The organism is Pseudomonas sp. LBUM1662 (assembly GCF_059695915.1).
The window spans coordinates 1-57,671 of the sequence record NZ_CP166793.1 but is presented as its reverse complement, the minus strand read 5'-3'; the positions used below and the strand labels follow the sequence as shown (position 1 = coordinate 57,671).

Genomic DNA, 57,671 nt, shown 5'->3' with positions numbered 1-57,671 from the left:
CGGCCAGCACAGCAATGGCGTGCTCAGCCGCCTGCGCCCATGGGCGATTGAAGATCATCCGCTGCCGGGGCCCAAGGGTCGCGGTGCCATTCTCGTGCGTTTCGGCGAAGGTCCGGAAGCGCTGGTGGTGGTGATGATGCACCTGGCGCTGGGCGCTCGCGCCCGCAGCATGCAACTGGCTTATATCCGCGAGTTGATCGGTGGATACAAACACCAGGTGCTGATGGGCGACATGAACACCCACGCCAGTGATCTGCTGCAAAACTCCCCGTTGCGTGACCTCGGCCTGCTCGCGCCGCAACTGGAAGCGACTTTCCCCAGCTGGCGCCCGCAGCGCTGCCTGGACCATATTCTGCTCAGCCCCACGCTGACCCTTGAAAAGGTCGAAGTGCTGGCACAACCGATTTCAGATCACCTGCCCGTCGCGGTAGAGATTCGTCTGCCGGGTTCGCTCACGGCCGATGCGTTCCCCGCGTTGAGTCCTGCCCCTTCGCGGATCCCATGAATGAGCGACGAAACACAGCGTTGGAAAGAGAAATACCTCAAAAGTATCGAACAACAGGAAAAGCTCGAACGTCGGTGGGATGCCCGGCTCGACTTGCTGCGTCGTGGGCTGGTGCGCAGCACCCTGGCCGCAGAAGGCACCGATCGCGCTGTTGATCTGTGCATGAAGGAGATGCGCGAAGTCGTGCGCACCGACGACATGGACGCCGGCCTGGCCGCCCTGCTTCCGCGCCTGGAAAAAGCCGTACTCGATTCCGAGCAGCGCCGGGAAACCCGGATCAATCAGACCAGCGCCGCACTGACTGCGTTGGTGACTCAGCTGCAAACGCTGCCGCTGCCTCGCGAAGTCAGCCGGCCGCTGAAGAACTTTGCCAAACAACTGGATGGCCGAGTCAGTCAGGCCCGTGAGATTCCGTTGCTGCTCAGCGAACTGAGCGGCTTGCAAGGCAAAGCCTTGCGCCAACTGGATACCCCGGCAGAACCTGATCGTCCCGGCTTTCTGCAGCGACTGTTCGGTAACCGGGAAGCGGATGAGGCCTTGCCGCAGATCGCCGCGCCTGCGGTACAAGCAGCGCCCCAGCAAACTGTCGAACCCATTACCGAGGCCCCGCCTGTAGCGGCTGATCTCGCGCCCACGGTCGAGCTGCCGCCAGTCGTACAGCCAACGGTCATCGACGTTCAACCCGCCGCTGTAACACCTGATTCACTGGAAATACACGCCACGCAACCCGCCCCTGTCGTGGTGGCGTTTGTCCCGCCTGTACTTCAGACAGAGACTCCGTCTGCGCCAATCGTTGAGCCTCTGTCGAACATCGAACAACCGGCAGAACCTGTGCTTGCGGACATTACGCCAGCCGAGCAGGCGCACCAAGCAATCAATCCGGACGAATTGACTCCGGTGATCATTGAGGCAGAGCACCCCGAGCCAGAGGATGCTCTCTACGCCCTGCCCGATTCACCCGAGCCGTCCTACAGCTCTGTCGCCAAGCACATCGAAGACACGCTCTTGGGCCTGCTCGATGACCTGACGTTGCCCGAGCGCCATCGCCCGCAAGCGGAAGCGATGCGTGATCGCCTGCAAAACGGGTTGAACTGGTACGAATTGATCCCGATCCTCGACGATCTGGCGACGTTGATGCTGGCGATCACAGACAGCGGTCAGCACGAGTTCGAAGCCTACCTGCAGCAACTCAATGAACGTCTTGAATCGTTCCAGAGCAACTTGCAAGCAGCCAGCGACGGCCATGCCGACAACCGCTCTGCGGCGCGCGAGATGGATACGCAGATTCGCGAGCAAGTCGACGGCCTGCAAAGCAGCATGCAGGAAGCGGCGGACCTGGACGACCTCAAGCATGTTCTGGAGAACCATCTCGAAGGCCTGCTCGGCACCATGGATCAACACCAGAAGCAGCGCGACGAACGAGAGCAGGAAGTCGCGGCTCGACTGCAAAGCCTTGCCGAGCGTGTGGCGCACATGGAACAGGAAGCGCTGGGCTATCGGGAACACCTTGAAGAACAGCGGCAGAAAGCCTTGATCGACCCCCTCACCAGTCTGCCGAATCGAGCAGCCTGGAGTGAACGGCTGGAACACGAAGTCCGCCACTGGCAGCAGCACGGCAACACCCTGTTGCTGGCGATGCTCGATCTCGACCATTTCAAACGCATCAACGATAACTACGGCCACCTGGCGGGTGACAAGGTGCTGAAGATCATCGCCAGCGTGCTGCGCAAACGCCTGCGCGGTTCGGATTTCATTGCGCGGTTTGGAGGCGAGGAGTTTGTCTTGCTGATGCCCGACACATCTTTGGCAAATGGCGCAAAACTGCTGGAAACCTTGCGCGCATCCATCGAGGCCTGCCCTTTCCACTTTAAGGGTGAGCGGGTGACCATCACCATTTCCATGGGTTTCACGGCATTCAAATCCGGCGAACACAGCGACTTGGTGCTTAAAAGAGCCGATCAGGCGCTGTACCGTGCGAAAAATGCCGGTCGCAACCGCGTCGAGGCTGGCTGACAGCCAATTGTTCCATTTTATTTAAAACAGCGCTTTAGCCCTCTACGCGCAAGTCAGTACGTTACACTGTTGCATTACTGTCTTGCGTGTACTGCCTCCTGCCATGAAATGTCTTGCTCTCATTATGTCGCTGCTCCTGTTGGCCGGTTGTGCCAGCGGCCCGCGGATCGACACCAGCCACCCTTCAGCCAATCACGACAGTCGTATTCAGTTCGTGGTGGTGCATTACACCTCCGCTTCGCTCGAGCGCTCGCTGCAATTGCTCACCCACGGCGAGGTCAGCAGTCATTACCTGATTGGCGACGACAAAGGCGCCACCATCTATAAGCTGATGGATGAAAATCTTCGGTCGTGGCACGCAGGCGAAAGCGAATGGCAAGGCCGGACCTGGCTGAACTCAAGCTCCATCGGCATCGAGATCGTCAATCCTGGCTTCAAGGACACGCCGACGGGCCGCCTCTGGTACCCGTACAGTGAAGATCAGGTTCAGTCGCTGATCTTCCTGCTCAAGGACATCAGCAAGCGTTACAACATCAACCCGCGCTCCATCATCGGCCATAGCGACATCGCGCCGCTGCGCAAGCTCGATCCCGGCCCGCTGTTCCCCTGGAAACGCCTGGCCGGCGAAGGCATAGGCGTCTGGCCAAACGAGCAGGCGGTCGCACATCAGCAAGCCCAGTTCGCAGCAGAACTGCCGAGCATCAGTTGGTATCAGGGACAGCTGGCCAGACTGGGTTATGCCACGCCACAAACGGGCGAGCTTGATGTCGCCACGCGCCATGTACTGGCGGCCTTTCAAATGCATTTCCGCCCGACTCGATTCGATGGCACTCCCGACGCCCAGACGGCGGCGCTCCTGCAAGTATTGAATCAGACAAAATAATGACGCCCGCCCGACGGTAAGGGCTTTTTCTCAATCAGCAGCTATAACTCATTGGTAATTCTTCGGATATCCACAATGACTGTAGCTCGAGAGACGCTTCGTAGCTGGTTCTATCGCCCCTGGTTTTTGGCGATGCTGGCTGCCGCCTTGAGCGCAACGTTATTGATGGCCGCCAGCCTGTTTTTAGCGATGCATCAGGTTGAACAGAGGGAAAGCCAGGAAATGAATGCCCAGGGCGAGCGTTTCCTCGCCCGACTGGAGCAGTTATTCGGGCAGCTACGTGAAAGCCTCGACGATCTGGAAGCCCAACCCCTGCGTGGCTGCGATGATGAAATGATCGCGACTTTGCAACAGGTCAGCTTCAATTACCGCTTCGTTTACGAAGCCGCCTACATGGATGCCTCGCGGATCTGCTCGAATCGCCCTCGCCAGGAGGGGCTGTCGCTGAGTCGACCGCCAGACATCAAGGGGCCCACCTACAGCTATTGGCTGAACACCACCACCGAACCTGATGAAAACCGCGCGGCGCTGATGCTTGGACGCGGCAACTTTCGGGTCGCAACCTCTCGCGGGCATTTGACCGACATGGTCGATCTGTCCCCGGGAAGCAGCCTGCTGGTGGTGCTCTCCCATGGCACCCGTGCGATTCCTGTCCTCGGAGCCGCACAAGTTTGGCCACCCACAGAATTCTGGCCCCTGGAAAGCCGCGATGCGCTGCAAGTGACGCAAACCCGCTTGATTTACCGGATGCCCACCAACAATCCCGAATACCAATTAGTGTTGATCACTCCGCGCACGAACATGCATGTACCGGCAGTTTGGTGGTGGCTGCTGCCGGCCAGTCTGGCACTAGGCATCCTGGTCGGATTCATGGTGTTTCTGTTGGTGCGCCAGCGTCAGTCACTGGACGCTGAACTGAACGGCGCCATCCGACGAGGCGAATTGCAGGTGTTGTATCAGCCGATCTTCGACCTCGACAGCCGCAACTGTGTCGGGGCCGAAGCCTTGCTGCGCTGGCGAAGGCCGGACGGCACGCTGACCAGCCCCGACCTGTTTATCCCGATGGCGGAAAACACCGGCCAGATCCGCCAGATGACCGACTTCGTATTACAGCGACTCCTCGAACAACTAGGGCAACTGCTACGCGCCAATCCGCAGTTGTACATTTCCGTCAACCTTGCAGCGTGCGATGTAATGGTGCCGCGTATCGGCCAGGTGATGGCACGCCTGCTGACCTTGCACCGGGTCGCGGCAAAGCAGATTGCCTTTGAGGTGACTGAGCGGGGCTTGATCGATGTGGTGGTGGCCAGGGAAAACCTGCAAGCCTTGCGCGATGTCGGGCATCAGGTGCTGATCGATGATTTCGGCACGGGCTATTGCAGCCTCGCCTACCTGCAAACCCTGCCGGTGGACTGCCTGAAAATCGACAAGGCGTTCATTGATGCACTGGGCCATGATGCCGCCAGCAGCGGCGTGGCACCGCACATCATTCACATGGCCCAGGCCCTGCAACTCAGGGTGATTGCCGAGGGCATAGAACATGAAGCCCAAGCGGCATTTCTGAGCAGCGAAGGGGTGAAGTACGGCCAGGGCTGGCTGTTCGCCCATGCATTGAGCGCCGTGCAATTCATCGAGCTGATTACCCGTGGTCGCCGGCGGAACAATCGACGCCTGGACGATGAAGCCTGAGAAGACTGCAGCGCTCTAAACCGCCAGCGCCATGTAGAACTGCGTCCCCTGCCCCGGCCGCGAATAAACGCCCATCCGTCCGCCATGCAACTGCACGATTTCCTTGCACAGCGCCAAACCAAGTCCGGCACCGCCCTTCTTGCGACCGACCTGAACAAAGGGCTCGAAGATCCGCCCCTGCTGGCCGTAAGCGATGCCTTCACCGTTGTCTTCCACGCTGATAATCACCCTCTCGCCGTGGCGCCGCGCCTGCAAACGTATCAGTCCATCCTGGGCGGTATGGCGCAACGCGTTATCGATCAGGTTATCAAGCACCCGGTCCAATTGCGCCTGGTCGGCCTGCAACCTGGGTAAAGGCCCCTGCACTTCCACCTCCAACTCGATGCCCCTCAACGTCGCAGCCCCGGCAAATCGCGCCTGAGCCTGCTCCAGCAACTCTTCAATGGAGCAAGGCGCCAGCGTGAGTTTCTGCAGCCCGTTCTGGTAGCGCGAGAAATTCAGCAGGTCGTTGATCAGTTGCATCAAGCGCTGCATTTCTTCATTCACGGTGTCCAGCAAGTCGGCTTCGCGGGACTCCTCAGGAAATTTCGCCCGCTCGCGGAACAGGCCGAAGGCCATGTGCATTCCGGTCACCGGGGTGCGCAGCTCATGGGAGGCGCGCAAGACAAACTCGCTGCGCACCCGTTCGAATGCACGCTGTTCCGTGACGTCATGCAGCACCATCACGGCGCCAAGAATGTGGCCCTGCGTATGGCTGACCGGGGTCAGGCTGTAGGTCAGCAATCTCGACTCACCGTCGACTTCGATGCTCAGGTCTTCCGGTGCCCGCTCCAGGGTTCCGCCGCGCAGCACCAGTTGCAGCTGCTCATCCAGCTCGGGACGATCGAGCGCTGTGCCCAACCCCTGACCGAGTCGATCGGTGTCCCAACCCAACTGACGCTGGGCCACCGGGTTGAGGTGCTCCAGTTGGCCATCGCGGTCGATCATCAGCAACCCGTCGTCGATGCTGTCGAGGACCGCCTGCAAACGTTGCTGGCCGGCGAGCAGTTCGTCGATGTTCATCGCCTGGTGCTCACGCAGCGCCTGCGCCATGATGCCGAAGCGCTTGGTCAGCTGGTTCATCTCCTCGGCCGAGGAAACCGGCAGGGTCACTTCGAAATTACCTTGGCCGATGTCGTCAGCCGCCTGGACCAAGGCTTCGATCGGAGCGCCAAACCGCCGGGCAATCGCATGGGCGGTCATGAAACCGATGATCAACACCGCCAACCCTACCAACCCGAGCAGCCCGGCAATCAGCAAAGCGCGCTCCCGAGCCTGGCGCTCGGTGGTGTTGATGTTATCCAGTGCGCGCTTTTGTTCAGAGACCAGACCGCTGCGCAAAATATTGAATTTTTCCGCCAGCGCCTCGTTGCCGCTTAATGCAGGCGTCGCCGCTTGTGTTTGATCATAGACCTGCAGAAAGTCGAGGTAGTCAGCCTTGGCCTGCTTGAAGCCATAACCGCCGTTGCTGGATTGCTGAAGCGTGATGCCTTCTTCAAGCAACTCGAGGTAGTGCTGCCTGGAGGCCTGGAACGCTGCGGGGTCGGGTTTTTCATCGATCATGATCATGAGCTGATCGCCCAGGGTCTGGCGCAACTTCAACCCCAGGTCCAGCGAGACAAAGTTGTTGCGAACCAGCACTTCCTGGGTGCCGGCCATCTGCATCACGCTGACCAGCCCGAGCAAGAGCCCGAGCAGTGCCACGGTAATCAGTGCCGAAATACTCAGAAACAGCCGAGTACGCAGCTTCATCGCCAGTTTCATTGCGGGCTCACAGGTTGTACTGCTTGCGTTTGCGGTACAGGGTCGAGGCATCGATGCCGAGTGTCTTTGCCGCCTGATCCAGTGTATCCGCGGTGGCCAGGACCGCGCCGATGTGGGCTTTCTCCAGCTCGTCCAAGCTCAGCGCTGCGCCAATACGCGGCGCATTGTTGGCCGGGGTTTCGGCCATGCCCAAATGACTGATCTCGACCCGCTCCTGTGGACAGATAATGCTCGCCCTCTCCACCACGTTACGCAGTTCGCGGATGTTGCCGGGCCAGCGGTAACCCAGCAACGCTTCACGGGCTTCATCGCTGAAGCCCCGTGCCGGACGTGCGTACTCTTTAACGAAGCGAGCCAGGAAACGGTCGGCCAGGTTCAGGATGTCTTCCCGGCGCTCGCGCAGTGGCGGCAAGTGCAAGGTGATGACGTTCAGGCGATAGAGCAGGTCCTCACGGAAACGGCCGTCGCGCACCATGTCTTCGAGGTTCAGGTTGGTCGCCGCAAGGATTCGCACATCGGCGCGACGGGTCACCGGGTCACCCACGCGCTCGTATTCCTTGTCCTGGATGAAACGCAGTAACTTGGGTTGCAACGTCAGGGGAAAATCGCCGATCTCGTCGAGAAACAACGTACCGCCATCTGCCTGATTGACGCGCCCCAACGTGCTTTCGCTGGCGCCAGTGAACGCGCCTCGGCTGTGGCCGAAGAGTTCACTTTCCATCAATTCTGCCGTCAGCGACGGGCAGTTGATGGTGACGCAGGATTTTTTCTGGCGCTTGCTCCAACCGTGAATTGCCTGGGAGAGCTCACCTTTACCAGTACCGGATTCGCCAAGGATCAGAATGTTGGCGTCAGTGCCGGCGACCTGGCGTGCGGTTTCGAGCACCACTTTCATGGCCGGGCTATGAGAGTCCAGACCGTCCTTGGGTTTGCGCACTTCGCCTTCAAGGGCTTCAAGGCGGGCCGAGAGCTGCCGAACTTCCAGCTGCTTGGCGGTGGCCAGGCGCAACTGGTCGGGGCTGCACGGTTTGACGAGGTAGTCGGCGGCACCCGCCTGGATCGCATCCACGGCGGTGTCGACAGCCGAGTGGGCGGTGACGATCACCACCCGCATCCAAGGAGCCTGAATGCGCATCTGGGCCAGCACATCCAGGCCATTGTCTTCACCCAGGCGCAGATCGAGGAAGCACAGATCGAACACCTGACGTTGCAGCAAAGCATCGGCCTGCGCCGCGCTGTTCGCGGTGGCCACGCTATAGCCTTCGTCTTCGAGGCAATAACGGAAGGTTCGCAGAATGGCGGATTCATCATCCACCAGCAGAATGCGGCCTTGATGCTCAGTGGCTGATTCCATGTTCCCGCGCTCCTTTAAATGAATGATCTTGGTTTAGTCCCGGAAAAATCGGGCAAGTTGCATGGTTGATTCTGATCCATTCCAGCCATGGCAGGGTAGCTCTCTACTCATCCATTAGCTAATGGGCTGATTTTGCTGGTTTTTTAGCTAAAAACCGCTTTTGAGGCAATGACCCACGTCCCTTTCTGACATCTGCGCCCTCCTCTCAATTCAAAAATAATCAAAGTTCCCGGGAATTGATCGTGCAATACGCATGACCCTGCGCGCCCCATCGTGCAGGATGCGTCCGCGATGATTTTCACACCAAAACTAACTTATTGATTTTAAACGGTTTTTTACTATCAAAAAGCTGGCATGCAGGCTGCAATAGCTAGGGTAATCAGGGCCATTTTGAATCGACGCCCTCTAACAAGATCACCACCAGGGTGGGAGGAGTTTCAGGATGAATCGCCAACGTGTCGCCCCATTGCGCATCTCGCCGTTGCATATCCAGCAAGGCCTGTTTGGCGTCCTGGCGCTGTTGATCACGCTGATCGCAGGCCAGCAGTTCCTGCTTTGGGAACAGAGCCAGCAGCCGGAAGCGCCGCACGTGTCGATTCACCGTGCAACCCAGACCCATTTCAGCGCTGTCAGCAGCAATCAGGCTGACCTCGCCCCGATGCGAATGATGGACGTCGACCAGGCTCAGCCTGTGGATGAGATGCCTCGTCAGGAACGTTGGGTGTTCTGAGCAACCGAACTTGGCGCGCTCGATGCGCCGGGAAAAGCACCACAAGCTGCACCTCTAATATAGAAGCGTAAGGAGAATCACCATGTTGAGCTGGGCAATCACATTCTTGATCATTGCCATCATCGCCGCCGTACTGGGCTTCGGTGGTATCGCGGGCACCGCCACGGGTATCGCCAAGATTCTCTTTGTCGTGTTCCTGGTGATGTTCATTGCTTCGTTCTTCTTTGGCCGTCGCGGTCGAGGCTGAATATGAGCGTTTGGGTAAAGACATTGGCAGCCGCCCTGCTTCTGGGCGGTAGTGCCATGGCGATAGCGGCCAATGATGGCCAGACGCGGGTTAGCGAATTGTTGAATTCGGACCCGCAGTACCGTGAGACCTGGACTAAAGTCGTCAAGAAGGAAGAACGACTGCCGGAATGGGTGATGAACCTGTCCGGCGCCTCCGAGCAAATGAATGCTGTCGAAGAGGATGGCGACAAGTATCTGGTCGGGCCGCTTTGCGAAACGCAACCGTCGTGCCTGAACAAGCGCTTGATCGTGGCCGTAAGCTTCGACAAAAAGGACGCGTACGCCATGCTGGTCGAAGTGCCCGCAGGACTGCCGGCCGACAAGTCGCCAACGCGACATGCCGACTACCGCTTCCTCGGCAAACCCGACCAGGGCATGCAGGATCTGTTGATGGAACAGCTCAAGAAAGATCCGAACTGGTACTGAGTTTGAAACACGAAAGGAGCAGCATCGCTTCTTTCCAGTGCGCCACCCGATGAAGGCAGGCGCATCATGACCAAGGGGTCGGGACGTTCTGCCTGCTTCAGGGGCGGAGTGACCTACGGGCACATGGAGTGTCTGCGCAAGGGCCGGGTCAGGTAATAAAGCTGCGACGCAAGTTCGCCAGCCCGAGTGGCTCGACGGACTTGCGAAGAGCTTCAACGTGCAAAACGTTGATCTAGAGCAGTTCGCTCATTCCCCTCTGCTGCATATTCCCCGCAAAACCGTTTCGCGGTGTTTCTTCACGACCGTATATCGAGAAACCTTCGACTTTCGGCTGAGGAGTTTTCGCTGTCAAACGTAGGCTTTTTCCGAAATTTCGTCATGAATTCAACTGTTTAAAAAACAACCAACCTCCTCTGAAATGGCCGGTTCACGGCACTTATGCCTGCCGAAATGTCGTATTCGAACCGGTTGGGACGCGAGTTTCAATTAAAAAAGCTCATGCCGATTCGGCATAGGGTAGGCGTTTACGGCATTAGACGTCGCTTCCTTGCATCGGAATAGTTGCGCCTTTTTTCGCCTGCCAGAGAGCCGAAACAAAGCGCTCCGGGGCACCTTATACGGGGGCCGATGCACAGACTTTTTCGCCACAAGCGTTCCAGTTCTTGCATTCGCCTGAGTCAAACGCAAGTAAGGGTAAAGATATGAAGAAGGCAAAGCTCAGCCTCGCCTGGCAGATCCTCATCGGTCTGGTTCTGGGGATAGCAATCGGTGCGCTGCTCAACCATTTCAGCGCCGAAAAAGCCTGGTGGATCAGCAACGTCCTGCAACCGGCAGGCGATATCTTTATCCGTCTGATCAAGATGATCGTGATCCCGATCGTCATCTCCTCGCTGATCGTCGGCATCGCCGGTGTAGGTGATGCGAAGAAACTCGGGCGTATCGGCCTCAAGACCATCATTTACTTCGAGATCGTCACCACCATCGCCATCGTGGTCGGTCTGGTGCTGGCCAACGTGTTCCATCCGGGCACCGGCATCGACATGAGCACCCTGGGTACCGTGGATATTTCCAAGTACCAGGCGACGGCGGCCGAGGTTCAGCATGAACACGCGTTCATCGAAACCATCCTCAACCTGATCCCGTCGAACATCTTCGCGGCCATGGCTCGCGGCGAAATGCTGCCGATCATCTTCTTCTCCGTGTTGTTCGGTCTCGGCCTGTCGAGCCTGCAATCGGACCTGCGCGAGCCGCTGGTGAAGATGTTCCAGGGCGTCTCGGAAAGCATGTTCAAAGTCACCCACATGATCATGAACTACGCCCCGATCGGCGTATTCGCACTGATCGCGGTGACCGTGGCCAACTTCGGCTTCGCCTCGCTGGTGCCGCTGGCCAAACTGGTGATCCTGGTTTATGTCGCCATCGCTTTCTTCGCCTTTGTCGTCCTCGGCCTGATTGCCAAGTTGTTCGGCTTCTCGGTGCTCAAGCTGATGCGCATCTTCAAGGATGAGCTGGTACTGGCTTACTCCACCGCCAGCTCCGAAACCGTGCTGCCGCGCGTGATCGAGAAGATGGAAGCCTACGGTGCGCCGAAAGCGATTTGCAGCTTTGTGGTGCCAACCGGTTACTCGTTCAACCTCGACGGTTCGACCCTGTACCAAAGCATCGCGGCCATCTTCATTGCCCAGCTGTACGGCATCGACCTGTCGATCAGTCAGCAATTGCTGCTGGTATTGACCCTGATGGTCACCTCCAAAGGCATCGCCGGCGTACCAGGCGTGTCCTTCGTGGTGCTGCTGGCCACCTTGGGCAGCGTCGGTATTCCGCTGGAAGGCCTGGCGTTCATCGCCGGTGTCGACCGCATCATGGACATGGCGCGTACCGCATTGAACGTGATCGGTAATGCCCTGGCCGTGCTGGTTATCTCCCGTTGGGAAGGCATGTACGACGACGCCAAGGGCCAGCGCTACTGGAACTCGCTGCCGCACTGGCGCAGCAAGGAAAAATTGCCGGCCGGTGAAATTTCCAAGGGCTGATGTGTTGCCCTTGTAGGAGCGAGGCTTGCCCGCGAAGAGGCAGGAACATTCAACATCTATGTTGATTGACACACCGCCTTCGCGGGCAAGCCTCGCTCCTACAGGATTCAGGTGCGACCAGCGCTAGTTAAAACAAACCCCGGAGAAATCCGGGGTTTGTCGTTTCTGCACACCCCGCTATCATTCGCGGCATTCTTCGGGGGATATAACTGATGCTCAATGGCCTGTGGCTTGGCTTCTTCATCGTGGCTGCCGTTTCGGCACTGGCGCAATGGCTGATCGGTGGTAACGCCGGGATCTTCGCGGCGATGGTGGAGAGCATTTTCGCCATGGCCAAATTGTCGGTCGAAGTCATGGTCCTGCTGTTCGGCACTCTGACCCTGTGGCTGGGCTTCCTGCGAATCGCCGAGAAGGCCGGGATCGTCGAATGGCTGGCCAAAGCACTGGGCCCCTTGTTCCTGCGGCTGATGCCGGAAGTGCCGGCGGGTCACCCGGCCATCGGCCTGATCACACTGAACTTCGCTGCCAATGGCCTGGGCCTGGACAACGCCGCCACGCCGATCGGCCTTAAAGCCATGAAGGCGCTGCAGGAGCTCAACCCCAGCCCGACCATCGCCAGCAATGCGCAGATCCTGTTCCTGGTACTCAACGCCTCCTCCCTGACCCTGCTGCCGGTGACGATCTTCATGTACCGCGCCCAGCAAGGTGCGCCCGATCCGACGCTCGTGTTTCTGCCGATCCTGCTGGCAACTAGCTGCTCGACACTGGTTGGTCTCTTGTCGGTGGCGTTCATGCAGCGTCTGCGCCTGTGGGACCCGGTGGTGCTCGCGTATCTGATTCCCGGTGCCTTGGCCCTCGGTGGCTTCATGGCGCTGCTGGCGACGCTCTCGGCGACCGCTCTGGCCGGTCTGTCATCAATCCTCGGCAACCTGACGCTGTTCGGGCTGATCATGCTGTTTCTGGTGATCGGCGCGTTACGCAAAGTGAAGGTCTACGAAGCGTTCGTCGAGGGCGCCAAGGAAGGCTTCGACGTCGCCAAGAACCTGCTGCCGTATCTGGTGGCGATGCTGTGCGCCGTTGGCGTACTGCGGGCGTCCGGGGCGCTGGATTTTGGTCTGGACGGGATTCGGCATCTGGTGGAGTGGGCCGGTTGGGACACACGCTTCGTCGACGCTCTGCCGACGGCGATGGTCAAACCGTTCTCCGGCAGCGCCGCGCGGGCGATGTTGATCGAAACCATGAAGACATCCGGGGTGGACAGCTTCCCGGCGCTGGTGGCGGCGACGATTCAGGGCAGTACCGAAACAACTTTCTATGTGCTGGCGGTGTACTTCGGTGCGGTGGGCATCCAGCGGGCGCGGCATGCGGTGGGGTGCGCGTTGCTGGCTGAACTGGCCGGTGTTCTCGGCGCGATTGGCGTTTGCTACTGGTTCTTCGGTTAACCACAAAACCCTGTGGGAGCGGGCTTACTCGCGAAAGCGGTCTGACATTCAACATTGATGTCGACTGATGTACCGCTTTCGCGAGCAAGCCCGCTCCCACATGGGGATTTGTGTTGGCTTTAGGGGCGGGGAGGCGGGGCGGCTTTCTGGCCTTGCGCAACCGCCCAACTCACCACCTGCGCCGTCAACTGATCGCTGGCCTGGCCAAACCCGACCACCACCGCCGGCACCTTCACATCGCTCAATGGCTGACGCACTTCAAAGCGGCGGCTGGCGAGGATGCGCTGGTCATAGCCGCGCACCAGCAACGCGTCCAGCCGCACGACCACGCTGGCGGCGGTGCCTTGGTATTCAGTCTGGAACGCCTGCAGGCTCCCGCCCAATTCCAGGTCTGCCTGGAAGTTGCTGTCATCCGTGCTCAGCAACGGCACTCGGCCGTCCCGCTGGAAACCATCCAGCAGTCGATTGCGCAGCAACACCGGCGCCGGATCGCTCCAGCGCGAGGCGGTGTAGCTGCTGATCAGGTCTCCCTGCGGGATCACGGCGATTTTCGGGCTGTTCAACGCTTCGCTGGCCTGCGGCTTGGTCAGGCGCAGCGACCAGCGTTGCGGCGTGCCGTGACTGGCCGATGCGCTGCTCTGGGACGACGGCAAGCGATAGACATCGGACGGCTCGGACTTGGGCAGGATCGAGCAAGCGCTGACCAGCGTGAAGCTGGCGAGGAGGGCGAGGTGCGCAAGCTTCATGGCGTGAACTCCTTGTTCTTGTCGTTGCCCAGCAAGTAACCGCTGGGGTTGGCTTCCAGGCGTTGGGAAATGGCCCGCAACGAGGTAAGGGTGTCGCGCAGTTCGCGCACCGCGGGGGCCAGGCCATTGAGGCCCTGCATGCCGCTGTTCAGAGAATCCTGGTTGGTGGTGAGCAATTTGTTGATGGTCGCGCTGCTTTGCTCCAGCGATTTCATCGCCTGCTCGGCGCTGCCGAACATCTGCTTGCCCTGATCGTTGAGCAGGCCATTGGCGTTGCGCATCAACGCCGACGTCTGCTCCAGCATCGCGCCAGCCTGCTTGCCGACCGACGCCAGTTGCTGCATCGCCTGACGAATATCGCCGCGCTGGTCGGCGATGGTGCCGGTGGTTTGTTCCAGATTTTCCAGGGTCTTGCTGATGCGCTCGACGTTCTCCGTGGAAAACATCAGGTTGGCGTTATGCATCAGCGTGTTCACGCCGGCCATCAGGTCGCCGCTGTCATTGAGCAAGCGAGCGATAGGCGAGGGCGAAGCGACAATCACCGGCAGATGGCCATCCTTGCCCTTGAGGGTCGGACTCTGCGGTGTACCGCCGCTGAGCTGGATGATCGAGGTCCCGGTGATCCCGGTCAGCGCCAATATGGCCCGGGTGTCTTCCTTGATTGGCGTATCGCCGCCCAGGCGAATCCGCGCCAGCACCCGGCGCGGGTCTTTCGGGTCCAGGCGCAAGGTCACCACATCGCCGACTTTGATCCCGCTGTATTGCACGGCGCTGCCCTTGGACAAGCCGCTGACCGCCTCGTTGAAGACGACTTCGTAATCCTTGAATTCGGTGTCGACGCTGGACTTGGCCAGCCACAGACCGAAGAGCAGGGCGCCTGCCACCACAATGACGGTGAACAGGCCGATCAGCACATGATGGGCTCGGGTTTCCATGTCAGACCTCATTCAACTGTTGAGCGGCGGTCAGCGCCGCGCGGCCGCGAGGGCCATGGAAGTATTCGTGAATCCACGGGTCGTCGGTTTCCGAGACCTTGTCGATGGCGTCCGCCACCAGCACTTTCTTCTGCGCCAGCACCGCCACCCGGTCGGTGATGGTGTAGAGCGTGTCCAGGTCATGGGTCACCAGAAACACACTCAGGCCCAAGGCATCGCGCAGGGTCAGGATCAATTGATCAAAGGCGGCGGCGCCAATCGGGTCGAGGCCGGCGGTGGGTTCGTCGAGGAACAGGATGTCCGGGTCCAGCGCCAGCGCACGGGCCAGTGCCGCACGCTTGATCATGCCGCCGGACAGCGAGGCCGGGTATTTGTCCGCCGCCGACAGCGGCAGCCCGGCCAACGCCAGTTTCACCGCCGCCAGGTGCTCGGCGTCTTCACGGCTCAGGCCGGCGTGTTCGATCAGGGGCAGGGCGACGTTCTCGGTCACCGTCAGCGAAGAGAACAGGGCACCTTTCTGGAACAGCACGCCAAAACGCCGTTCGACCATCGAACGCTCGTGCTCGGACAGCGTCGGCAGGTTCTTGCCGAAGACCTTCACCATCCCTTCGCTGGGCTGGCGCAAACCGACGATGCTACGCAGCAACACTGATTTCCCGCTGCCGGAACCGCCCACCACAGCGAGGATTTCACCTTTGTATAAATCGAGGTCGAGGTTCTCGTGCACGCTCTGGCTGCCGAAGCGGTTGCACAGCCCACGGACTTCGATCACCGCCTCGGAGGGCGCTCGGGGTTGACGACTCACCAGCCCATCTCCATGAAAAACAGCGCGGCCACGGCGTCGAGCACGATCACCACGAAAATCGACTGCACCACGCTCGACGTGGTGTGCGCGCCAACGGATTCGGCGCTGCCACTGACCTTGAAGCCTTCAAGGCAACCGATCGCAGCAATCAGGAACGCGAAGATCGGCGCTTTGACGATCCCCACCAGAAAGTGCTGAACGCCGATATCGGTCTGCAGCAACGACAGGAACATCGCCGGCGAAATATCCAGCGACACGGCGCACACAACGCCACCGCCGATAATCCCCGAGAGCATCGCCAGGAAGGTCAGCATCGGCAGCGCCACCAGCAACGCCAATACCCGCGGCACCACCAGCAACTCCATCGGATCGAGGCCCAATGTGCGGATGGCGTCGATTTCTTCGTTGGCCTTCATCGAGCCGATTTGCGCGGTGAACGCACTGGCGGTACGGCCGGCCATCAGGATCGCGGTCAGCAACACGCCGAATTCGCGCAGGAAGGAGAACGCCACCAGGTCCACGGTGAAGATGCTCGCGCCGAAACTCGCCAACACCGTCGCCCCGAGAAACGCCACCACGGCGCCGACCAGAAAGGTCAGCAGGGCTACGATTGGCGCGGCGTCGAGGCCGGTCTGTTCGATGTGCGCGACCATTGGCGTGAGGCGCCAGCGCTTGGGGCGAAACAGCCCGCGCGCGATGGTTTCGAGGATCAGGCCGACAAAGCCCAGCAGCTGCAGAGTGTCCTGCCACACGGTGTCGACGGCGCGACCGATGCGGGTCAGCAGTTGAATGCCGACGCTGACTTCCGGTTCCTTGATCGGCACGCAAAAATCGCTGAGCGAGCAATAAACCGTCTGCAACAGGGCGCGGTCAGCAGGGGACAGGGTGCAATCGGGATGCTCGGCGGATCGGCCCAGACGCTCGGACCCGAGCAATTCGACCAGCAGCGACGCGCCAGCCGTGTCGAGCGCACCGAGGCCATTGAGGTCGATGTGCGTGCTGTCGTCATATTGGCCGCGGAGCTTTTCGCTCAGGTGCTTGAGGTCGGTGTAATGGGCGAGCGTCCAGTCACCCGTGACCCGCAGTTGTGCAGGGGAGTGAGAGGCGTCTAGCTGGGCATTGCCGGCCAATGTGCTGCTGGTCATAAGCTCCGTGCTTGTTCGGCTATTTGCGCAGAGCTACGTAATAGCACGAACCGGATTACTTTTCTTTGATCGGTGTGCTGTCCTTGATTTTGAAGCGCAACACACCGATCAACTGGCCGTCTTCGGTCAACACCCGAACCTGCCATTTGCCCGCCGGGTTACCGGGGAAGTTCTGCTTGTGGGTCCAGGCGCGATAGCCTTCCTTGCGCCCGCCGTGGATGTCCAGCGGGATGCGATCGACCTCTTTGCCGTTGAACGTCCACACGTGATAAATCCGCTCGTCCAGACCGCGCGGGGCGTTGATCGCGGTGTAAGCGTACAGGCCGTCGCCACGGATCTGCTCGGCGCTGACCTCTTCCAGGCTTTTGCCGGGCGTGCGGTCCTGCATTTGAGTGCTGATCGCCACATCGGTCATCCACAGCGTGGCCGGCGGCACCCACGAGCGCAGCACCCAACCCACGCCGCCGATACCGACGGTGATACTCAGGATCGCCAGCGCATTGCGCACCGTACGGATCGGGAAGATCGACGCCAGGCTCGGGAACGACAGCACGACGGAGATACCCAGCGCCAGTTTGAAACTCTGGGAGGTGGTCAGGTGCATGATGACGGGCAGGGCGGTGAGCAGCGCAGCAAACAGCGTCAGCGTGTGCAACGCCAGAAACGCCCAGCGCCGGGGCGCCAGCCATTTGTAGTAGAGCGGGTCGATGATGGAAATCAGCGCCGCAATCCCCAGCATCCCGGTAAAAAACAACTGACCGCTGTTCCAGGTCGTGGTGATGAAAAAGAATGGCAGGACGAAAAACAGGCTTTCCTGGTGGATCATCTGCGTGGCGTAACGCAGCAAAGGCTGGGGAATTTCGCGTTTGAAGACTCGGGTGAAGAGCTTGGTGAGGCTGTTTTCCAGCATCAGCCAGATCCAGCTGAGCACCATGATGATGGTGATCCAGGTCGCCAGGCCCTGTTGCCGATCCACCAGCATGAAGCTGCCGACCCCGGAGATAAAACCACCGAGCGCAATGACCCCTGGATAGCGCTTCATCAGCTCCAGGATGCGCTGGACGTACAGGGTCAGAGTAGGCATTCGGCGGTTCACAATAGTCGTGGGAAAAATCCTCGACAGAGTACCGCCCGTGGAGCGGTGTGGCGAGGTCCGCAATCCGATCAAAAAACCCTGTTGCAGCCTGCGGGCTACACGGTAGGGGGCGCTCTTCGGTGCAGGCGCCAGCCCAGCAGCATCAACACCACAAGACCAAACACCCCGGCCATCGCCCACATCAACTGGTCATAACTCATCAGCGGCTTCTCGATCCGCACATACCCTGGCTGTATGAGCAACTCGCGCATGGCCTTGTTCGCTTCCGCCAGGGTCACGCCTTGCAGTTCCTTGGCCGGGTCGGCGAAACGCCCGTCCTGGTAGTCCCCCAGCGCGCTCCAGTAGTAATCGGCCAGCGCACTGTTGCCTTGCACGGCCCAGGCCTGACGGGCGATGGCGGCCTGTTTGAGGCGGTTGAAGGTGTCTGCGTCGAGACCGTTCTTGAGCAAGCCGGCCTTCAAATCCTCCAGCACCTGTACGGCCTCCGTCACGTCGTCGCGATCAAGGTCAGCGTTCAGGCTCATGAAGCCCACCCCGCCAAACACCTCGCGCTCGGCCGAGGGGCCGTAGGACAAACCGTGAGCCAGGCGCAGTTGGCGATAGAGCGCCCAGTCCAGATAGTCCTTGAGCAGGTCGAAGGTTTCGTCGTGCTGATCCTGCAGCACCGGTTCCGGCACCAGCCAGTGCAACTTGGCACCACCGCCGACAAAGCCGTCGCTCAACGTTCGCTCATGGGCGGCGCTGGCCTGGATTTCCGGCAAGGGCAGGTGATCGGTCGGGTCGACCGCTTCAAGTGCGCCATATGAACGTTCCAGATACGCCGGCAACAACTTGTCGAGCTCACCGACCACGATCAGCGTCATGTTGTTGGGCGCATACCAGGCCTTGCGCACCTTCTCCAGTTGCTCGCGGGTCAGGTCATCGACCTCCGCCCGCTCGGGGCATTTGAGGCCCAGCTCCACCGCCAGCTGATTACTCGCGGTGTGGCCCAGGTCCTGACGATCCAGCCAACGCTGCAAGTGCGAGTAATGGCCGCCGTCTTCGCGCTCGACCACTTGTTTGGCGGCGTTGATGGCGTTGTCGTCGATTCGGGTCTGGGTCAGCAGCGCGAGGAGCAGGTCGAGGACCTTGCGCTGGTTTTTCGCCGGGGCTTCGATAACGAACGTGGTGTCCGCGTTGCTGGTGAACGCGTTCCACTCACCGCCCAGGGCCTGCATGCGCTCTTCCAGGCCACCTTCGCCCGTGGCGTCGATGCCGCTGAACAGCAAGTGTTCGAGCAGATGCGGCAGTTCCTTTTCGGCGCAGCTGAAATCATCCAGGCCCACACCGACCACCAGGCGAATCGCCACATGCCCGCGCTCGGTGCCCGGTTTGAGCAGCAATTGCAGGCCGTTGGGCAGCGTATAGCCCTCGACCTGGAAGCGATCCAGCGCAAGCGAAGGGAATGAGCCAAGCAACAGACAGGCGAACAGCAGACAACGCATAGCAAGCTTCCAGGCAACCAATCGGAGATCCATGTCGTCAGTCATGCCGCCTTCGCGAGCAAGCCCGCTCCCACATTTGAAACGCATTCCACTGTGGGAGCGGGCTTGCTCGCGAAGACGGCCTTGAAGCTGAATACATCTTACTGACTGACCCCACCGCCAGACGTTCAAGGCGAATGCGTGATGTCAGCCATATCGTCGACCGCCAGCGCACCCGTGTCCGACGTTTCCAGCACCACATAAGCGCTGCTGCAGAACAGCGAATTCAAGCGCTTCATGTCAGCGATCAGCTCCAGGTGCAGTGAGCTGGTCTCGATACTCTGCACGATCTTACGTTGCAAACGGCTGACGTGAGCATGGGCCAGGCGGCGTTCCTGTGCGCGAAAGCGACGTTTCTCACGCAGCAACTGGCGGGCACTTTCCTTGTCGGCACTGAGGAACACCGACAAGCCCAGACGCAGGTTGGAGATCAACTGGCTGTGCAACCCGGCCAATTCCTCCAGGCCAACCTCGGAAAAGGACCGGCGCTGCGAGGTTTTCTGCTGTTGCACCTTGCGCAGCATGCGTTCGATCAAATCGCTGGCAAGCTTGAGGTTGATCGCCAGCTCGATGATTTCCGCCCAGCGCCGACTGTCCTGTTCGCTCAGGTCTTCCCGGGGCATTTGCGCCAGGTAGAGCTTGATGGCGCTGTAGAGCGCTTCGACATCATCGGTCAACTTGCGCATTTCCTGGGTGATGGCGGACTGTTTGCCGCGCAGCACGTCGAGCATCGCTTCGAGCATGTTGTCGATCAGATCGCCCATGCGCAGGGTTTCCCGGGCGGCGTTGGCCAGCGCCAGGCTGGGTGTGACCAGCGCGGTCGGGTCGAGGTGTCGGGGTTTTGCCATGCCGTTGAGCTCTGGCCGCTCCGGCAGCAGCCACGCGCAAAGCCTGGCCATCGGGCCGACGCTGGGCAGCAGGATCAGGCAGCGCGCGGTGTTGTAGAGCAGGTGGAAGCCGATGACCATTTCCTGAGGACTGAAATCGAGGCTGTCGATCCAGTGCACCAACGGGTCCAGCACCGGAATGATCAGCAGCAGGCCGATCAGTTTGTACAACAGGCTGCCGAGCGCCACCTGACGCCCGGCGGCGTTTTGCATGCTGGTGCTGAGGAACGCGAGGATGCCGCTGCCGATGTTGGCGCCGATCACCAGGCCGATGGCCACCGGCAGGCTGATCACCCCAGCACCAGCCAGAGTCGCGGTCAGCAGCACGGCGGCCAGGCTGGAATAGGAAACCATCGCGAACATCGCGCCGACCAAGGCATCCAGCAGGATGTCGCCGGTCAACGAGGCGAAAATCACCTTCACGCCCTGCGCCTGGGTTATCGGTGCAGCGGATTCGACGATCAGTTGCAGCGCCAGGATGATCAGCCCGAGGCCGATGCTGACGCGACCCATCTGGCCCAGTCGGGTCTGCTTGCGGGACAGGAAGAAAATCACCCCGAGAAAGATCAGCAACGGCGACAGCCACGACAAGTCGAACGTCAGCACCCGCGCCATCAGCGCCGTACCAACGTCTGCCCCGAGCATGGTCGCCAAGGCGGGCGTCAGCGCCATCAGGCCCTGACCGACAAAAGAGGTGACGAGCATGGCGGTGGCGTTGCTGCTCTGGACCATCGCCGTGACGACGATCCCCGAGATGAACGCGAGCCAGCGTTTGGACATGTTCTGGCCGATCACATGGCGCAGATTGGAACCGAAGACCCGCAGGATGCCGGTTCGGACGATGTGCGTGCCCCAGATCAACAAGGCCACGGCCGATAACAAATTGAGCAGGGTGAGCATGCAGGCCCCCTGTGGTGGTAGCGCCCCAAAGGGGCAAATTGACGGTGCCGCGCGACGTTCTACGTTCTGTACTTAAGCTGTAGTTGGCTAACGGTCTGGGCGCCAGCATCGCATAGCTAAAGAAGTGATTGAAACAAAACTGTCATGAAAACAGTTCGATGCAGAAATGAAGAAGGGACCCGAGGGTCTCAGGCGGACAGTTGAAAAGGTTCGCGAACACAACCCCTGTGGCGAGGGAGCTTGCTCCCGCTGGGCTGCGTAGCAGTCCTAAAATCGGGGGGAGAACTCAATCGCTGAAATGATCCCTGCTCAGCCCTATGTCGATCAGATACCCGGCTGTTTCGGCGTCTCGCTCATCACAGCGGGCGTAGCATTTGATGTGCAGTAACTGATTGTATTTGTTGGGAATCAGAAGAATGACTCCGTCAGCCTGATCAAACAGCTTGGCTTGTAGCTGTCGTTTCCCTTCGTCGCTCGAGACGTCTATCCAGTCGTTACCTTCAACCGGCTCCGGTGTCCAACCGGTCTTTTTGAACATGGATTGCAGGTCGTCCAAGAGTTTTGCTGTTTGGGGGAAAGGTAGCGTCTCCACCATCGGAGATGTAGTGATGCCATCCATTTCTCCCTTGCTGTAACCCACCGCTCCGTAAATGGTTTCCGGCAAGGTAAAGCCATGCTCAGGATCATCAAACGTGATGACGACCGGACTGCTTATCCAGGTGGAGTCAACTTCGGGGGGGGTCGCTTGGGTAAACAGAAGTTTTCCGATTGACTGGGAATGTTGAGTCTTCAACGAGTGCTGCATACGGCTTACCGATATGAAGGATCAACTTATCAATCGGGAAGTGAAAAGAGGTCAGGCAAACGAAAAGGATAAAAAACGTCGCTGTGTGCAGATAATGGCCCAGCCTTCGGAAGTAACTCCTCATTTCTCGATGCGATCCCGCCCAACGCTGATATCGATCAGGTACTTTGCTGTCGTCGAATCTCGCTTGTCGCACTGTGCATAGCACTTAATCAAAAGCAGCAGGTTGTACTTTCCCGGCACATACAAGTCTATGCCTACGGCCTGATCGAAGAGCTTCGCCTGTAATTGATCACGCTCTGCGACAGACTCGGTTCTGAACCAATCATTATTCTCTAGAGGCGCTAGCTTCCACCCTCGGGATTTGAGGATGTTTTGTACCTCCACCAATCGAATCACTGCCTCTCCAAATGGGATTGTTTCCGACATGGGCGACGTAGTCAGTGTCGTGACTTTCTGGCCTGCATACGTAACTGCTCCAAATACCGTGGGAGGGAGTTTGAATCCGTAAGCGGGATCATCAAACTCAATGACGGTCGGGCTACTGATCCACGTAGAGCCCGGCCGCGGAGGGTCTTCTGCGTCGGTAGGGTCACCTGGATAGATTGCCGTGTTGTCCTCAACAGGGAATGTCGAATCTTGGACAACCTGCTCGTAGGGTTTTCCTATGTGGACGGATAGCGTCTTGTTGCCCGAGCGGGAATACACCAGGCTACCCACCACTAGAAGAATCAAAAAAATCAAAATCAACCAGCGCTGCATTGATCTGGTCACTGACGCACTCCATTTCCATTTGCGATATCTGTGATGGAGCTTTGTAGCTGGCTTTTAGTGGCTGGATTCGTTAGCAAGCTGTTGAATTGTGCTGCGGCACGGAGTACGAACTCCATCCTTTGGCTTTTATCCGCAAGATTTGCTAACGGATTGTTGCTGAAGGAGACGCTCCGGTTATCTGGTGCTTTGCACTGACTGGCCAAGGTGAGTTGTATTCCCTCTGGAACGCCGGAAAGCAGCCCCGTCACGACAGAAACAATATCTGAAGCATGTGTGCCACGAATAAGCGAGGCGAACCTCACATCCTCGTACATCGCGGGTTGCAGGATATTAATCTGCTCATGAGCGGCCATTGAGTTGACGCTGTCGGCGATGTTTCCCGCATCAATTGCCTCAAACGTATCAACGATCTCTTTATGAGCCACACCGAACGCAACAGTTTTTCCTATCGGCCACATCACATCCTTGGCTATTTCTGCGCGACTTCTCAGACATTTCTCCATTTCCTTGTAGCCACGCACCATAAAAAACGGTGCAGAGGATAAACATCCAAAAATAGAGAGGTGTTTCCCAATGCCAACATCTCGTACACATAGTCCAGTTGTTGTTGGACCAGCGAACGGGAATTGTCGCCAAGCGTGATGTCACTGGTGGGAACCGGATTTTCAGACCTGGCTTTGTCTACTTCCTCTTGGATTTTGGGATCGGTCCGACTGAACTTGAACCCTAATCCCTCAAACAAGGTTTCCGATGGGGCTTCTCGTAATTTACGGTGAGCTTCTTTTTCTGCAGCGATACCTTTTTGCAACTTGGTGGCATGGATCAACCCACACCCCACCTGCTTCGAAGCAAACGCCGCCAACCCCGCCCACTGAAACCGGTTATCCGCCAGCCACAACTGTGCATAGGCCGCGTTGATCTTGCGGTTGCGGGCTTGCGGGTCGGCAATCAACACGCCGCCCGGCGCCACCCATTCTTCGGCTTCTTTCTGAAACCTGCGCCACAGGCAGTTACAGGTCAGCAATGGCACTTCGACGCGGGTTTTCGGGTTCGGGCCGCCTTTGGTGGTTTCGCGCTTGCAGACGGGGAGTTCGCAGGTGCTGTCCCAGAGTTTCTTCATGTCCAGGTCGTCTGGGGCCATGCATTGTCCGGTCATTTCATTCTTCCTTGAGGCGTTAGACAGTCCAGCGGACTACGGCGAGGTCGGGCTGCAGGGTAGCGACGCTTTGGGTCATGCCCTCAGCGTTGGTCTGGCCTTTGACGATGCGGCCTTCGGCGGTTTCAATTTCGTAGTCTTGTTGGGCAATCGGCTCGCCATTACCGGCGCTGACGGCTTTGAATTCGACCAAAGGCTGACCAATGATCGGCAAGGGCGGGATGAAGGGCGCAGGGGAATGAGAGCTGCCGATGATGACGTTGCCGGAGCCGCCAATCACTACACCGCCATGGCTGGTGGTGCTATCGAGCGTCATGGCGTTGAGACCGTTGATGAATACGGTCGAAGAGAATCCACCGTTCAGGGCTTGGCCGCAGGTGCACGTGTCGCTGGCCCGAGCGGCCGCGAGACCGTTGAAAAACACATCGGGAGAACCGCTGGCAATCGGGTTGGTGCCGTGGCCGGGAAGGGGACAGGTGGTCGGGTCCGTGAGGCGTGCAGCCGGTTTTCCAGACATATGCATTCCTTGTCATTGTCGTTTGTAGCGAGCGGGGGACGCTAACCACCAGCGCTCGGTGCGTCAACCTTTGAACAAACCTTCGTGAAGAATTCGCAATCGAGTGGTGAATAACCGCGATCCGCCAGGCTAATCACAGCGCAAAAAAAATGTGGGAGCGGGCTTGCTCGCGAAAGCGGTGTATCAGTCAACATTGATGTCGACTGACACTCCGTCTTCGCGAGCAAGCCCGCTCCCACAGGTGTTGTGCACAGACTCGGGTTACTGCCCCGGAATGTCCTTGCGCAGTTTCACCGGATCTTGCTGTTTGCGTTTTTTCGCAATCGCGGTGCGCATCTTGATGTTGATCGCTTCGACCGCCAGCGAGAACGCCATGGCGAAGTAGACGTAGCCTTTTGGCACGTGAACGTCGAAGGATTCAGCAATCAGTACCATACCGACGATCAGCAGGAACGACAGCGCCAGCATCTTCAGCGACGGGTGCTTGTCGATGAACGCGCTGATGGTGCCGGACGCCAGCATCATCACCAACACCGCAACGATGATCGCCGCGACCATGACCGGTACGTGGGAGACCATGCCGACAGCGGTAATCACCGAGTCCAGCGAGAACACGATGTCGATGATTGCGATCTGGATGATGGTGTAGAGGAAGTTGCCGCCCTTGCCACCCGGCTCCTCATTGGACTCATCTTCACCTTCCAGCGCGTGGTACATCTCTTGCGAGCTCTTCCACAGCAGGAACAGACCACCGAAGAACAGGATCAGGTCTCGCCCGGAAATACCCTGGCCGAACACTTCGAACAAGTCGGCGGTAAGGCGCATGACCCACGTGATCGACAGCAGCAACAGGATCCGCGTGACCATGGCCAGCGCCAGGCCGAAGATCCGGGTGCGCTGCTGCATGTGCTTGGGCATGCGGCTGACCAGGATCGAAATCATGATGATGTTATCGATACCCAGGACGATTTCCAGGGCGGTCAGGGTAAAGAAGGCAACCCAGATTTCAGGGTTGGTCAGCCATTCCATGTGTATTCCTTTGAGCGAGTGTTAAACCACAAAAGGTCCGGGCTTCGAATAGCAAAGCCTGGACCCGTTGTGGTGAGTCTTGGGCTTATAGAGTGCTGAACAGCGGAAAGATCCCCATCAGCAATGCTGCAACCAGTATGCACATGCACACCAACACTGCCCATTTCAGGGTAAAGCGCTGATGGTCACCAAAATCGATACCGGCCAGGGCCACCAACAAGTAGGTCGATGGTACCAGCGGGCTCAACAAGTGGACGGGCTGACCGACGATCGAGGCACGTGCCATTTCAACCGCGGTTATACCGTAATGACTGGCCGCTTCGGCAAGTACTGGTAACACGCCGTAATAAAATGCGTCGTTCGACATGAAGAACGTGAACGGCATGCTCACCAGCGCAGTGATCACGGCCAGGTACGGACCGAGGAAATCAGGGATCACCGCCAGCAGGCTTTTCGACATCGCATCGACCATGCCGGTGCCCGACAGGATACCGGTGAAGATGCCCGCCGCGAAGATCAAACCGACCACCGCCAGCACGCTGCCGGCGTGAGCCGCGACGCGATCCTTCTGCTGTTGCAGGCAAGGATAGTTGACGATCATGGCAATACTGAACGCCACCATGAACAGCACCGGCAGCGGCAACAGACCGGCGATCAGGGTGCACATCAGGCCCAGGGTCAGAGCGCCGTTGAACCAGATCAGTTTTGGACGGCGGGCATCCGGGAATTGCGAAACGCTGATTTCACTGTGGTCGATTTCATCGCCGACCAGGTGCAATTCACCCAGACGCGCACGCTCACGTTTACCGTAGAAGTACGCAATCAAGAGGATTGCGATCACGCCGAACGCCATCGCCGGAATCATCGGGACGAAAATGTCGGACGGGTCCACATGCAACGCACTGGCCGCACGGGCCGTCGGGCCACCCCACGGGGTCATGTTCATCACGCCACCGGCGAGGATGATCAGGCCAGCCATGATCCGCGGGCTCATGCCGATGCGGCTGTAGAGCGGCAGCATGGCGGCCACGCAGATCATATAAGTGGTCGCGCCGTCACCATCGAGGGAGACGACGAGCGCCAGTACGGCGGTGCCGACCGAAACTTTCAACGGGTCGCCCTTGACCAGTTTGAGGATCTTGCGCACGGCCGGGTCGAACAGGCCGGAGTCGATCATCAGGGCGAAATACAGAATGGCGAACATCAGCATCACGCCGGTCGGCGCAAGCTTGGTAATGCCTTCGAGCATCATCGGGCCGATTTTCGGCGCAAAACCACCGAACAGGGCGAAGACGATAGGAATGATGATCAGGGCGATCAGCGCGGACAGGCGCTTGGTCATGATCAGGAACATGAACGTGATGACCATGGCGAAGCCAAGGAAAGTCAGCATGGGAATACTCCAGGCGTAGCGCGGCTAGGGAATGGGCGAACCGGTTGGGGTCAGCGCAGAACGGGAAGCACGAGGCGTACGGGCGGAGTTGCAGCGAAGCGGCGGGTAGCAGAGGACATCAGAATCACCATTGTTGTTGTTAAATGGGCTGTGCGAGCGATAAAACACTGGCATTGGCCGACCGGTCTTTTGCCGGCAGTGGGGGCGATCCTAATCGGGGAAGCTTTCAGCCAGCTTTCGCTGATGAAAGCATTGACCGGATGAGCTACCGGTCGTCGGACCGGGGCAGGGAGGTAAACCGGGTTGAATTCTTCGCGAGCAAGCCCGCTCCCACATTGAAATGCGTTCCCCTGTGGGAGCGGGCTTGCTCGCGAAGGCGTCAGTAAATACGCATCAGGAGGTATGGCCATGAGCGAACTTCACACCGGCGGCTGTCACTGCGGACACCTGCGCTATCAATTCAGCGGGCCGTTGCACGACATCGCCCACTGCCACTGCTCAATCTGCCGGCGAGTCAGCGGCGGAATCGTAACGACCTGGATCACCGTGCCCGCATCAGCCTTTAAATGGCTGAAAGGAACGCCAGCGCAGTACGAATCTTCAACAACCTGCGTGCGCTATTTCTGCCCAACCTGTGGCGCGCAACTGGCGCTGACCACGCACCTCAGCCCCGAGAGCATCGACGTGACCATCGCCACCCTCGATCATCCGGAGCAAGCGCCGGCCGAGCGGCACATCTGGACGGACAGCCAATTGCCCTGGCTGCACCTGGACGAGCATTTGCCGAGAGAGGCCGAAGAAAACCTCTGATCAAAAAATAGACAGATTCAGCGGCCGGATCGCGCCCATCCAGATGGCGTGCTCGGTGTGGTCCAGCAAATCGTCGCCGGTGTCCGGGTGCAGGAACACCACCAAACCCTTTCGGTTGAGCGCCAGCCACGGCAGCACGTCACCAATGAGCTCCGGCCCGAACGCCAATTGGCAACTCCAGTCGGGGTGCGGTCCCACCGGGCGTTCGTGCACGCGGCCCATTTTCAGCGGGAACGCCTGCGCCGCCTGCTCACACAGCGCGCGCGCCTGATCAATGCTGCTGGCGTCGAAATAGACGTGGGCGTGGTAACCCTTGATCTGTTGCATCTGAATCCCTCAAAAACCCAGTCGAACCCTCACCGATTCCTACAGGTCACACGCCATATAGAACAAGGAATCGCAGCCATGAAAAATGCTGAAACCCCGGTGGTGAAAGTGGTGCTCTATGGTGCCATGAGTAGCCTGGGCAGTGCGCTGATGGCTGAAATGCTACGGCGTCAACATGAAGTGATCGCGATTCTGGATGACCTGACGGCGCTCCCTCCGCGCCCGGGTTTGCGCACCAAGTCTGGCGACCTGTTCGAGGCTGAACGCGTCAAGCAAAGCGTGGCGGGCAGTTCGGCGGTGATTTGCCTGCTGGACGCACCGGGACTGCCATTCAACAGCGAACATGTGGAAAAAACCATCGTGCCAGGCCCGGTCGAGCAAGTGCTGGCGGTGGATGCCCTGATCGAGGGCATGCAGGCGGCGGGCATTAACCGACTGTTCCTGGTGGGAGATTTCGCCGAACTCGACGAAACCGAAGCTGAAGTGCTGGATCACCTTCAGCGGCATGCCGCCGAAGAAATCCTTGATGCGCTGCAGAGCAGTGCCTTGCATTGGACTCTGGTGAATGCGCCGCGCGGCGTGCCGGGGCTGACGATCGAACATTTCAGCCATGTCAGCAGCAGCCTTGAGCCGGGCCTGGCGGAACCGCTTGAACGGTTGAACCGCGTGGCGGTAGGGATTGCCGATGAGTTGCAGCTGAATCTCCACATTGGCGAGCACGTAAATTTCGTCGCGACCCTGTAGGAGCTGTCGAGTGCAACGAGGCTGCGATCTTTTCGTCTCACACCGCAATCGAAGGCAACGGCATACCCTTGAGCGATTGCGCACTGCTGGCCTGCTCGGCCATCAACCAATCGACAAATTGCTGGATCAATGCCCCACGCCGTTTGCGTTGGGGCAGAACCACGTAATAGCCGAGCCTGGAAATCACCGTGTCCGCAATCGGTCGACATAACAAACCCTGCGCCAACAAGTTATCCACAAGGTGCCGCCAGCCAATGGCCACGCCTTGGCCGCCGATCGCCGCTTGAATCAGCAACGTGTAATTGTCGAAGCGCAATTGCCCGGGGGCCGGTGCCGACGTGATGCCCAACTCGCGAAAGACACCGCTCCAGTCGAACCAGTTACTGCTGTTTTCACCGCGCAAGTGCAACAGCGGGAACTCCAGCAACGCCTGGGCCGGCAAGGGCAGGGGACGGTCCTTCAACAACAGCGGGCTGCACACCGGAAACACTTCTTCGCTGAACAGCCAGTGGCTTTCGCCCTGCTTGAAGCGGCCATCCCCGAACAACACCGCCACGTCGATATCGGTGCGCAGCATGTTGTGATTGCGCTCGCTGGTGACCAGGCTGACGTCGACTTGAGGATTGGCCTTATGAAAGCGGTGCAAACGTGGCATCAACCAATACGCGGCGAAGGCGAAGTCCGTGGCCACCTGCAAGACTTCATGTTGATGCTGTGCGCTGATCGCGCTCAATCCTGCATCGATATTTTGCAAACCGAGCTGAACCTGCTCGAAAAGTATGGTCCCAGCCTCCGTCAATTCGATGCCACGGTAGATGCGATCAAACAGCCGCGCCGCGAGCTGTTCTTCCAGCCGTTTGATCTGCTGGCTGACGGCGGGCTGCGTGGTGCCCAGTTCTACCGCCGCTGCGGTAAAGCTGCGATGACGCGCAGCGGCTTCAAACGCTCGAAGCAGATCCAGCGACAAATTTCCAAGGGCGTCATACATAAGCGGTACTTATCCTAGTCATTGCCGTGCATGGGCTTTACCACAATGTGCATGGACTCCATGCTCGATCGCAGCACTCTCGCATAAATATTCACTATGGAATGCCGCGATCACATGAAGCGCAAGAATATTCTTTTCATCATGGCCGATCAGATGGCCGCGCCAATGTTGCCGTTCTACGGTCCTTCGTCCATCAAACTGCCTAATCTCAGCCGCCTCGCCGCCGAAGGCGTGGTGTTCGACGCCGCTTATTGCAACAGCCCACTGTGCGCGCCGTCGCGTTTTACCCTGGTCAGCGGTCAGTTGCCGAGCAAGATTGGCGCCTACGACAACGCGGCCGATTTCCCCGCCGATGTACCGACTTATGCCCACTACCTGCGTCGACTCGGCTACCGCACCGCGCTGTCGGGCAAGATGCATTTCTGCGGCCCGGATCAGCTCCACGGCTATGAAGAACGCCTGACCAGTGACATCTACCCGGCCGATTACGGCTGGTCGGTGAACTGGGATGAGCCGGACGTGCGGCCGACCTGGTTCCACAACATGTCTTCGGTGCTGCAAGCCGGGCCGTGTGTTCGCACCAATCAGCTGGATTTCGACGAAGAGGTGGTGTTCAAGGCGCAGCAATACCTGTTCGATCACATTCGCGAGGATGGCGATCAACCGTTCTGCCTGACCGTGTCGATGACTCACCCACATGATCCGTACACCATTCCCAAGGCGTTCTGGGACATGTACGACGACGCTGACATCCCGTTGCCTACAACACCGGCCCAGACCGAACTCGATCCGCATTCCCAGCGTTTGCTCAAGGTGTATGACCTGTGGGACAAGCCGCTGCCTGTGGATAAGATTCGCGATGCGCGTCGCGCGTATTTTGGGGCTTGCAGCTATATCGACAGCAACGTCGGCAAACTTCTGCAAACACTCGAAGATACCGGGCTGATCGATGACACCATCATCGTCTTCTCTGGCGACCATGGCGACATGCTCGGCGAGCGCGGCCTCTGGTACAAAATGCACTGGTTCGAAATGGCCGCCCGCGTCCCCCTGTTGATAAGTGCACCTGGACAATTTGGTGCAGGCAGGGTCAGTGCTGCCGTGTCCACCGCCGACCTGTTGCCCACCTTCGTCGAACTGGCCGGCGGATCGCTGGAGCCAGGCTTGCCGCTGGACGGTCGTTCGTTGGTCTCGCATCTGCAAGGGCAGGGCGGTCACGACGAGGTGTTCGGCGAATACATGGCCGAAGGCACCATCAGCCCTTTGATGATGATCCGCCGCGGCGCCTACAAATTTATCTACAGCGAAGACGACCCGTGCCTACTCTTCGACGTACACAACGACCCGCGCGAACAGGAAGAACTCAGCCAATCGCCGCAGCATCGGCCTCTATTCGAGGAATTTCTGGCTGAAGCACGGGCCAAATGGGACATACCGGCGATACACCAACAGGTGCTCGCGAGCCAGCGTCGTCGGCGATTCGTCGCCGAGGCGCTGACCATCGGCAAGCTGAAGAGCTGGGATCACCAGCCGCTGGTGGACGCCAGTCAGCAGTACATGCGCAACCACATCGACCTCGACGATCTGGAACGTAAAGCACGTTATCCACAACCCTGCCAAAACCAATAATGTTAAGGGGAAGTCCATGCAAAAGTTATCCACAGTACTGACGTTCGGGCTACTGGCTCTGAGCAGTGCATCGGCCTTTGCCGATCAGAGCTGCGACACGGTGAAAATGGCCGATCCGGGCTGGAGCGACATCGCTGCGACCAACGCCATTACCGGGTTTCTGCTGGACGGCATGGGCTACAAGGCCAAGGTCGACACCCTCGCGGTGCCGATCACCTTTGGCGGGTTGAAGGATGGCCAGGTCGACGTGTTTCTGGGTAACTGGATGCCGGCTCAGCAGGGCTTCTACGACAAGTTCGTCGCCACGGGCGATGTCACCCAACTGGCGAAGAACCTCGACGGCACCGAATTCACCCTGGCAGTTCCGGATTACGTGTGGGACGCGGGTGTGCATAACTTTGCCGACCTGAACAAATTCGCCGACAAGTTCGACAAGAAGATCTACGGCATCGGTTCGGGCGCCCCGGCAAACATCTCGCTGCAAGAGATCATCAAGAAGAACGACTTCGACATGGGCCAGTGGAAACTGGTCGAGTCCAGCGAGCAGGCAATGCTGGCCGAAGTGTCCCGCGCGGTGAAGAAACAGAAGTTCGTGACCTTCCTCGGCTGGACGCCGCACCCGATGAACGTGCAGTTGAAAATGCATTACCTGAAGGGCGGCGAGAAGTACTTCGGCGACACCGGCAGCGTTCATACCCTCACCCGCAAAGGTTATGCACAGGCCTGTCCGAACGTCGGCAAGCTGCTCACCAACCTGAGTTTCACCCAGGAAATGGAGAACAGCATCATGGCTGAGGTGGTGAACAAGAAAGTCAGCAATGCCGATGCGGCCAAGGCGTGGATCAAGGCCAATCCTGCGGTGCTGGATAAATGGCTGGATGGCGTGAAGACCGTGGATGGAAAAGATGCGTTGCCGGCGGTAAAAGCAAAGTTGTAACCCATTCCTGTGGGAGCGGGCTTGCTCGCGAAGGGGCCATCAGACCTGGCACTTATGTCGACTGACACTGCGCATTCGCGAGCAAGCCCGCTCCCACAGGAGGAACGATCAGCGCAGGGTCCTGATACCCTTGCGCAAAACCCAACCCGAGAGGACCCATGGCCTTCCCCAGCCGCCAATCACTCTTTCCCTTCCTTTCCTGGTTGCCCCGGCAAACCCGCGCCAGCGTCGGTCGTGACCTGATCGTTGGCCTCAGCGGCGCCATTCTTGCGTTGCCACAATCCATTGCCTACGCCCTGATCGCCGGTCTCCCGCCGGAATATGGCCTGTACGCCGCGATCATCCCGGTGCTGATCGCTTGCCTCTGGGGTTCGTCGTGGCATCTGATCTGCGGTCCTACGGCGGCGATCTCCATTGTCCTGTACGCGAGTGTCAGTCCTCTGGCCGTTCCCGCGTCAGAAGACTACGTCACCCTGATCCTGCTGCTGACGCTGCTCGCCGGGATTTTCCAGTGGCTGCTCGGATTGCTGCGCTTTGGCGCCCTGGTGAATTTCGTTTCTCACTCGGTGGTGCTGGGCTTCACCCTCGGCGCGGCGGTGGTGATTGCCATCGGCCAACTGCCGAACCTGCTGGGGCTGGACCTGCCCAATCAGTCCACCGCACTGGACAGCTTTTTGATGGTGTTCAAACACCTCGGTTTTGTGGATAAACCATCGCTGATTCTGGGGCTGACCACCGTCGTGGTCGGCGTGGTTCTGAAATCACTGCTGCCACGCTGGCCGACGTTGTTGATCACCTTGGCGCTGGCTGGACTGCTGGTGTGGTTCTGGCCGTCGATGTTCGGCCATGTGAAGTTGGTCAGCGCGTTTGTAGGGCGTTTGCCACCTTTCAGTCCGCTGCCGCTGGACCTGGATCTGATCCTGCGCCTGCTGCCCAGCGCCGTGGCGGTGGGGATGCTCGGGCTGGTGACGAGTCTGTCGATTGCCCGTTCCTTGTCGGCGCGCTCCCAGCAATTGCTCGACGCCAATCAGGAAGTCCGCGCCCAGGGTTTTTCGAACATGGTCGGGGCGTTTTTTTCCGGATCGCTGTCAGCCGGTTCCTTCACTCGTTCGGGTCTGAGCTACGAGGCGGGCGCCTGTTCACCATTGGCCGGCGTGTTTTCAGCGTTGTGGGTAGCGCTGTTTGCGATCTTCGGCGCGGCATTGATCGCGCACATTCCGATCCCCGCCATGGCGGGCAGCATTTTGTTGATCGCCTGGGGATTGGTGGACCATCGGGGCATTCGCGCGCTGTTGCGGGTCAGCCGCGCCGAATTCCTGGTCATGGCGCTGACCTGCGTTGCCACGTTATTGCTGGAGTTGCAGACGGCGATCTATGCCGGGGTCCTGGCTTCGCTGTTTTTCTACCTCAAGCGTACTTCGCAACCCCGCGTTCAGCATTGGCGCGAAGGCGATGAAGACATTCTGCGAGTCGGCGGTTCGATCTTTTTCGGCGCCAGCCATTACCTGCAAGTGCGCCTGCAACGGATGCACGGTGCGCGGGTGGTGATCGAGGCGCAGCAGATCAACTTTATCGACTATTCAGGCGTGGAAATGCTGCATCAGGAAGCGCGACGGTTGCTCAAGCAGGATCGCAGCCTGACCTTACGCCGGGCACGGCCGCAGGTGGTGGAGGAGTTGCGCAAGCTTGAAGGCGCGGAGAAATGCCCGATCCGGTTTGAAGATTGAACATCACACCCTGTAGGAGCGAGGCTTGCCCGCGAAGCTTTTGGCGTACTTGAGGACGCCTTCGCGGGCAAGCCTCGCTCCTACAACGTTACAGCGCTAGCTGGCGGCGGAGTTCAGCCAGCACTGGCGCCGTGTCCGGCCGCACGCCACGCCACAGGAAGAACGCTTCCGCCGCTTGTTCAGCAAGCATCCCCAACCCATCCATCGACACCGCCGCGCCATGTTCACTGGCCCAGCGGCAGAATGAGGTCGGTTCCTTGCCGTACATCATGTCGTAGCACACGGTTTTGCCCGGCTCGATCAGGCTGCTGGCAATCGGCGGCACATCGCCCGACAAACTCGCGGACGTGGCGTTGATGATCAGGTCCACCGATTCCTGCAGCCAGTCAAAACCGCTGGCCGACACCGGCCCCAGGTCCGAGAACAATTCCGCCAGCAACTCGGCTTTCTCCACCGTGCGGTTGGCGATGATCACCGACGCCGGCTGCTCGGCCAGCAACGGCTCCAGCGCGCCACGCACCGCGCCGCCGGCACCGAGCAGCAGGATGCGCTTGCCCTTGAGGCTGAAACCGGCGTTGACCGTCAGGTCCCGCACCAGCCCGGCACCGTCGGTGTTATCACCCAGCAGACTGCCATCGGCGAGTTTACTCAGGGTGTTCACCGCGCCGGCCCGCTGCGCGCGCTTCGTCAGGCTGTTGGCCAGGCGATAGGCTTCTTCCTTGAACGGCACCGTCACATTCGCCCCGCGACCTTCGAGGAAAAACGCCCGGGCGAAGTCGGAAAAATCGTCGAGCGGCGCCAGCGAGGTGCTGTAGTCCAGTTGCTGAGCGGTCTGCTCGGCAAACAAACGGTGGATCAGCGGCGATTTACTGTGGCCAATCGGATTACCGAATACGACGTAACGGTCCATCAGAACTCCTCGTTCAGGCCTCGGCCAACCAATCGCGGTCTTGCAGGAAGTATTCGGTCAGGCGGGCTTCTTCGCTGCCCGGCTCGGCTTTCCAGTCATAGCTCCAGCGCACTTGCGGAGGCAGGGACATGAGGATCGACTCGGTTCGCCCGCCCGATTGCAGGCCGAACAGCGTGCCGCGGTCGTACACCAGGTTGAACTCGACGTAGCGGCCCCGGCGGAATTCCTGGAATTCACGCTGCTTGGCGGTGAACGCATCATGCTTGCGGCGCTGCACGATCGGCAGGTAGGCGTTGATGTAGGCGTCACCGATGGCACGCATGAACGCGAAACTGGTGTCGAAGTCCCACTCGTTCAGGTCATCAAAAAACAGACCGCCGATGCCCCGCGGCTCGTGACGATGCTTGATGTGGAAGTAGCTGTCGCACCAGGCCTTGTAGCGCGAATAGACGTCCGGACCGAACGGCGCACAGGCCTGCTCGGCGACGCGGTGCCAGTGCACGCAGTCTTCTTCATTGCCGTAATACGGGGTCAGGTCGAAACCGCCGCCGAACCACCAGACCGGTTCTTCACCTTCTTTTTCAGCGATGAAAAAGCGCACATTGGCGTGGGAAGTCGGCACATGCGGGTTGTGCGGGTGAATCACCAGCGACACGCCCAGGGCTTCGAAGCCACGCCCGGCCAATTCGGGTCGGTGGGCGCTGGCGGACGGTGGGAGACCGCTGCCGAAGACGTGGGAAAAGTTGACGCCGCCCTTTTCGATCACGGAGCCGTTTTCGATCACTCGCGTGCGACCGCCACCGCCGGCAGGCCGGGTCCAGGCGTCTTCGACGAATTGCGTGCCACCGTCTTCAACTTCCAGGGCAGCGCAAATGCGATCTTGCAGGTCGAGCAGGTAGGCTTTTACGGCCTCGGTGCGGGTCGTCATGTCATCACCTTGAATCGGGCAAAGCTACGCGGCGCTCCATCGGAGCAGGGGCCGGCGCAAATGGGCGCGTAGCATAACATCGCAGATGGGCCTGCCGCAGTTGACGGGGATCAAGCTTAGGAGTCCGATAGGGAGCTTCGCAAATGACCTAAGGAGAGTTCTGATGGCAAAGCGTATCCAGTTCCGCGCCCATGGCTGCCCCGAAGTGCTCGAGTATGTCGACTATCAACCGGCCGAGCCCGGACCGCAGCAGGTTCGCGTGACGAACAAGGCCATCGGCCTGAACTTCATCGACACCTATTACCGCAGTGGCCTCTATCCGCTGCCCGCTCTGCCATCAGGTGTGGGCTCGGAAGGTGCGGGCGTGGTCGAGGCGGTTGGCAGCGAAGTGACCCGGTTCAAAGTTGGCGATCGCGTGGCTTACGGCAGCGGTCCGTTGGGCGCTTACAGCGACGTTCACGTTTTGCCGGAAGCTAACCTGGTGCACTTGCCGGACGCCATCAGTTTCGAACAGGCCGCCGGGGTGATGCTCAAGGGCCTGACCGTGCAGTACCTGCTGCGTCAGACCTATGAACTCAAGGGTGGCGAAACCATCCTGTTCCATGCCGCTGCGGGCGGTGTCGGCTCTCTGGCCTGCCAATGGGCCAAGGCCTTGGGCGTGAAGTTAATCGGCACAGTCAGCTCACCGGAGAAAGCCGCGCTGGCCAAGGCCAACGGCGCCTGGGCGACCATCGACTACAGCCACGAAAACGTCGCACAACGGGTGCTGGAATTGACTGACGGGAAAAAAGTCCCGGTGGTGTACGACGGCGTCGGCAAGGACACTTGGCTGACATCGCTCGACAGCGCGGCACCACGGGGTCTGGTGGTGAGCTTCGGCAATGCGTCTGGCGCAGTGGACGGGGTGAACCTGGGGATATTGTCGGCGAAGGGCTCGCTGTACGTGACCCGGCCGACACTCGCGACTTACGCCAATAACGCGCAAAACCTGCAGCGCATGGCGGATGAGCTGTTTGAGATGATCATCAGCGGCAAGCTGACGGTGGACATCAGCCAGAAGTATCCATTGGCTGAAGCGGCGAAGGCGCAGACCGAGTTGTCGGCGCGGCGGACCACTGGCTCGACTGTATTGTTGCCTTGAGGACGACTTCGCGGGCACGCCTCGCTCCTACAGGTCTGCGGTCGAACACGAACTATGTGAACGACTGAAATCCTGTAGGCGCGAGGCTCGCCCGCGAAGAACGATGACGCGGTCTCAATCCGGGCGAATGACGTTCCCGGTCGCCAGATCTCGAATCACGCTCGGATTTTTGCGCCCACCCAGGTTCCCGCCCAACACGTAATCCACCTGCCCACGGAAATACTGCTCGACGCGAATCCGCGTCCGCGCCGCCGGCCGCCCCTGAGGGTTAGCCGACGTCGACACCAACGGCCCGACCACCGCGCACAAATCCCGCACCAACGGGTGATCGCTGACCCGCAGCGCCACGGTTTCATGCACGCCGGTAATCCACTGCGGCAACAGATTCTGATGCGGCACCAGCCAGGTGTTCGGCCCCGGCCAAGTGCTGGCCATGCGGTCCATCCACAGTTTCGGGAAGTCTTCGAACAGGAAGTCGAACTGGCGAATGTTGTCTGCGACCAGAATCAGACCCTTTTCCGCAGACCGGCCCTTGATCGCCAACAGACGATACACCGCCTCTTCGTCCCACGGATCGCAACCCAGACCCCAGACCGCTTCGGTTGGGTAGGCAATCACTGCCCCTGCGCGAACGGCTTGTGCGGCTTGTTGCACACGCCAACTGTTGACCATGAAAAACTCTCCGGAATAAGGCTCTGCGCAGTTTACCGATCTTCCTTATAAAACCTAGCTCACCCGCGCAAACCAGCGCCCGCTTTCGCACACGGCCTGGCCGTTCATTTCCAGTTCGGTCAGCGCTGCCAGCACTTTGGACAAGGCCCAGCCACTGCTGACCGACAACGCTTCACTGGTGTGGGGCGCGGCGTGAAGCAACAGGAGCAGCGGATGTGTGTGCGCTTGCAGGGTTTCTGTGGATAACGGCAGCCGTTGCCAGCCGCGCAAGGCTTCGAGGATATGCTCGATGGTTTCCACCAGCATCGCCCCGTCACGGATCAACTGGTGACACCCTTTGGCGCCGGGGTGATGGATCGACCCAGGAATCGCGTACACCTCGCGTCCTTGCTCCGCCGCCAGCCTCGCCGTAATCAATGAGCCGCTGGCGACACTCGCCTCGACCACCAGCACACCGAGGGATAAACCGCTGATGATCCGGTTGCGCCGAGGGAAGTTGCCGGGGCTGGGCCCGGCGTCCAGCGGGAACTCGGAAAGCACCGCGCTGCCCGACGCGATCATGGCGTCCGCCAGCCGCCGATTGCGCTGTGGATAAAACTTTTCAAGTCCCGTGCCAAGTACCCCGACCGTTCGCCCGCCCACGTCCAGAGCGGCTTGATGCGCGGCGGCATCAATGCCCAGCGCCAGGCCGCTGGTGATGACGAAACCGGCGCTGGCCAAACTGCGCGAAAACGCCGCCGCGGTGTCCATGCCCGGTCGCGAAGCGCGGCGACTGCCAACCATCGCCAATTGCGGTTTTTCCAGGATACCCGGATCGCCTGCCGCAAATAACAGCGGCGGCGCATCACTGATTTCCGCCAGCAACGCCGGGTACTCGGGCTGGTCCCACATCAGTAAATGCTGGCCCGGACGCTCTAGCCAGGCCAATGCGTGGGCCGCGCCATCGCGCACTTCATTGGCGCGACGAGCCTCGGCGCACGCCAGCGGCAAGCCCAGCGAACGCCAGGCGCTGGCGGGCGCGCTGATGGCTTTGGACGCCGAGCCGAAGGCTTCGAGCAATTTCTTGAAACGCGCCGGGCCGAGTTCCGGCAAGCGATGCAGACGTAAACGAGCTTCCAGTTCCGCGGGGGAAACCGGTGTGACGGCAGACAGCGACATGGATCATCCTTGATCGTTATGAGCCCCGTTCAAACGGGAATAAGCTGTGGATAACTCTGTTGGTAACTTGTGGAGCAGGCTTACGGATTTCGCACCTTGTCCATCACCGCCAGCGAGCGCGATGCGTTGAGGACCAACCCGTAACTGAGCTTGTCGTAGGTGCGGAAAACCATCAGCAGACCGGCACGTTCATCGGGGATTTTCAGCGGCTGACCGGTGATCCGGTCGCGCACGGTTTCACCGGTTTTCATCACCACCAGCACATTGCCTTCGGCCAGGCCATCACGCTGGCCCTTGTTCAGCGTGACCACATCCAGCGCGCCAATCTGGGTAACACCGCGCGGCACATCGATGATCAGGCCATTGATCTGGGTTTTTGGCGCACTGGGCATGAAGGTCGAGTTGATTGAGCGTTCTTCACCGCTGAACAAACGGTCGCCGAGACGCACTTCCTGAGTCGTGCGTTGCAGTGCCAAGGTAGCGACGTCGCCTTCGGTGGCCACGATCTCGCCACCGCCGATGTCATCGGCGTTGATCCCCAGAAACTCCTTGCTCTCGGGATCGGTGTAGACCTTGCCCTGACGGAAGATGCCGTACACCGGCTGGTTCGGGTCGAAATGGCCACGGGCGAAGATGCGGTCACCGGTGCCGCTGAGCACGCGTTCGGCATCGCCGGCGACGATGTAGGGCGCCTTGTCGAAGTCCTCGACCTTGTCGACGATGCGGTTGCTCAGCAAAAAGCTGTTGATCGATTGCAGCGGAATGCTCGGGATGGCATCAGCCACCGGCGAGCTGCGCACCCGTGGCGAAAGCTTGATGGTGCCACGCGAAGCCCCGCGATTGAGGGTCAGGCGCGGCTGGCCGTTGACGTAGACCAGCGACAGCGAGTCGCCGGGGTAGATGAGATTGGGGTTTTCGATCTGTGGATTGGCCTGCCACAACTCCGGCCACTTCCACGGCTCACGGAGGAATTTTCCGGAGATGTCCCAGAGTGTGTCACCCGCCACCACTGTGTATTGCTGTGGAAAACCTTCCTTGAGTTGCACTTGCCCGTGCGCCAAACCGGCCGAGGCCAGAAGGAGCAAGGCGAGTAGTGATTTCCTCATGCGGTGAATCCCTTTATTATGTGCGTTCGCGTGAAACGCCAGAGCCCTCGTGGCTCGCTCCCCGTTTCTGAAAAGAAAAGGGAGCTACGCTTCACAACGGTAGCCGGCATCTTCGGACCCGCCAGGCCATCGCCCGACTTTACCTCACACGTGCAGCAATTAAGCTTATGGCCATTTTAGACATCCTCGAATTTCCCGACTCGCGCCTGCGCACTATCGCCAAACCTGTGGCCGTAGTGGACGACGAAGTGCGTCAGTTGGTCGATGACATGTTTGAAACAATGTATGAAGCGCCAGGCATCGGCCTCGCCGCGACCCAGGTCAACGTGCACAAACGTATCGTCGTGATGGACCTCTCCGAAGACCGTAGCGAACCGCGGGTGTTCATCAACCCCGAGTTCGAATCGTTGACCGACGAGATGGAGCAATACCAGGAAGGCTGCCTCTCGGTGCCGGGCTTCTACGAAAACGTCGATCGCCCGCAGAAGGTCAAGGTCAAGGCCCTGGACCGTGACGGCAAGCCTTACGAACTGATCGCCGAAGGCCTGCTCGCCGTGTGCATCCAGCACGAATGCGACCACCTCAATGGCAAATTGTTCGTCGATTACCTGTCGAACCTCAAACGCGATCGAATCAAGAAGAAACTGGAAAAGCTCCATCGCCAGAACGCTTGATGCCCTTCTTTCAAAGGCTTGCTGCGGCAAGCCTTTTTCTTTTCAGAGATTGCTCCCATGACTGAGCCACTGCGCATCGTCTTTGCCGGCACCCCGGAATTCGCCGCCGAACACCTCAAGGCCCTGCTCGCCAGCCCTTACGAGATCGTTGCGGTCTACACCCAGCCGGACCGTCCGGCGGGCCGTGGGCAAAAGCTGATGCCGAGCCCGGTCAAGCAACTCGCATTGGAAAACAACATCCCGGTGTTGCAGCCGCCAACCCTGCGCAACGAAGACGCCCAGGCTGAAATGGCCGCACTGAAACCGGATTTGCTGGTGGTGGTCGCCTATGGCTTGATCCTGCCGCAAGCGGTGCTGGATATTCCGCGCCTGGGCTGCATCAACAGCCACGCTTCGTTGCTGCCACGCTGGCGCGGAGCGGCGCCGATCCAGCGTGCCGTCGAAGCGGGCGACAACAAAAGCGGCGTGACAGTGATGCGCATGGAACTGGGCCTGGACACCGGGCCGATGCTGCTGAAAGTCACCACGCCGATCACCGGTGAAGACACCGGCGGCAGCCTCCACGACCGCCTCGCCGAAATGGGCCCACCGGCCGTGATTCAGGCGATTGCTGGCCTCGCCGCCGGAACACTGGAAGGCGAAGTGCAGGACGATAGCCTCGCCACGTATGCTCACAAATTGAACAAAGACGAAGCGCGCATCGACTGGAGCCGTCCGGCAATTGAGCTGGAACGCCTGGTCCGCGCCTTCAACCCGTGGCCGATCACCCACAGCACGCTGAACGGCGAAGCATTGAAAGTGCTGGCCGCGAACCTCGCCGAAGGGCAAGGCGCACCGGGGCAAATCCTCAGCGCGAGCAAGGACGGCTTGATCGTTGCCTGCGGTGAGCAGGCCCTGTGCCTGACCCGTCTGCAATTGCCCGGCGGCAAGGCGCTGAACTTCAGCGATCTGTTCAACAGCCGCAAAGAGAAATTCGCCGTCGGCATCGTGCTCGGTCAAGCGGCGGACGCTCAATGAATCCACGTCTGGCCGCCGCCAAGGCACTCGCCGCTGTTCTTAACGGAAAAGCTTCACTCAACAGTTCGCTGCCGACACAGATGGACAAGGTTGAAGACCGTGATCGCGGCTTCACCCAGGACCTGGCGTTTGGCACCGCGCGCTGGCAGCCACGTTTGTCGGCGCTGGCGGCCAAGTTGTTGCAGAAGCCATTCAAGGCTGCGGACGCCGATGTAGAGGCGCTGCTGCTGGTCGGCCTCTATCAATTGCTCTACACCCGCGTCCCGGCCCACGCCGCCATTGGCGAAACCGTCGGTTGCGCCGACAAGCTGAAAAAGCCTTGGGCCAAGGCTTTGCTCAATGCCGTGCTGCGCCGCGCCCAGCGGGAAAGCGAAACACTGCTGGCCGAGCTGGAACACGACCCGGTGGTTCGCACCGCGCATCCGCGTTGGCTGCAAAAATCCCTCAAGGCGTTCTGGCCTGAGCAGTGGGAAGCCATTTGCACAGCGAACAACGCGCATCCGCCGATGATTCTGCGAGTCAACCGCCGCCATCACACTCGCGACGCTTACCTTGGGCTGCTGACGGAGGCTGGTATCGCCGCCACGCCGTGCGTTTACAGTCGGGACGGCATCATCCTCGAAGCCGCCGCCGACGTGCGCAGCCTGCCGGGTTTTGCCGAAGGCTGGATCAGCGTGCAGGACGAAGCCGCGCAACTGGCCGCCGACCTGCTCGACCTGGCGCCGGGCCAACGAGTGCTGGACGCCTGCTGCGCACCGGGCGGCAAGACCTGCCACATCCTCGAAGCCGAGCCAAAACTGGCGGGTGTCGTGGCGGTGGATCTGGAAGCCAAGCGCCTGGTGCGCGTGCGTGAGAACCTCGCACGCCTGGGCCTGAGCGCCGAACTGATCGCCGCCGACGGCCGCGACACCGCCACCTGGTGGGACGGCAAACCGTTCCAGCGCATCCTGCTGGATGCGCCATGCTCGGCCACTGGCGTGATTCGTCGTCATCCGGACATCAAGCTGACTCGCCAGCCCGACGACATCGCCGCACTGGCGGTGCTTCAGGGCGAACTGCTCGATGCCATGTGGATAACTTTGGAAGTCGGCGGGATTCTGCTTTACGCCACCTGCTCCACGCTGCCGACCGAGAACACCGAAGTCATCGAAGCCTTCCTCGCTCGCACGCCGGGCGCTCGTGAGCTGGACCTCGCCACGGCGGCCGGTATCAAGCAACCTCACGGTCGCCAGTTACTGGCCCAGGAAGGCGGCCACGACGGGTTCTACTACGCCAAGCTGATCAAGATCGCCGCCGCGCGCGGTTAACCGGTTTTAAGGGAGTGACTGGATGAAAATCATCATCCTCGGCGCAGGGCAGGTCGGCGGTTCGCTGGCAGAACATCTGGCCAGCGAGGCCAACGACATCACCGTGGTCGACACCGACGGCGAACGCCTGCGCGACCTCGGCGATCGCCTGGACATCCGCACCGTACAGGGCCGCGGCTCGTTGCCGACGGTGCTGCGTCAGGCCGGCGCGGACGACGCCGACATGCTGGTGGCCGTGACCAACAGCGACGAAACCAACATGGTCGCCTGTCAGGTCGCCCACACCCTGTTCCACACCCCGACCAAGATCGCCCGGGTCCGCGAAGCCGCGTACCTGACGCGCTCCGAACTGTTCGATAACGAAGCAATTCCGGTGGACGTGCTGATCAGCCCGGAACAGGTGGTAACCAATTACATCAAGCGCCTGATCCAGCATCCGGGCGCGTTGCAGGTGATCGACTTCGCCGAAGGCAAAGCGCAACTGGTGGCGGTCAAGGCGTACTACGGCGGACCGTTGGTGGGCCAGCAACTGCGTCAGTTGCGTGAACACATGCCGAATGTTGAAACCCGCGTCGCCGCGATTTTCCGCCGTGATCGGCCGATCCTGCCTCAGGGCGATACCGTCATCGAGGCCGACGACGAGGTGTTTTTCATCGCCGCCAAAGCGAATATTCGTGCGGTGATGAGCGAAATGCGCCGCCTGGATGAAACCTACAAGCGCATCGTCATCGCCGGTGGCGGGCAGATCGGTGAGCGTCTGGCGGAAGCGATCGAAAGCCGTTATCAGGTGAAGATAATCGAGATGAACCCGGCCCGCTGCCGCCATCTCTCGGACACCCTCGACAGCACCGTGGTGTTGCAGGGCAGTGCCTCCGACCGCGATTTGCTGATGGAAGAGAACATCGCCGACGCGGATATCTTCCTCGCCCTGACCAACGATGACGAAGCCAACATCATGTCTTCGTTGCTGGCCAAGCGCCTGGGCGCGAAGAAGGTGATGACGATCATCAACAACCCGGCTTACGTGGATTTGATCCAGGGCGGCGATATCGACATCGCCATCAGCCCGCAACTGGCGACCATCGGCACGCTGCTGGCCCACGTGCGGCGCGGCGATATCGTCAGCGTTCACTCACTGCGGCGCGGCGCGGCGGAAGCCATCGAGGCGATTGCCCATGGCGATGAGAAGTCGAGCAAGGTGATTGGCAAGGCCATCGAGAACATCGGTTTGCCGCCGGGCACGACCATCGGCGCGATCATTCGTGATGAAGAAGTGATCATTGCGCATGACGACACGGTGATCGCGGCGGGCGACCATGTGATTTTGTTCCTTGTGGATAAAAAGCATATTCGGGATGTGGAGAAGCTGTTCCATGTGGGACTCAGCTTCTTCTGATCCGAGGGCCTCTTCGCGGGCAAGCCTCGCTCCTACAGGTCCGAGTCGTACACATAATTGGCGAATGACCCAAAACCGTAGGAGCGAGGCTTGCCCGCGAAGGCAATTCCGAAATCCACACATAAACAAAGGTGTTGCTCGATGCTCGAATCCCTGGAAAAAATGCTCGCCAAGGGTGTGGATAACTCATTGCTACGCTTCGGCCTGGGCAAGGGTTATCTGGATCTTGGGGAAAACGCCAAGGCCGCCGAGCATTTTCAGCGCTGCGTCGAGTTCGATCCAAAGTATTCGGCGGCCTGGAAGCTGTTAGGCAAGGCCCATCTGGCGCTGGCAGACTTTGCGGCTGCGCGTCAGGCGTGGGAGCAGGGCCTGGACGCCGCTCGCGCCCATGGCGACAAGCAGGCAGAGAAGGAAATGACGGTGTTTCTGAAGAAGCTTGAACGTCAGGCGCACTGATCAGAGGTAGCGCAGGCCAATGCCATCGGCATCCACCAGTACCACTTCCATGCGCACCCGCGGCGCACCTGTGGGTAAGTCCTGCACCTGTCCATAAACCACCGCGCCTTTCGGCAACGACGCCAAGCCCGGATGCTTGACGTAGACACCCGTGGCCGAGAGGTTACGCGTCTGGCCGAGGCATTCGCCGAAGCTTTCGTGCGTGATCTTGATGCGAAACGATTTGCGGTGTTCGGACATCTTTTGCGCCCTTGTATGAACCGTTGTGGATAACTTGCCCCTGTAGGAGCGAGGCTTGCCCGCGAAGGCGATATCACATCCAACATCAATGTTGAATGCCATGGCCTCTTCGCGAGCAAGCTTCGCTCCTACAGGTTCGGGTTATCCACAGATCATGCCAATCCACTCAATACCAACGTTCTTCACCCGGTGGCCGCTTCTTGAAGCGCTTCATGCTCCACATGTACTGGCTCGGATACGCCCGCACATAACGCTCGACCACTTGGCTCATGGCCGCGCAGGACGTTTCGGTATCGGTGCTGTACATGGCCTCTGGCGCAGCTTCCAGGATCACTTTGTACCCAGAACCGTCCGGCAGCCGCAGCGCATGCAGGAACACGCCGACCGCTTTACCGCCCGCCAGCATATTCGGTACGAACTTGCTGGTCAGCGCCTGGGTGGCGAAGAACGGTACGAAGATCCCGGCGGATTCGGACGGTTCCGGGTCAGCGGGAATGCCCACTGCACCACCTTTGCGCACTTCCTTGATAACGCTGAGGATGCCTTCCTTGGTGGAAGCGGCCACGCGGTTGCCCAATTGCACGCGCTGCTTGCGCAGCAAATCATCCACAGCCTTCAATTTTGGCGGGCGATAGAAAATGATCGGTTTGCACTGGTTGCAATAGAAGTGGTTCAACACTTCCCAGTTGCCCAGGTGACTGGTGATGCCGACGACACCTTTGCCGGAGGCGAGGGCGTCCTTCAATACGTCGAGGCCTTCGACTTCACGCACCAGGTCGATGGAACGCTGGGCTGGCCAGATCCAGGCGCAGGCGCTTTCGGTCAGGGACTTGCCGATGTCTTTCAGGCTCTGGCCGACCAGACGCTCGCGTTCAGCCGGGTCCATTTCGGGGAAGCACTTGGAAAGATTGATCCGCACCACATCGCGGGAACGGTTGGGGGTTTTCCACATCATCCAGCCAATGGCCGAGCCCACGGCTTGCACGGCCCGCCACGGGAGCAGGGCAAACAGCCGCAGAGCGCCTACCAGCAAGGCGCCTTTAAACTTATCCACAGGTCACTCCTGATTTTGTGCTGTGCGCGAGGCGGCCATTCTAACCGCCGTTGGCGAGCTGAGCGTAGCGGTCGCAGTCTTGCGTGTGGTCCATGACCATGCCCGAGGCCTGCATCAGCGCGTAACATATGGTCGGGCCGACGAAGGTGAAGCCAGCCTTTTTCAGGCCTTTGCTCATCTCCACCGCGACCGGCGTGACCGCCGGCACCTCGGTACGGTCCTTGAAATGATTGATCACAGGCGTGCCGCCGACGAAGGACCAGAGGAATTGCACCGGATCCTCCAGCGCCAGCCAGGCTTGTGCATTACGCCGGGCAGCATTGAGTTTGAGGCGATTGCGGATAATGCCCGGATCGAGCATCAACTCATCGATTTCCGCGTCGCTCATCTGCGCCACCCGTTGTACGTCGAAGCCGAACAACACCTCGCGATATCGCTCACGTTTACGCAGCACGGTGATCCAGGAAAGGCCGGCCTGGAACCCTTCGAGCAAAAGCAACTCGAACAATCCCTGCGCATCGCGTAGCGGCGTGCCCCACTCCTGATCGTGATAAGCCATGTACAGCGGATCTTCGGAACACCAAAAGCAGCGTGGCATAAGGCTCCAGGGGGCGTGCGCAGGACCGAATCGGGTATACTCCCGCTCTTTAAATCGCAGCCCAAGAAACAGGTGAATTTCGTGAGCCAGCCTACGCCAGCCGTGCGTACCTTCCAAGACTTGATCCTCGCCCTCCAGCAATACTGGGCCGAGCAAGGTTGTGTGGTACTTCAGCCCTACGATATGGAAGTAGGCGCCGGCACTTTCCACACCGCTACATTCCTGCGCGCCATTGGCCCGGAAACCTGGAACGCCGCTTATGTGCAGCCCAGTCGTCGCCCGACTGACGGCCGCTACGGCGAAAACCCGAACCGTCTGCAGCACTACTACCAGTTCCAGGTAGTCCTGAAGCCGAACCCGGACAACTTCCAGGAACTGTACCTGGGCTCCCTCAAGCACGTCGGCCTGGACCCGCTGGTCCACGACATTCGCTTCGTCGAAGACAACTGGGAATCGCCGACACTGGGCGCCTGGGGTCTGGGCTGGGAAGTCTGGCTCAACGGCATGGAAGTGACCCAGTTCACTTACTTCCAGCAAGCGGGCGGCATCGAGTGCTACCCGGTGACCGGCGAGATCACTTACGGTCTCGAGCGTCTAGCCATGTACCTGCAAGGCGTGGACTCGGTCTACGACCTGGTCTGGGCTGACGGTCCGTTCGGCAAAGTGACCTACGGTGACGTGTTCCACCAGAACGAAGTGGAGCAGTCGACCTACAACTTCGAACACGCCAACGTCGAGAAGCTGTTCGAACTGTTCGACTTCTATGAAAGCGAAGCCAAGCGCCTGATCGAACTCGACCAGCCGCTGCCGTTGCCGAGCTACGAAATGGTGTTGAAGGCCTCCCATACCTTCAACCTGCTGGATGCGCGCCGGGCGATCTCGGTGACCGCGCGTCAGCAATACATCCTGCGTGTGCGCACCCTGGCGCGTTCCGTTGCGCAAGCCTACCTGCTGGCCCGCGCCAAGCTGGGCTTCCCGATGGCGACCCCGGACCTGCGTGATGAAGTACTGGCCAAGCTGGAGGCTGCACAATGAGTGCTCAAGATTTTCTGGTTGAACTGGGCACCGAAGAACTGCCACCCAAAGCCCTGAACACTTTGGCCGACGCATTCCTGGCCGGTATCGACAAGGGCCTGCAAGCTGCTGGCCTGAACTACGAGACCAAAACCGTCTACGCCGCGCCACGTCGTCTGGCTGTGTTGATCACTTCGCTGGCGACTCAGCAACCTGATCGCAGCATCAACCTCGACGGCCCGCCACGTCAGGCCGCGTTCGATGCCGAAGGCAACCCGACTCAAGCGGCACTGGGTTTCGCCAAGAAGTGCGGCGTCGACCTGAGCGAAATCGATCAGAGCGGCCCGAAACTGCGCTACAGCCAAAGCATCGCCGGCAAGCCAACCGCGAGCCTGCTGCCGACCATCGTTGAAGATTCGCTGAACGACTTGCCGATCCCGAAGCGCATGCGTTGGGGCGCTCGCAAGGAAGAATTCGTTCGTCCGACCCAATGGCTGGTGATGCTACTCGGTGACCAAGTCATCGATTGCACGATCCTCGCCCAGAAGTCCGGTCGTGATTCCCGTGGTCATCGCTTCCATCACCCGGAAAGCGTGCGCATCACTTCGCCGGCCAATTACTTGAGCGACCTGCGTGCCGCTTACGTTCTGGCCGACGCCAACGAGCGTCGCGAGCTGATCAGCAAGCGCACCGAAGAGCTGGCGACGATGCAGGAAGGTACTGCCATCGTTCCTCCGGCCTTGCTCGATGAAGTGACCGCGCTGGTTGAATGGCCGGTGCCGCTGGTGTGTTCGTTCGAGGAGCGTTTCCTCGACGTGCCGCAAGAAGCCCTGATCACCACCATGCAGGACAACCAGAAGTATTTCTGCCTGCTGGATGCCGACGGCAAGTTGCTGCCACGTTTCATTACCGTGGCCAACATCGAAAGCAAAGACCCGCAACAGATCATCGCCGGTAACGAGAAAGTGGTTCGCCCACGCCTGACCGACGCCGAGTTCTTCTTCAAGCAAGACAAGAAGCAGAAACTCGAAGACTTCAACCTGCGCCTGCAGAACGTGGTGTTCCAGGAAAAACTCGGCAGCGTCTACGACAAGGCCGAGCGCGTTTCCAAGCTCGCCGCCTTCATCGCGCAACGCATTGGCGGCAACGCTGCATGGGCTTCCCGTGCCGGCCTGCTGTCCAAGTGCGACCTGTCGACCGAGATGGTCGGTGAGTTCCCGGAGATGCAAGGTGTCGCCGGTTACTACTACGCCCTCAACGACGGCGAGCCGGAAGAAGTCGCACTGGCGTTGAACGAGCAATACATGCCGCGCGGTGCAGGCGCTGAACTGCCAACCACCCTGACCGGTGCGGCCGTGGCCATCGCCGACAAACTCGACACCCTGGTCGGGATTTTCGGCATCGGCATGTTGCCTACCGGCAGCAAAGACCCGTACGCACTGCGTCGTGCCGCACTCGGCGTGTTGCGCATCCTGATCGACAAGAAGCTCGATCTCGACCTCAACGACGCTGTGGCATTCGCCGTGAATGCGTTCGGTACCAAAGTGAAGGCTGCCGGCCTGAACGATTCGGTGCTGGAATTCATCTTCGACCGCCTGCGTGCGCGTTACGAAGACGAAGGCGTGGATGTCGGGACCTACCTGTCGGTTCGTGCCCTGAAGCCGGGTTCTGCTCTGGACTTCGATCAGCGCGTACAAGCGGTAGAAGCGTTCCGTAAATTGCCGGAAGCCGCTGCCCTGGCCGCCGTGAACAAGCGCGTTTCGAACTTGCTGAGCAAGGTCGAAGGCTCCGTTCCTTCGGTTGTGGAAGCCAAATACTTCGACAATGCCAACGAGTTCTCCCTGTACTCGGCGATCCAGCAGGCTGACCAGGCTGTGCAGCCAATGGCCGCTGCGCGTCAGTACAGCGAATCGCTGGCACGCCTGGCTGCCTTGCGCGAGCCAGTGGATGCGTTCTTCGAAGCGGTGATGGTCAACGCTGAAGACGCCAAGGTCCGCGCCAACCGTTATGCACTGCTGGCGCGTCTGCGTGGGCTGTTCCTCGGCGTTGCCGACATTTCGATGCTGGGCTGAGGGACTGCTGTTGAAACTGCTGATTCTCGATCGGGACGGGGTGATCAATTACGACTCCGACGCTTACATCAAGTCGGTGGAGGAGTGGATTCCGCTTCCGGGTTCGATCGAAGCCATCGCGCAGTTGAGCAAGGCCGGCTGGACGGTAGCGGTCGCTACCAACCAGTCGGGCATCGCTCGCGGCTATTACGACATCGCCACCCTGGACGCCATGCACGAGCGCTTGCGCACGCTGGTGGCGGAGCAAGGCGGCGAAGTCGGGCTGATCGTCTACTGCCCGCACGGGCCGGACGAGGGCTGCGATTGCCGCAAGCCAAAACCCGGGATGTTGAAAACCATCGCCGCGCATTACAACGTGTCGCTGACTAATCTTTGGTTCGTCGGCGACAGTCTTGGTGACCTGGACGCCGCAAAAGCCGTCGATTCTCAGCCAGTTTTAGTAAGGACCGGGAAAGGCGAAAAGACTTTGGGCAAGACCCTACCGGTAGGCACCTTGATATTTGACGATCTGGCGGCGATTGCCGCAGAACTTATCCACAATTAGAGCGTTTCGAGATTCCTGACCAAGGATTGATCGGGATTGCGCTTTATATAGACGGGCAGAGCCCGCAACGGTAAATCTCGCCATGTCGATACTGCAGGCCATCAGAACCTTTCTCTTTTACCTGCTGCTGGGCACCAGCTCTTTGCTCTGGTGCAGCCTGAGCTTTTTTATCGCGCCGTTCTTGCCGTTCAAGGCGCGGTATCGCTTCATCAACGTGTATTGGTGCCGCTGCGCCTTGTGGCTGAGCAAAGTGTTCCTGGGCATCAGCTACGAAGTGAAGGGCGCCGAGAACGTGCCTGATCAGCCTTGCGTGATTCAGTCGAACCACCAAAGCACGTGGGAGACTTTCTTTCTCTCTGCCTACTTCGAACCGTTGAGCCAAGTACTCAAGCGCTCCTTGCTGTATGTGCCGTTCTTCGGCTGGGCCATGGCCATGCTGCGACCTATCGCCATCGACCGCGACAATCCGAAAGCTGCACTCAAGCATGTGGCGAAGAGAGGCGATGAACTGCTGAAGGATGGCGTCTGGGTGCTGATCTTCCCCGAAGGGACTCGCGTTCCTTATGGCACCATCGGCAAGTTCTCACGCGGAGGCACCGCGTTGGCAGTCAACGCCGCACTTCCAGTGCTGCCGATTGCGCACAATGCCGGCAAGTTTTGGCCGAAAACCGGTTGGGCGAAGAAGCAGGGCGTCATCACCGTGATCATCGGTGAGCCGATGTACGCCGTGGGCAGTGGGCCGCGCGCCATTGCCGATCTGAATGACCGGGTGCAGAGCTGGAACGAGCAAATGCAAAGGGAAATGGGTTCGTTGCCAGCGGCTCCTGCAGCCCCTTCTGCCAACGATCAAGTGACTGTCTGAGATTCTGTGGATAACCTGTGTACCGTTTTACCGAAAATTAACGTTTTATGATCTTATCTTTATGATTTATATACATATTTCTTAACCTCATAAAACTCGGGAAATGGTGCATAAGTTTTTTTCGGGCGCAAAAGAACCGGCTGATATAGCCGGTTTTTTTATGTCCGCGATTTGTGATGATTTTTGTTCTGAGGACATTTTTTGAAGATGAAAAAAAGGCCAACGCTGAGCGTTGGCCTTTTTTGTTTGGCAGGTCCGCTACTGGATCAGAAGTCCAGGTTGGAAACCGCCAGGGCGTTGCTTTCGATGAAGTCACGACGAGGCTCGACCGCATCACCCATCAGGGTGTTGAAGATCTGGTCTGCACCAATGGCGTCTTCGATGGTCACTTTGAGCATCCGGCGCTGGCTTGGGTCCATGGTGGTTTCCCACAGCTGATCCGGGTTCATCTCACCCAGACCTTTGTATCGCTGGATGGTGTGACGCTTGGTGCTTTCAGCCATCAGCCATTCAAGGGCTTCCTTGAACTCGGTGACCGGCTTCTTGCGCTCGCCACGCTGGATGTACGCGCCGTCGTCCAGCAAGGTGCTCAGTTGAGCGCCCAGGGATACAACGGTTTTGTAATCGTTGCTGCCGAAGAAGTCGCGGTTGAAGGTGACGTAGTTCGACAGGCCGTGGGAGATCAGTTCGACCTCTGGCAGCCAGACGTTACGTTCACGGTCTTCACGCAGGCTGGCTTTGTAGACCAGCCCGGACTTCTCGACAGTGCGCAGGCGGACTTCGTATTGGGCCATCCAATCCTGCATCGCTGCGTGATCGGACAATTGCTCCAGGCTGACAGCCGGCAGGTAGATGAAGTGCTCGGTCAGTTCCTGTGGGTACAGGCGCGACAAACGCTTGAGGGTCTTCATCACCAGACGGAAGTCATTCACCAAACGCTCGAGGGCAGGTCCGGAAATACCCGGGGCTTCCTCGTTCAGGTGCAGGCTCGCATCTTCCAGGGCCGACTGCGTCATGTACTCTTCCATGGCGTCGTCGTCTTTGATGTATTGCTCTTGCTTGCCTTTCTTGACCTTGTACAGCGGTGGCTGGGCGATGTAGATGTAGCCGCGCTCGATCAGCTCCGGCAACTGACGGAAGAAGAAGGTCAGCAGCAGGGTACGGATGTGCGAACCGTCGACGTCAGCATCGGTCATGATGATGATGTTGTGGTAACGCAGCTTCGCGATGTTGTACTCATCGCGGCCAATGCCGCAGCCCAGCGCGGTGATCAAGGTGCCCACTTCTTGCGAAGAGATCATCTTGTCGAAACGCGCCTTCTCGACGTTCAGGATCTTGCCCTTGAGAGGCAGGATGGCTTGGGTCCGACGGTTACGTCCCTGCTTGGCGGAGCCGCCAGCAGAGTCACCTTCCACGAGGTACAGTTCGGAGAGGGCAGGGTCTTTTTCCTGGCAGTCAGCCAGTTTGCCCGGCAGGCCGGCGATATCCAGCGCGCCTTTGCGACGGGTCATCTCACGGGCTTTACGCGCCGCTTCACGAGCGCGAGCCGCGTCGATCATCTTGCCGACAACCAGTTTGGCTTCGTTCGGGTTTTCCAGCAGGAAGTCGGAGAAGTACTTGCCCATTTCCTGTTCAACAGCGGTCTTCACTTCGGAAGACACCAGCTTGTCTTTGGTCTGGGAGCTGAACTTCGGATCCGGCACTTTTACCGAAATGATCGCGGTCAGGCCTTCGCGTGCATCGTCACCGGTGGTGGCGACTTTATGCTTCTTCGCCAGACCTTCTGCTTCGATGTAGGTGTTCAGGTTACGCGTCAGTGCGGAACGGAAACCCACCAGGTGAGTACCGCCGTCGCGCTGTGGAATGTTGTTGGTGAAGCACAACAGGTTCTCGTTGAAGCTGTCGTTCCACTGCAGGGCGATTTCAACGCCGATGCCGTCTTCACGCTGGATGTTGAAATGGAACACCTGGTTGACCGGAGTCTTGTTGGTGTTCAGGTATTCAACGAACGCACGCAGGCCACCTTCGTACTTGAACAGCTCTTCCTTGCCGCTGCGTTCGTCCTTGAGGACGATACCGACACCGGAGTTGAGGAAGGACAGTTCACGAATCCGCTTGGCCAGGATGTCCCAGCTGAAGTGGATGTTCTTGAAGGTCAGGTCGGACGGTTTGAAGTGAATCTGGGTACCGGTGGTTTCGCTCTCGCCGACGATTTTCATCGGCTCTTTCGGAACACCATGGATGTACGTCTGTTCCCAGATCTTGCCACTGCGGCGAACGGTCAGGACCAATTCTTCGGACAGGGCGTTTACAACCGAGACACCTACACCGTGCAGACCGCCGGATACTTTGTAGGAGTTGTCATCGAACTTACCGCCGGCGTGCAGCACGGTCATGATGACCTCGGCTGCGGAAACGCCTTCTTCTTTGTGCACGTCTACCGGGATGCCACGGCCGTTGTCGCGAACGGTGATGGATTCATCCGGGTGGATAATGATGCTGATGTCGTCGCAGTGGCCAGCGAGCGCTTCATCGATGGAGTTGTCGACTACCTCGAAGACCATGTGGTGCAGACCGCTGCCATCGTCGGTGTCACCAATGTACATACCGGGACGTTTGCGTACGGCATCCAGGCCTTTCAGCACTTTAATGCTCGTTGAGTCGTAGGTATTCGTATTTTCTTCGCTCAATGCCTTCACTCCCGATGGTCGTGGGTCTGGGTGATACGGCCCTGTTCCACGTGGAACAGAGCGACTGGCGTTTCCGTCTGCCAGCCTTCCCTCAATAATTCGTGATCTACACAGGTGATAAACACCTGGCAGCGTAAGTCTTCCAGCAAGCGGCAAAGCGCACGGCGGTGGTGCTCGTCCAGTTCGGACGGCAGGTCATCCACCAGATAAATACACTGCCCGCGTCGGGCCTGGCTCACCAGGTGCCCTTGGGCAATCCGCAATGCACAGACCACCAACTTCTGCTGTCCGCGGGACAAGATGTCCGCGGCGTTATGTGCGCCCAGTCTAAGACGCAAATCAGCGCGTTGTGGTCCGGCTTGGGTATGACCCATTTGCTGATCCCGCTGAAGGGATCCGGCGAGCACTGCACTCAGTTCGCGGTCCTTGTCCCAACCACGGTAATAGCTGAGCGTTAAGCCCTCGAGCTCAACCAGTTCGCTCAAGGTCTGTTCAAAGACTGGTTTCAAGGCTTTGATATAAGCGCGGCGGTATTCATCAATTTCAGCGCTGGCCTGGCACAGTTCCCTGTCCCAAACCGCTTGCGAAACGGCGTCAAGTGTACCATGCCGCAGCCAAGAGTTTCTCTGGCGCAGGGCCTTCTGCAAGCGCTGCCAAGTGGACATGAATCGCGGTTCCACGTGGAACACGCCCCAGTCGAGAAACTGCCGGCGAATCTTCGGCGCACCTTCCAATAAGCGGAAGCTATCCGGGTTAATCAGCTGAAGTGGCAGGATCTCTGCCAGTTGCGCCGCACTACGAGCGTTCTGACCATCGATGCGAATCTGGAACTCACCCTGACGGTCGCGAGATATCCCTAAAGCGCTGTGGCCCCCCTCGGCCAATTCAACTTGCCCGAACACCGTGCATGCCAATTGCTCGTACTGGATGACGGGCAACAGTCGGGTGCTACGAAACGAACGGGCAAGCCCCAGCAGGTGAATGGCTTCCAGAACACTGGTTTTGCCGCTGCCGTTGGCGCCGTAAAGAATATTGATTCGGGGGGAGGGGGAGAAGGTCACCGGGTGCAGATTGCGCACCGCGGTGACCGAGACGCGACTTAAGGACATCTAGCTTCTGCTGAGCATGATTACAGACGCATCGGCATGACAACGTAAGCCGAGTCGTCGTTGTCGGACTCTTGCACCAGCGCACTGCTGTTGGAGTCGGACAGGATCAGGCGAACCTGCTCGGTGGTCATCACGCCCAGCACGTCGAGCAGATAGCTCACGTTGAAGCCGATTTCCAGATTGCCGCCGTTGTACTCGACGCCCACTTCTTCTTCCGCTTCTTCCTGTTCCGGGTTGTTCGCCTGGATCTTCAGCTGACCATTGGCCAGTTGCAGACGGATGCCGCGGTACTTCTCGTTTGACAGAATCGCGGTACGGCTGAACGCTTCACGCAGGGCCTGACGATCGCCGAGTACCAGCTTGTCGCCGCCTTTCGGCAGAACGCGCTCGTAGTCTGGGAATTTGCCGTCGACCAGTTTCGAAGTGAAGGTGAACTCACCGGTAGTCGCGCGGATGTGGTGTTGACCCAGCACGATGCTGACGATGCCGTCCGGCTCGGTCAGCAGGCGCGCCAGCTCAAGGATACCCTTGCGTGGCACGATGACCTGGTGGCGGTCCGGCTGACCGATGTCAGCCTTCATCGAGCACATGGCCAGACGGTGACCGTCAGTGGCCACGGCGCGGATGATGCCTTCAGAAACTTCCAGCAGCATACCGTTCAGGTAGTAACGCACGTCCTGCTGGGCCATGGCGAAGCTGGTGCGTTCGATCAGACGACGCAGTTTGCTCTGCTCCAGGCTGCACGTCAGCGAGCCAGGGCCTTCTTCGACTGTCGGGAAATCGTTGGCCGGCAGGGTCGACAGAGTAAAGCGGCTACGGCCGGCTTTAACCACAAGCTTCTGCTCGTCGACCTTGATGTCGATCAGCGCGTCGTTCGGCAAGCTCTTGCAGATGTCCATCAGCTTGCGCGCAGGCACGGTGATGGAACCTGGGTCCGCAGGCTCTTCGAGTTGCACACGACCGACCAGCTCGACTTCCAGGTCGGTACCGGTCAGCGACAATTGCTGGCCTTCGACAACCAGCAGCACGTTGGAGAGCACCGGCAAGGTCTGTCGGCGCTCGACGACGCCTGCGACCAGTTGCAGGGGTTTCAACAGGGCTTCGCGTTGAATGGTGAAATGCATGGTCTAGTCCCTTGCCTTAATAAGCTGCGCTGGTGTTCATCAAGTGGTCAGTGTACGCAGCAGGTTCTTGTAGTCCTCGCGGATGTCCGCGTCGGATTCCTTAAGTTCGTTGATCTTGCGGCAGGCGTGCAAAACGGTGGTGTGGTCACGGCCGCCAAACACATCGCCGATTTCCGGCAGGCTGTGGTTAGTCAACTCTTTGGACAACGCCATTGCAACCTGACGCGGACGTGCGACCGAGCGTGAACGACGCTTGGACAGCAGATCGGAAATCTTGATCTTGTAGTACTCGGCGACCGTGCGCTGAATGTTATCCACAGAGACCAGTTTGTCTTGCAGCGCCAAAAGGTCTTTCAGGGATTCGCGAATCAACTCGATGGTGATGTCGCGGCCCATGAAGTGCGAGTGAGCGATCACGCGCTTGAGCGCGCCTTCCAGCTCACGGACGTTGGAGCGAATACGCTGGGCAATAAAGAACGCCGCATCGTGTGGCAGATCGACTTTGGCCTGGTCGGCCTTTTTCATCAGGATCGCCACACGGGTTTCCAGCTCCGGCGGCTCGACGGCAACCGTCAGGCCCCAGCCAAAGCGGGATTTAAGGCGCTCTTCAAGGCCTTCGATTTCTTTCGGGTAGCGGTCACTGGTGAGAATGACCTGCTGGCCACCTTCAAGCAAGGCGTTGAAGGTGTGGAAAAACTCTTCCTGGGAACGCTCTTTGCGGGCGAAGAACTGAATGTCATCGATCAGCAACGCATCCACCGAACGGTAGAAGCGCTTGAACTCGTTGATTGCGTTCAGCTGCAGGGCCTTGACCATGTCAGCGACGAATCGCTCCGAGTGCAGGTACACAACCTTGGCATTCGGGTTCTTCTTTAACAGGTGGTTGCCCACCGCGTGCATCAAGTGGGTTTTACCCAAGCCGACGCCACCATAAAGGAAGAGCGGGTTGTAACCGTGCTTCGGGTTATCCGCCACCTGCCAGGCCGCAGCCCGGGCCAGTTGGTTGGACTTACCCTCAACGAAGTTTTCGAAGGTGAAGGTGCGGTTCAGGTAGCTGGTGTGCTTGAGTGCGCCTTCGACCTGCACCGTGCGCTGCTCGGAGCGAACCGGTGCCTGTTGCGAACTGGCGCCGGCCATGGGGTCGAAGCTGTCGCGAGACGGCTCTTCACTGACCTCGGCCACTTTTTGCGTCGCACGCTTGGTCGGTGCGCTCGTCGGGGCTGGCGCAGGAGCGCTGACAGGCGCTTGAGCGGCCTGAGCCTGGGAAGCCGCGGCGGCCAACGGTGCATTCGGTGCCGCACGCGGTGCCGAACTGCGTTTGCTGCCTATTAATAAGGAGAGCGCAGGCGCCATGCCATTGCCGTGCTCATCCAGCAGTTCGAGGACGCGGCCCAGGTACTTTTCGTTGACCCAGTCGAGAACAAAACGATTCGGTGCGTAGACACGCAACTCGTCGCCTTCGGCTTCGACCTGTAGTGGACGGATCCAAGTGTTGAATTGTTGGGCAGGCAGCTCTTCGCGCAAAAGCTCCACGCACTGCTGCCAAAGTTCCACTGACAC

At 59.4% G+C, this 57,671-nt stretch carries 52 protein-coding genes and 1 pseudogene (1 of these 53 running past the window's edge); 24 read left to right on the top strand and 29 right to left on the bottom strand.

The features are described 5' to 3' along the window. From ACA049_RS00265 to ACA049_RS00250, 4 genes are all read left to right on the top strand, one after another. Positions 1-505 carry the 3' portion of an endonuclease/exonuclease/phosphatase family protein gene (locus ACA049_RS00265; RefSeq protein ID WP_497332221.1) on the top strand. It extends 371 nt beyond the left edge of the window, so 505 of the gene's 876 nt are visible here — the last part of the coding sequence; its start codon lies off the left edge, out of view; the stop codon is at positions 503-505. Further along, entirely contained in the window at positions 506-2,518 is a 2,013-nt protein-coding gene (locus tag ACA049_RS00260; RefSeq protein ID WP_497332219.1) for a GGDEF domain-containing protein, read from the top strand. It abuts the gene before it with no gap. 103 nt (positions 2,519-2,621) lie between these two features. After that, complete coding sequence (locus ACA049_RS00255) at positions 2,622-3,401, top strand: N-acetylmuramoyl-L-alanine amidase (RefSeq protein ID WP_497337021.1); 780 nt, start codon at positions 2,622-2,624, stop codon at positions 3,399-3,401. Positions 3,402-3,476: 75 nt separating this feature from the next. Then, positions 3,477-5,090, top strand: coding sequence for an EAL domain-containing protein (locus ACA049_RS00250; protein ID WP_094469814.1), 1,614 nt, complete (start codon positions 3,477-3,479; stop codon positions 5,088-5,090). A gap of 15 nt (positions 5,091-5,105) precedes the next feature. Here ACA049_RS00250 and ACA049_RS00245 read toward each other — a convergent pair whose 3' ends face one another. Then, positions 5,106-6,893, bottom strand: coding sequence for an ATP-binding protein (locus ACA049_RS00245; protein ID WP_497332217.1), 1,788 nt, complete (start codon positions 6,891-6,893; stop codon positions 5,106-5,108). A gap of 7 nt (positions 6,894-6,900) precedes the next feature. After that, entirely contained in the window at positions 6,901-8,247 is a 1,347-nt protein-coding gene (gene algB, locus ACA049_RS00240) for a sigma-54-dependent response regulator transcription factor AlgB (protein ID WP_497332215.1), read from the bottom strand. Between the two features lie 442 nt (positions 8,248-8,689). Between algB and ACA049_RS00235 the strand changes: the two genes are divergently transcribed. From ACA049_RS00235 to ACA049_RS00215, 5 genes are all read left to right on the top strand, one after another. Beyond that, the gene (locus tag ACA049_RS00235; protein ID WP_497332213.1) at positions 8,690-8,977 is read left to right on the top strand and encodes a hypothetical protein; all 288 of its coding nucleotides are present in this window, start codon (positions 8,690-8,692) and stop codon (positions 8,975-8,977) included. Positions 8,978-9,059: 82 nt separating this feature from the next. Beyond that, the gene (locus ACA049_RS00230) at positions 9,060-9,224 is read left to right on the top strand and encodes a DUF1328 domain-containing protein (protein ID WP_003177151.1); all 165 of its coding nucleotides are present in this window, start codon (positions 9,060-9,062) and stop codon (positions 9,222-9,224) included. Between the two features lie 2 nt (positions 9,225-9,226). Continuing rightward, the gene (locus ACA049_RS00225; RefSeq protein ID WP_497332211.1) at positions 9,227-9,691 is read left to right on the top strand and encodes an inhibitor of vertebrate lysozyme family protein; all 465 of its coding nucleotides are present in this window, start codon (positions 9,227-9,229) and stop codon (positions 9,689-9,691) included. Between the two features lie 701 nt (positions 9,692-10,392). Further along, entirely contained in the window at positions 10,393-11,724 is a 1,332-nt protein-coding gene (gene gltP, locus ACA049_RS00220; RefSeq protein ID WP_497332209.1) for a glutamate/aspartate:proton symporter GltP, read from the top strand. A gap of 212 nt (positions 11,725-11,936) precedes the next feature. Beyond that, positions 11,937-13,166 (top strand): nucleoside recognition domain-containing protein, encoded by a 1,230-nt coding sequence (locus ACA049_RS00215; RefSeq protein ID WP_497332207.1) that lies wholly within the window; start codon positions 11,937-11,939, stop codon positions 13,164-13,166. A 119-nt stretch (positions 13,167-13,285) separates the two neighbouring features. On the opposite strand, the gene ACA049_RS00210 is transcribed toward ACA049_RS00215, so the two are convergent. The 13 genes and pseudogenes from ACA049_RS00210 to ACA049_RS00150 form a co-directional block, all read right to left on the bottom strand. Beyond that, on the bottom strand, positions 13,286-13,912 hold the full coding sequence (locus ACA049_RS00210; protein WP_497332205.1) for an ABC-type transport auxiliary lipoprotein family protein: 627 nt from the start codon (positions 13,910-13,912) through the stop codon (positions 13,286-13,288). Further along, positions 13,909-14,847, bottom strand: coding sequence for an MlaD family protein (locus ACA049_RS00205; protein ID WP_497332203.1), 939 nt, complete (start codon positions 14,845-14,847; stop codon positions 13,909-13,911). Before ACA049_RS00205 ends, ACA049_RS00210 begins: the two co-directional genes overlap by 4 nt. 1 nt (position 14,848) lies before the next feature. Continuing rightward, on the bottom strand, positions 14,849-15,652 hold the full coding sequence (locus ACA049_RS00200) for an ABC transporter ATP-binding protein (protein WP_497332201.1): 804 nt from the start codon (positions 15,650-15,652) through the stop codon (positions 14,849-14,851). Then, a complete protein-coding gene (locus tag ACA049_RS00195; RefSeq protein ID WP_497332199.1) occupies positions 15,649-16,797 on the bottom strand; it encodes an ABC transporter permease in 1,149 nt (382 codons plus the stop codon). The genes ACA049_RS00200 and ACA049_RS00195 overlap by 4 nt, the downstream gene beginning before the upstream one ends. Before the next feature lie 55 nt (positions 16,798-16,852). Further along, positions 16,853-17,881 (bottom strand): DUF5924 family protein, encoded by a 1,029-nt coding sequence (locus tag ACA049_RS00190; protein ID WP_497332197.1) that lies wholly within the window; start codon positions 17,879-17,881, stop codon positions 16,853-16,855. A gap of 107 nt (positions 17,882-17,988) precedes the next feature. Further along, positions 17,989-19,377, bottom strand: a complete 1,389-nt coding sequence (locus ACA049_RS00185) for a M16 family metallopeptidase (protein WP_497332195.1) — start codon at positions 19,375-19,377, stop codon at positions 17,989-17,991. A gap of 167 nt (positions 19,378-19,544) precedes the next feature. After that, complete coding sequence (locus ACA049_RS00180; protein ID WP_497332193.1) at positions 19,545-21,203, bottom strand: Na/Pi cotransporter family protein; 1,659 nt, start codon at positions 21,201-21,203, stop codon at positions 19,545-19,547. Positions 21,204-21,489: 286 nt separating this feature from the next. Next, complete coding sequence (locus ACA049_RS00175; protein WP_497332192.1) at positions 21,490-22,008, bottom strand: hypothetical protein; 519 nt, start codon at positions 22,006-22,008, stop codon at positions 21,490-21,492. Between the two features lie 120 nt (positions 22,009-22,128). Further along, a complete protein-coding gene (locus tag ACA049_RS00170) occupies positions 22,129-22,782 on the bottom strand; it encodes a hypothetical protein (protein WP_497332191.1) in 654 nt (217 codons plus the stop codon). Next, positions 22,779-23,938 (bottom strand): annotated as a pseudogene (locus ACA049_RS00165) (DUF2515 family protein). The gene ACA049_RS00170 and the pseudogene ACA049_RS00165 overlap by 4 nt, the downstream one beginning before the upstream one ends. Before the next feature lie 19 nt (positions 23,939-23,957). Continuing rightward, entirely contained in the window at positions 23,958-24,455 is a 498-nt protein-coding gene (locus ACA049_RS00160; protein WP_497332190.1) for a PAAR domain-containing protein, read from the bottom strand. A gap of 261 nt (positions 24,456-24,716) precedes the next feature. Then, positions 24,717-25,484: a TerC family protein gene (locus ACA049_RS00155; protein ID WP_497332189.1), complete on the bottom strand. Its 768-nt coding sequence runs from the start codon at positions 25,482-25,484 to the stop codon at positions 24,717-24,719. 85 nt (positions 25,485-25,569) lie between these two features. Next, the gene (locus tag ACA049_RS00150) at positions 25,570-26,877 is read right to left on the bottom strand and encodes a CitMHS family transporter (protein WP_497332187.1); all 1,308 of its coding nucleotides are present in this window, start codon (positions 26,875-26,877) and stop codon (positions 25,570-25,572) included. 408 nt (positions 26,878-27,285) lie between these two features. Here ACA049_RS00150 and ACA049_RS00145 point away from each other — a divergent pair, with 408 nt between their 5' ends. Next, entirely contained in the window at positions 27,286-27,687 is a 402-nt protein-coding gene (locus tag ACA049_RS00145; protein ID WP_497332185.1) for a GFA family protein, read from the top strand. On the opposite strand, the gene ACA049_RS00140 is transcribed toward ACA049_RS00145, so the two are convergent. Next, on the bottom strand, positions 27,688-28,014 hold the full coding sequence (locus tag ACA049_RS00140; protein WP_497332183.1) for a DOPA 4,5-dioxygenase family protein: 327 nt from the start codon (positions 28,012-28,014) through the stop codon (positions 27,688-27,690). It lies immediately after the preceding gene. A gap of 78 nt (positions 28,015-28,092) precedes the next feature. Between ACA049_RS00140 and ACA049_RS00135 the strand changes: the two genes are divergently transcribed. Continuing rightward, the gene (locus ACA049_RS00135; protein WP_497332181.1) at positions 28,093-28,758 is read left to right on the top strand and encodes an NAD(P)-dependent oxidoreductase; all 666 of its coding nucleotides are present in this window, start codon (positions 28,093-28,095) and stop codon (positions 28,756-28,758) included. A 37-nt stretch (positions 28,759-28,795) separates the two neighbouring features. Here the strand turns inward: ACA049_RS00135 and ACA049_RS00130 are convergent, their stop codons facing one another. Next, complete coding sequence (locus ACA049_RS00130) at positions 28,796-29,746, bottom strand: choline sulfate utilization transcriptional regulator (RefSeq protein ID WP_497332179.1); 951 nt, start codon at positions 29,744-29,746, stop codon at positions 28,796-28,798. Positions 29,747-29,860: 114 nt separating this feature from the next. Here ACA049_RS00130 and betC point away from each other — a divergent pair, with 114 nt between their 5' ends. The 3 genes from betC (at position 29,861) to ACA049_RS00115 (ending at position 34,039) form a co-directional block, all read left to right on the top strand. Beyond that, a complete protein-coding gene (betC, locus tag ACA049_RS00125) occupies positions 29,861-31,375 on the top strand; it encodes a choline-sulfatase (RefSeq protein WP_497332177.1) in 1,515 nt (504 codons plus the stop codon). Between the two features lie 16 nt (positions 31,376-31,391). Then, a complete protein-coding gene (choX, locus tag ACA049_RS00120; RefSeq protein ID WP_497332175.1) occupies positions 31,392-32,312 on the top strand; it encodes a choline ABC transporter substrate-binding protein in 921 nt (306 codons plus the stop codon). A gap of 158 nt (positions 32,313-32,470) precedes the next feature. Continuing rightward, complete coding sequence (locus tag ACA049_RS00115; RefSeq protein ID WP_497332173.1) at positions 32,471-34,039, top strand: SulP family inorganic anion transporter; 1,569 nt, start codon at positions 32,471-32,473, stop codon at positions 34,037-34,039. A gap of 88 nt (positions 34,040-34,127) precedes the next feature. Here the strand turns inward: ACA049_RS00115 and aroE are convergent, their stop codons facing one another. Further along, complete coding sequence (aroE, locus tag ACA049_RS00110) at positions 34,128-34,949, bottom strand: shikimate dehydrogenase (RefSeq protein WP_497332171.1); 822 nt, start codon at positions 34,947-34,949, stop codon at positions 34,128-34,130. Positions 34,950-34,962: 13 nt separating this feature from the next. Beyond that, entirely contained in the window at positions 34,963-35,877 is a 915-nt protein-coding gene (hemF, locus tag ACA049_RS00105; RefSeq protein ID WP_497332169.1) for an oxygen-dependent coproporphyrinogen oxidase, read from the bottom strand. Between the two features lie 163 nt (positions 35,878-36,040). On the opposite strand from hemF, the gene ACA049_RS00100 reads away from it, so the two are divergent. Continuing rightward, positions 36,041-37,018, top strand: coding sequence for an NADPH:quinone reductase (locus ACA049_RS00100; protein WP_497332167.1), 978 nt, complete (start codon positions 36,041-36,043; stop codon positions 37,016-37,018). A gap of 114 nt (positions 37,019-37,132) precedes the next feature. Here ACA049_RS00100 and tsaC read toward each other — a convergent pair whose 3' ends face one another. The 3 genes from tsaC to ACA049_RS00085 form a co-directional block, all read right to left on the bottom strand. Then, positions 37,133-37,690, bottom strand: a complete 558-nt coding sequence (gene tsaC / locus ACA049_RS00095) for an L-threonylcarbamoyladenylate synthase type 1 TsaC (RefSeq protein WP_497332165.1) — start codon at positions 37,688-37,690, stop codon at positions 37,133-37,135. Between the two features lie 54 nt (positions 37,691-37,744). Continuing rightward, positions 37,745-38,848 (bottom strand): DNA-processing protein DprA, encoded by a 1,104-nt coding sequence (dprA, locus tag ACA049_RS00090; protein WP_497332163.1) that lies wholly within the window; start codon positions 38,846-38,848, stop codon positions 37,745-37,747. An 80-nt stretch (positions 38,849-38,928) separates the two neighbouring features. Further along, positions 38,929-39,954: a LysM peptidoglycan-binding domain-containing protein gene (locus tag ACA049_RS00085; protein WP_497332161.1), complete on the bottom strand. Its 1,026-nt coding sequence runs from the start codon at positions 39,952-39,954 to the stop codon at positions 38,929-38,931. A 167-nt stretch (positions 39,955-40,121) separates the two neighbouring features. On the opposite strand from ACA049_RS00085, the gene def reads away from it, so the two are divergent. The 5 genes from def to ACA049_RS00060 all read left to right on the top strand — a co-directional run bounded on the left by def (position 40,122) and on the right by ACA049_RS00060 (position 44,804). Next, the gene (gene def / locus ACA049_RS00080; protein WP_109627010.1) at positions 40,122-40,628 is read left to right on the top strand and encodes a peptide deformylase; all 507 of its coding nucleotides are present in this window, start codon (positions 40,122-40,124) and stop codon (positions 40,626-40,628) included. A 57-nt stretch (positions 40,629-40,685) separates the two neighbouring features. Continuing rightward, complete coding sequence (gene fmt / locus ACA049_RS00075) at positions 40,686-41,645, top strand: methionyl-tRNA formyltransferase (protein ID WP_497332159.1); 960 nt, start codon at positions 40,686-40,688, stop codon at positions 41,643-41,645. Then, positions 41,642-42,952: a 16S rRNA (cytosine(967)-C(5))-methyltransferase RsmB gene (rsmB, locus tag ACA049_RS00070; protein WP_497332157.1), complete on the top strand. Its 1,311-nt coding sequence runs from the start codon at positions 41,642-41,644 to the stop codon at positions 42,950-42,952. Before fmt ends, rsmB begins: the two co-directional genes overlap by 4 nt. A 22-nt stretch (positions 42,953-42,974) precedes the next feature. Beyond that, positions 42,975-44,348: a Trk system potassium transporter TrkA gene (gene trkA / locus ACA049_RS00065; RefSeq protein ID WP_150582220.1), complete on the top strand. Its 1,374-nt coding sequence runs from the start codon at positions 42,975-42,977 to the stop codon at positions 44,346-44,348. A 141-nt stretch (positions 44,349-44,489) separates the two neighbouring features. After that, the gene (locus tag ACA049_RS00060; protein ID WP_497332155.1) at positions 44,490-44,804 is read left to right on the top strand and encodes a tetratricopeptide repeat protein; all 315 of its coding nucleotides are present in this window, start codon (positions 44,490-44,492) and stop codon (positions 44,802-44,804) included. Here the strand turns inward: ACA049_RS00060 and ACA049_RS00055 are convergent, their stop codons facing one another. From ACA049_RS00055 to tag, 3 genes are all read right to left on the bottom strand, one after another. Next, on the bottom strand, positions 44,805-45,044 hold the full coding sequence (locus ACA049_RS00055; protein ID WP_497332153.1) for a PilZ domain-containing protein: 240 nt from the start codon (positions 45,042-45,044) through the stop codon (positions 44,805-44,807). 166 nt (positions 45,045-45,210) lie between these two features. Continuing rightward, the gene (locus tag ACA049_RS00050; protein ID WP_497332151.1) at positions 45,211-46,098 is read right to left on the bottom strand and encodes a lysophospholipid acyltransferase; all 888 of its coding nucleotides are present in this window, start codon (positions 46,096-46,098) and stop codon (positions 45,211-45,213) included. A 40-nt stretch (positions 46,099-46,138) separates the two neighbouring features. Beyond that, on the bottom strand, positions 46,139-46,696 hold the full coding sequence (tag, locus tag ACA049_RS00045) for a DNA-3-methyladenine glycosylase I (protein WP_497332149.1): 558 nt from the start codon (positions 46,694-46,696) through the stop codon (positions 46,139-46,141). A gap of 81 nt (positions 46,697-46,777) precedes the next feature. Here tag and glyQ point away from each other — a divergent pair, with 81 nt between their 5' ends. The 4 genes from glyQ to ACA049_RS00025 all read left to right on the top strand — a co-directional run bounded on the left by glyQ (position 46,778) and on the right by ACA049_RS00025 (position 51,188). Further along, entirely contained in the window at positions 46,778-47,731 is a 954-nt protein-coding gene (glyQ, locus tag ACA049_RS00040; RefSeq protein WP_003213601.1) for a glycine--tRNA ligase subunit alpha, read from the top strand. Continuing rightward, positions 47,728-49,782, top strand: coding sequence for a glycine--tRNA ligase subunit beta (gene glyS, locus ACA049_RS00035; RefSeq protein ID WP_497332147.1), 2,055 nt, complete (start codon positions 47,728-47,730; stop codon positions 49,780-49,782). The genes glyQ and glyS overlap by 4 nt, the downstream gene beginning before the upstream one ends. 4 nt (positions 49,783-49,786) lie before the next feature. Next, entirely contained in the window at positions 49,787-50,326 is a 540-nt protein-coding gene (gene gmhB, locus ACA049_RS00030) for a D-glycero-beta-D-manno-heptose 1,7-bisphosphate 7-phosphatase (RefSeq protein ID WP_497337019.1), read from the top strand. 82 nt (positions 50,327-50,408) lie between these two features. Next, a complete protein-coding gene (locus tag ACA049_RS00025) occupies positions 50,409-51,188 on the top strand; it encodes a lysophospholipid acyltransferase family protein (protein WP_497332145.1) in 780 nt (259 codons plus the stop codon). Between the two features lie 266 nt (positions 51,189-51,454). On the opposite strand, the gene gyrB is transcribed toward ACA049_RS00025, so the two are convergent. From gyrB to dnaA, 4 genes are read right to left on the bottom strand one after another with little or no spacing between them, the layout of a single operon-like run. After that, positions 51,455-53,878: a DNA topoisomerase (ATP-hydrolyzing) subunit B gene (gyrB, locus tag ACA049_RS00020; protein WP_008155700.1), complete on the bottom strand. Its 2,424-nt coding sequence runs from the start codon at positions 53,876-53,878 to the stop codon at positions 51,455-51,457. A gap of 5 nt (positions 53,879-53,883) precedes the next feature. Further along, complete coding sequence (gene recF / locus ACA049_RS00015; protein ID WP_007969883.1) at positions 53,884-54,987, bottom strand: DNA replication/repair protein RecF; 1,104 nt, start codon at positions 54,985-54,987, stop codon at positions 53,884-53,886. Positions 54,988-55,007: 20 nt separating this feature from the next. Continuing rightward, positions 55,008-56,111 carry a DNA polymerase III subunit beta gene (gene dnaN, locus ACA049_RS00010; RefSeq protein ID WP_008155702.1) on the bottom strand — a complete coding sequence of 368 codons (1,104 nt, stop codon included), beginning with the start codon at positions 56,109-56,111 and terminating at the stop codon, positions 55,008-55,010. 39 nt (positions 56,112-56,150) lie between these two features. Continuing rightward, positions 56,151-57,671, bottom strand: coding sequence for a chromosomal replication initiator protein DnaA (dnaA, locus tag ACA049_RS00005; protein WP_497332143.1), 1,521 nt, complete (start codon positions 57,669-57,671; stop codon positions 56,151-56,153).

Excerpts from the sequence above, each read along its gene's own strand:
- trkA (WP_150582220.1), top strand. The coding sequence starts at position 42,975 with ATGAAAATCATCATCCTCGGCGCAGGGCAGGTCGGCGGTTCGCTGGCA.
- fmt (WP_497332159.1), top strand. The coding sequence starts at position 40,686 with ATGACTGAGCCACTGCGCATCGTCTTTGCCGGCACCCCGGAATTCGCC.
- ACA049_RS00100 (WP_497332167.1), top strand. The coding sequence starts at position 36,041 with ATGGCAAAGCGTATCCAGTTCCGCGCCCATGGCTGCCCCGAAGTGCTC.
- ACA049_RS00260 (WP_497332219.1), top strand. The coding sequence starts at position 506 with ATGAGCGACGAAACACAGCGTTGGAAAGAGAAATACCTCAAAAGTATC.
- ACA049_RS00195 (WP_497332199.1), bottom strand. The coding sequence starts at position 16,797 with ATGACCAGCAGCACATTGGCCGGCAATGCCCAGCTAGACGCCTCTCAC.
- dprA (WP_497332163.1), bottom strand. The coding sequence starts at position 38,848 with ATGTCGCTGTCTGCCGTCACACCGGTTTCCCCCGCGGAACTGGAAGCT.
- ACA049_RS00115 (WP_497332173.1), top strand. The coding sequence starts at position 32,471 with ATGGCCTTCCCCAGCCGCCAATCACTCTTTCCCTTCCTTTCCTGGTTG.
- ACA049_RS00250 (WP_094469814.1), top strand. The coding sequence starts at position 3,477 with ATGACTGTAGCTCGAGAGACGCTTCGTAGCTGGTTCTATCGCCCCTGG.
- glyS (WP_497332147.1), top strand. The coding sequence starts at position 47,728 with ATGAGTGCTCAAGATTTTCTGGTTGAACTGGGCACCGAAGAACTGCCA.
- ACA049_RS00160 (WP_497332190.1), bottom strand. The coding sequence starts at position 24,455 with ATGTCTGGAAAACCGGCTGCACGCCTCACGGACCCGACCACCTGTCCC.
- ACA049_RS00230 (WP_003177151.1), top strand. The coding sequence starts at position 9,060 with ATGTTGAGCTGGGCAATCACATTCTTGATCATTGCCATCATCGCCGCC.
- ACA049_RS00155 (WP_497332189.1), bottom strand. The coding sequence starts at position 25,484 with ATGGAATGGCTGACCAACCCTGAAATCTGGGTTGCCTTCTTTACCCTG.
- ACA049_RS00085 (WP_497332161.1), bottom strand. The coding sequence starts at position 39,954 with ATGAGGAAATCACTACTCGCCTTGCTCCTTCTGGCCTCGGCCGGTTTG.
- ACA049_RS00130 (WP_497332179.1), bottom strand. The coding sequence starts at position 29,746 with ATGTATGACGCCCTTGGAAATTTGTCGCTGGATCTGCTTCGAGCGTTT.
- ACA049_RS00210 (WP_497332205.1), bottom strand. The coding sequence starts at position 13,912 with ATGAAGCTTGCGCACCTCGCCCTCCTCGCCAGCTTCACGCTGGTCAGC.
- ACA049_RS00150 (WP_497332187.1), bottom strand. The coding sequence starts at position 26,877 with ATGCTGACTTTCCTTGGCTTCGCCATGGTCATCACGTTCATGTTCCTG.
- ACA049_RS00025 (WP_497332145.1), top strand. The coding sequence starts at position 50,409 with ATGTCGATACTGCAGGCCATCAGAACCTTTCTCTTTTACCTGCTGCTG.
- ACA049_RS00255 (WP_497337021.1), top strand. The coding sequence starts at position 2,622 with ATGAAATGTCTTGCTCTCATTATGTCGCTGCTCCTGTTGGCCGGTTGT.
- ACA049_RS00225 (WP_497332211.1), top strand. The coding sequence starts at position 9,227 with ATGAGCGTTTGGGTAAAGACATTGGCAGCCGCCCTGCTTCTGGGCGGT.
- ACA049_RS00060 (WP_497332155.1), top strand. The coding sequence starts at position 44,490 with ATGCTCGAATCCCTGGAAAAAATGCTCGCCAAGGGTGTGGATAACTCA.
- def (WP_109627010.1), top strand. The coding sequence starts at position 40,122 with ATGGCCATTTTAGACATCCTCGAATTTCCCGACTCGCGCCTGCGCACT.
- ACA049_RS00245 (WP_497332217.1), bottom strand. The coding sequence starts at position 6,893 with ATGAAACTGGCGATGAAGCTGCGTACTCGGCTGTTTCTGAGTATTTCG.
- ACA049_RS00175 (WP_497332192.1), bottom strand. The coding sequence starts at position 22,008 with ATGCAGCACTCGTTGAAGACTCAACATTCCCAGTCAATCGGAAAACTT.
- algB (WP_497332215.1), bottom strand. The coding sequence starts at position 8,247 with ATGGAATCAGCCACTGAGCATCAAGGCCGCATTCTGCTGGTGGATGAT.
- hemF (WP_497332169.1), bottom strand. The coding sequence starts at position 35,877 with ATGACGACCCGCACCGAGGCCGTAAAAGCCTACCTGCTCGACCTGCAA.
- dnaN (WP_008155702.1), bottom strand. The coding sequence starts at position 56,111 with ATGCATTTCACCATTCAACGCGAAGCCCTGTTGAAACCCCTGCAACTG.
- ACA049_RS00135 (WP_497332181.1), top strand. The coding sequence starts at position 28,093 with ATGAAAAATGCTGAAACCCCGGTGGTGAAAGTGGTGCTCTATGGTGCC.
- tsaC (WP_497332165.1), bottom strand. The coding sequence starts at position 37,690 with ATGGTCAACAGTTGGCGTGTGCAACAAGCCGCACAAGCCGTTCGCGCA.
- recF (WP_007969883.1), bottom strand. The coding sequence starts at position 54,987 with ATGTCCTTAAGTCGCGTCTCGGTCACCGCGGTGCGCAATCTGCACCCG.
- betC (WP_497332177.1), top strand. The coding sequence starts at position 29,861 with ATGAAGCGCAAGAATATTCTTTTCATCATGGCCGATCAGATGGCCGCG.
- ACA049_RS00180 (WP_497332193.1), bottom strand. The coding sequence starts at position 21,203 with ATGCTCACCCTGCTCAATTTGTTATCGGCCGTGGCCTTGTTGATCTGG.
- ACA049_RS00055 (WP_497332153.1), bottom strand. The coding sequence starts at position 45,044 with ATGTCCGAACACCGCAAATCGTTTCGCATCAAGATCACGCACGAAAGC.
- rsmB (WP_497332157.1), top strand. The coding sequence starts at position 41,642 with ATGAATCCACGTCTGGCCGCCGCCAAGGCACTCGCCGCTGTTCTTAAC.
- ACA049_RS00205 (WP_497332203.1), bottom strand. The coding sequence starts at position 14,847 with ATGGAAACCCGAGCCCATCATGTGCTGATCGGCCTGTTCACCGTCATT.
- ACA049_RS00215 (WP_497332207.1), top strand. The coding sequence starts at position 11,937 with ATGCTCAATGGCCTGTGGCTTGGCTTCTTCATCGTGGCTGCCGTTTCG.
- gltP (WP_497332209.1), top strand. The coding sequence starts at position 10,393 with ATGAAGAAGGCAAAGCTCAGCCTCGCCTGGCAGATCCTCATCGGTCTG.
- ACA049_RS00190 (WP_497332197.1), bottom strand. The coding sequence starts at position 17,881 with ATGCCTACTCTGACCCTGTACGTCCAGCGCATCCTGGAGCTGATGAAG.
- tag (WP_497332149.1), bottom strand. The coding sequence starts at position 46,696 with ATGCCACGCTGCTTTTGGTGTTCCGAAGATCCGCTGTACATGGCTTAT.
- choX (WP_497332175.1), top strand. The coding sequence starts at position 31,392 with ATGCAAAAGTTATCCACAGTACTGACGTTCGGGCTACTGGCTCTGAGC.
- aroE (WP_497332171.1), bottom strand. The coding sequence starts at position 34,949 with ATGGACCGTTACGTCGTATTCGGTAATCCGATTGGCCACAGTAAATCG.
- ACA049_RS00140 (WP_497332183.1), bottom strand. The coding sequence starts at position 28,014 with ATGCAACAGATCAAGGGTTACCACGCCCACGTCTATTTCGACGCCAGC.
- ACA049_RS00235 (WP_497332213.1), top strand. The coding sequence starts at position 8,690 with ATGAATCGCCAACGTGTCGCCCCATTGCGCATCTCGCCGTTGCATATC.
- ACA049_RS00185 (WP_497332195.1), bottom strand. The coding sequence starts at position 19,377 with ATGCGTTGTCTGCTGTTCGCCTGTCTGTTGCTTGGCTCATTCCCTTCG.
- ACA049_RS00145 (WP_497332185.1), top strand. The coding sequence starts at position 27,286 with ATGAGCGAACTTCACACCGGCGGCTGTCACTGCGGACACCTGCGCTAT.